51 protein-coding genes and 1 tRNA gene (1 of these 52 running past the window's edge) are annotated in these 51,076 nt (G+C 55.2%); 49 read left to right on the top strand and 3 right to left on the bottom strand.

Going from position 1 to position 51,076, the window contains the following annotated elements; translation table 11 throughout:
- Positions 1-279 precede the first annotated feature (279 nt).
- The 17 genes from HMPREF7545_RS09825 to HMPREF7545_RS09745 all read left to right on the top strand — a co-directional run bounded on the left by HMPREF7545_RS09825 (position 280) and on the right by HMPREF7545_RS09745 (position 16,356).
- A complete protein-coding gene (locus tag HMPREF7545_RS09825; RefSeq protein WP_006695593.1) occupies positions 280-1,101 on the top strand; it encodes an amidohydrolase family protein in 822 nt (273 codons plus the stop codon).
- Between the two features lie 20 nt (positions 1,102-1,121).
- Positions 1,122-1,592 (top strand): peptide deformylase, encoded by a 471-nt coding sequence (gene def / locus HMPREF7545_RS09820; protein ID WP_006695592.1) that lies wholly within the window; start codon positions 1,122-1,124, stop codon positions 1,590-1,592.
- 5 nt (positions 1,593-1,597) lie between these two features.
- On the top strand, positions 1,598-2,536 hold the full coding sequence (fmt, locus tag HMPREF7545_RS09815) for a methionyl-tRNA formyltransferase (protein ID WP_006695591.1): 939 nt from the start codon (positions 1,598-1,600) through the stop codon (positions 2,534-2,536).
- A complete protein-coding gene (locus HMPREF7545_RS09810) occupies positions 2,533-3,375 on the top strand; it encodes a DUF116 domain-containing protein (protein ID WP_006695590.1) in 843 nt (280 codons plus the stop codon). The genes fmt and HMPREF7545_RS09810 overlap by 4 nt, the downstream gene beginning before the upstream one ends.
- Positions 3,375-4,721, top strand: a complete 1,347-nt coding sequence (gene rsmB, locus HMPREF7545_RS09805; RefSeq protein ID WP_006695589.1) for a 16S rRNA (cytosine(967)-C(5))-methyltransferase RsmB — start codon at positions 3,375-3,377, stop codon at positions 4,719-4,721. Before HMPREF7545_RS09810 ends, rsmB begins: the two co-directional genes overlap by 1 nt.
- Complete coding sequence (gene rlmN, locus HMPREF7545_RS09800; RefSeq protein WP_006695588.1) at positions 4,718-5,758, top strand: dual-specificity RNA methyltransferase RlmN; 1,041 nt, start codon at positions 4,718-4,720, stop codon at positions 5,756-5,758. Before rsmB ends, rlmN begins: the two co-directional genes overlap by 4 nt.
- 100 nt (positions 5,759-5,858) lie before the next feature.
- Positions 5,859-6,605 carry an FHA domain-containing protein gene (locus HMPREF7545_RS09795; protein WP_006695587.1) on the top strand — a complete coding sequence of 249 codons (747 nt, stop codon included), beginning with the start codon at positions 5,859-5,861 and terminating at the stop codon, positions 6,603-6,605.
- Complete coding sequence (locus HMPREF7545_RS09790) at positions 6,605-7,048, top strand: FHA domain-containing protein (RefSeq protein ID WP_006695586.1); 444 nt, start codon at positions 6,605-6,607, stop codon at positions 7,046-7,048. The genes HMPREF7545_RS09795 and HMPREF7545_RS09790 overlap by 1 nt, the downstream gene beginning before the upstream one ends.
- A gap of 4 nt (positions 7,049-7,052) precedes the next feature.
- Positions 7,053-7,769, top strand: a complete 717-nt coding sequence (locus HMPREF7545_RS09785) for a Stp1/IreP family PP2C-type Ser/Thr phosphatase (RefSeq protein ID WP_006695585.1) — start codon at positions 7,053-7,055, stop codon at positions 7,767-7,769.
- Positions 7,766-9,040 carry an FtsW/RodA/SpoVE family cell cycle protein gene (locus tag HMPREF7545_RS09780; protein ID WP_006695584.1) on the top strand — a complete coding sequence of 425 codons (1,275 nt, stop codon included), beginning with the start codon at positions 7,766-7,768 and terminating at the stop codon, positions 9,038-9,040. Before HMPREF7545_RS09785 ends, HMPREF7545_RS09780 begins: the two co-directional genes overlap by 4 nt.
- On the top strand, positions 9,033-10,436 hold the full coding sequence (locus tag HMPREF7545_RS09775; RefSeq protein ID WP_006695583.1) for a peptidoglycan D,D-transpeptidase FtsI family protein: 1,404 nt from the start codon (positions 9,033-9,035) through the stop codon (positions 10,434-10,436). The genes HMPREF7545_RS09780 and HMPREF7545_RS09775 overlap by 8 nt, the downstream gene beginning before the upstream one ends.
- A gap of 61 nt (positions 10,437-10,497) precedes the next feature.
- Positions 10,498-12,261 carry a Stk1 family PASTA domain-containing Ser/Thr kinase gene (pknB, locus tag HMPREF7545_RS09770; protein WP_040571399.1) on the top strand — a complete coding sequence of 588 codons (1,764 nt, stop codon included), beginning with the start codon at positions 10,498-10,500 and terminating at the stop codon, positions 12,259-12,261.
- 11 nt (positions 12,262-12,272) lie between these two features.
- Positions 12,273-13,145: a ribosome small subunit-dependent GTPase A gene (gene rsgA / locus HMPREF7545_RS09765; protein WP_006695581.1), complete on the top strand. Its 873-nt coding sequence runs from the start codon at positions 12,273-12,275 to the stop codon at positions 13,143-13,145.
- Positions 13,146-13,154: 9 nt separating this feature from the next.
- A complete protein-coding gene (rpe, locus tag HMPREF7545_RS09760) occupies positions 13,155-13,868 on the top strand; it encodes a ribulose-phosphate 3-epimerase (protein ID WP_006695580.1) in 714 nt (237 codons plus the stop codon).
- A gap of 11 nt (positions 13,869-13,879) precedes the next feature.
- Positions 13,880-14,563, top strand: a complete 684-nt coding sequence (queC, locus tag HMPREF7545_RS09755; RefSeq protein WP_040571398.1) for a 7-cyano-7-deazaguanine synthase QueC — start codon at positions 13,880-13,882, stop codon at positions 14,561-14,563.
- Positions 14,563-15,354, top strand: coding sequence for a GTP cyclohydrolase FolE2 (gene folE2 / locus HMPREF7545_RS09750; RefSeq protein ID WP_006695578.1), 792 nt, complete (start codon positions 14,563-14,565; stop codon positions 15,352-15,354). Before queC ends, folE2 begins: the two co-directional genes overlap by 1 nt.
- 21 nt (positions 15,355-15,375) lie before the next feature.
- Entirely contained in the window at positions 15,376-16,356 is a 981-nt protein-coding gene (locus tag HMPREF7545_RS09745) for a lysylphosphatidylglycerol synthase transmembrane domain-containing protein (RefSeq protein ID WP_006695577.1), read from the top strand.
- Positions 16,357-16,379: 23 nt separating this feature from the next.
- Here the strand turns inward: HMPREF7545_RS09745 and HMPREF7545_RS09740 are convergent, their stop codons facing one another.
- Positions 16,380-17,153 (bottom strand): DpnI domain-containing protein, encoded by a 774-nt coding sequence (locus HMPREF7545_RS09740; protein ID WP_006695576.1) that lies wholly within the window; start codon positions 17,151-17,153, stop codon positions 16,380-16,382.
- Positions 17,154-17,577: 424 nt separating this feature from the next.
- Here HMPREF7545_RS09740 and HMPREF7545_RS09735 point away from each other — a divergent pair, with 424 nt between their 5' ends.
- The 8 genes from HMPREF7545_RS09735 (at position 17,578) to HMPREF7545_RS09705 (ending at position 26,019) form a co-directional block, all read left to right on the top strand.
- The gene (locus HMPREF7545_RS09735) at positions 17,578-18,030 is read left to right on the top strand and encodes a CtsR family transcriptional regulator (RefSeq protein WP_006695575.1); all 453 of its coding nucleotides are present in this window, start codon (positions 17,578-17,580) and stop codon (positions 18,028-18,030) included.
- Positions 18,031-18,097: 67 nt separating this feature from the next.
- A complete protein-coding gene (locus HMPREF7545_RS09730) occupies positions 18,098-18,628 on the top strand; it encodes a UvrB/UvrC motif-containing protein (RefSeq protein WP_040571397.1) in 531 nt (176 codons plus the stop codon).
- A complete protein-coding gene (locus tag HMPREF7545_RS09725; RefSeq protein ID WP_040571396.1) occupies positions 18,618-19,688 on the top strand; it encodes an ATP--guanido phosphotransferase in 1,071 nt (356 codons plus the stop codon). Before HMPREF7545_RS09730 ends, HMPREF7545_RS09725 begins: the two co-directional genes overlap by 11 nt.
- Positions 19,689-19,700: 12 nt before the next feature.
- Positions 19,701-22,205: an ATP-dependent Clp protease ATP-binding subunit gene (locus HMPREF7545_RS09720; RefSeq protein WP_006695572.1), complete on the top strand. Its 2,505-nt coding sequence runs from the start codon at positions 19,701-19,703 to the stop codon at positions 22,203-22,205.
- On the top strand, positions 22,195-22,326 hold the full coding sequence (locus tag HMPREF7545_RS10485) for a hypothetical protein (protein ID WP_006695571.1): 132 nt from the start codon (positions 22,195-22,197) through the stop codon (positions 22,324-22,326). Before HMPREF7545_RS09720 ends, HMPREF7545_RS10485 begins: the two co-directional genes overlap by 11 nt.
- Before the next feature lie 52 nt (positions 22,327-22,378).
- Entirely contained in the window at positions 22,379-23,755 is a 1,377-nt protein-coding gene (gene radA, locus HMPREF7545_RS09715; protein ID WP_006695570.1) for a DNA repair protein RadA, read from the top strand.
- A 49-nt stretch (positions 23,756-23,804) separates the two neighbouring features.
- On the top strand, positions 23,805-25,472 hold the full coding sequence (locus HMPREF7545_RS09710; RefSeq protein WP_006695569.1) for a flagellar hook-length control protein FliK: 1,668 nt from the start codon (positions 23,805-23,807) through the stop codon (positions 25,470-25,472).
- Between the two features lie 22 nt (positions 25,473-25,494).
- Positions 25,495-26,019, top strand: coding sequence for a flagellar hook assembly protein FlgD (locus HMPREF7545_RS09705; protein ID WP_006695568.1), 525 nt, complete (start codon positions 25,495-25,497; stop codon positions 26,017-26,019).
- Between the two features lie 53 nt (positions 26,020-26,072).
- Here the strand turns inward: HMPREF7545_RS09705 and HMPREF7545_RS09700 are convergent, their stop codons facing one another.
- Positions 26,073-26,984 carry a LysR family transcriptional regulator gene (locus HMPREF7545_RS09700; protein ID WP_006695567.1) on the bottom strand — a complete coding sequence of 304 codons (912 nt, stop codon included), beginning with the start codon at positions 26,982-26,984 and terminating at the stop codon, positions 26,073-26,075.
- Between the two features lie 237 nt (positions 26,985-27,221).
- Here HMPREF7545_RS09700 and HMPREF7545_RS09695 point away from each other — a divergent pair.
- The 13 genes from HMPREF7545_RS09695 to ahbB all read left to right on the top strand — a co-directional run bounded on the left by HMPREF7545_RS09695 (position 27,222) and on the right by ahbB (position 39,008).
- Positions 27,222-27,312: transfer RNA gene (locus HMPREF7545_RS09695), tRNA-Ser, on the top strand.
- 51 nt (positions 27,313-27,363) lie between these two features.
- Positions 27,364-28,698 (top strand): NCS2 family permease, encoded by a 1,335-nt coding sequence (locus tag HMPREF7545_RS09690; protein WP_006695565.1) that lies wholly within the window; start codon positions 27,364-27,366, stop codon positions 28,696-28,698.
- Between the two features lie 26 nt (positions 28,699-28,724).
- Positions 28,725-29,636, top strand: a complete 912-nt coding sequence (locus HMPREF7545_RS09685) for a ComEC/Rec2 family competence protein (RefSeq protein ID WP_006695564.1) — start codon at positions 28,725-28,727, stop codon at positions 29,634-29,636.
- Positions 29,633-29,833, top strand: coding sequence for a DUF3006 domain-containing protein (locus HMPREF7545_RS09680; RefSeq protein ID WP_006695563.1), 201 nt, complete (start codon positions 29,633-29,635; stop codon positions 29,831-29,833). Before HMPREF7545_RS09685 ends, HMPREF7545_RS09680 begins: the two co-directional genes overlap by 4 nt.
- Before the next feature lie 48 nt (positions 29,834-29,881).
- Positions 29,882-30,925: an N-acetylmuramoyl-L-alanine amidase family protein gene (locus tag HMPREF7545_RS09675; RefSeq protein ID WP_006695562.1), complete on the top strand. Its 1,044-nt coding sequence runs from the start codon at positions 29,882-29,884 to the stop codon at positions 30,923-30,925.
- 17 nt (positions 30,926-30,942) lie between these two features.
- Positions 30,943-31,524, top strand: a complete 582-nt coding sequence (locus HMPREF7545_RS09670; protein ID WP_040571395.1) for a GerMN domain-containing protein — start codon at positions 30,943-30,945, stop codon at positions 31,522-31,524.
- Between the two features lie 148 nt (positions 31,525-31,672).
- Positions 31,673-32,962 carry a trigger factor gene (tig, locus tag HMPREF7545_RS09665; RefSeq protein WP_040571394.1) on the top strand — a complete coding sequence of 430 codons (1,290 nt, stop codon included), beginning with the start codon at positions 31,673-31,675 and terminating at the stop codon, positions 32,960-32,962.
- 24 nt (positions 32,963-32,986) lie between these two features.
- On the top strand, positions 32,987-33,598 hold the full coding sequence (gene clpP, locus HMPREF7545_RS09660; RefSeq protein WP_040571393.1) for an ATP-dependent Clp endopeptidase proteolytic subunit ClpP: 612 nt from the start codon (positions 32,987-32,989) through the stop codon (positions 33,596-33,598).
- A gap of 14 nt (positions 33,599-33,612) precedes the next feature.
- Positions 33,613-34,878: an ATP-dependent Clp protease ATP-binding subunit ClpX gene (gene clpX, locus HMPREF7545_RS09655; RefSeq protein ID WP_006695558.1), complete on the top strand. Its 1,266-nt coding sequence runs from the start codon at positions 33,613-33,615 to the stop codon at positions 34,876-34,878.
- Positions 34,879-34,965: 87 nt separating this feature from the next.
- Positions 34,966-37,281, top strand: coding sequence for an endopeptidase La (gene lon / locus HMPREF7545_RS09650; protein WP_006695557.1), 2,316 nt, complete (start codon positions 34,966-34,968; stop codon positions 37,279-37,281).
- Positions 37,282-37,294: 13 nt separating this feature from the next.
- Entirely contained in the window at positions 37,295-37,918 is a 624-nt protein-coding gene (gene yihA / locus HMPREF7545_RS09645) for a ribosome biogenesis GTP-binding protein YihA/YsxC (protein ID WP_040571392.1), read from the top strand.
- 106 nt (positions 37,919-38,024) lie between these two features.
- Entirely contained in the window at positions 38,025-38,498 is a 474-nt protein-coding gene (gene ahbA, locus HMPREF7545_RS09640) for a siroheme decarboxylase subunit alpha (RefSeq protein ID WP_169303783.1), read from the top strand.
- Between the two features lie 21 nt (positions 38,499-38,519).
- The gene (gene ahbB, locus HMPREF7545_RS09635; protein ID WP_006695554.1) at positions 38,520-39,008 is read left to right on the top strand and encodes a siroheme decarboxylase subunit beta; all 489 of its coding nucleotides are present in this window, start codon (positions 38,520-38,522) and stop codon (positions 39,006-39,008) included.
- Between the two features lie 62 nt (positions 39,009-39,070).
- Here ahbB and HMPREF7545_RS09630 read toward each other — a convergent pair whose 3' ends face one another.
- Positions 39,071-40,231 carry an FprA family A-type flavoprotein gene (locus tag HMPREF7545_RS09630; protein ID WP_006695553.1) on the bottom strand — a complete coding sequence of 387 codons (1,161 nt, stop codon included), beginning with the start codon at positions 40,229-40,231 and terminating at the stop codon, positions 39,071-39,073.
- A 251-nt stretch (positions 40,232-40,482) separates the two neighbouring features.
- On the opposite strand from HMPREF7545_RS09630, the gene HMPREF7545_RS09625 reads away from it, so the two are divergent.
- The 11 genes from HMPREF7545_RS09625 to HMPREF7545_RS09575 form a co-directional block, all read left to right on the top strand.
- Positions 40,483-41,022 carry a 3'-5' exonuclease gene (locus HMPREF7545_RS09625; protein ID WP_006695552.1) on the top strand — a complete coding sequence of 180 codons (540 nt, stop codon included), beginning with the start codon at positions 40,483-40,485 and terminating at the stop codon, positions 41,020-41,022.
- A gap of 47 nt (positions 41,023-41,069) precedes the next feature.
- Positions 41,070-41,342 (top strand): hypothetical protein, encoded by a 273-nt coding sequence (locus tag HMPREF7545_RS09620; protein WP_006695551.1) that lies wholly within the window; start codon positions 41,070-41,072, stop codon positions 41,340-41,342.
- A 99-nt stretch (positions 41,343-41,441) separates the two neighbouring features.
- Positions 41,442-42,323: a glycine--tRNA ligase subunit alpha gene (glyQ, locus tag HMPREF7545_RS09615; protein WP_006695550.1), complete on the top strand. Its 882-nt coding sequence runs from the start codon at positions 41,442-41,444 to the stop codon at positions 42,321-42,323.
- A complete protein-coding gene (glyS, locus tag HMPREF7545_RS09610) occupies positions 42,320-44,371 on the top strand; it encodes a glycine--tRNA ligase subunit beta (protein ID WP_006695549.1) in 2,052 nt (683 codons plus the stop codon). The genes glyQ and glyS overlap by 4 nt, the downstream gene beginning before the upstream one ends.
- A 269-nt stretch (positions 44,372-44,640) precedes the next feature.
- A complete protein-coding gene (locus HMPREF7545_RS09605; RefSeq protein WP_006695547.1) occupies positions 44,641-45,312 on the top strand; it encodes a hypothetical protein in 672 nt (223 codons plus the stop codon).
- A gap of 112 nt (positions 45,313-45,424) precedes the next feature.
- Positions 45,425-46,033 carry a phosphoribosylanthranilate isomerase gene (locus tag HMPREF7545_RS09600; RefSeq protein WP_006697091.1) on the top strand — a complete coding sequence of 203 codons (609 nt, stop codon included), beginning with the start codon at positions 45,425-45,427 and terminating at the stop codon, positions 46,031-46,033.
- Positions 46,034-46,106: 73 nt separating this feature from the next.
- Positions 46,107-46,892 (top strand): indole-3-glycerol phosphate synthase TrpC, encoded by a 786-nt coding sequence (trpC, locus tag HMPREF7545_RS09595; protein WP_040571390.1) that lies wholly within the window; start codon positions 46,107-46,109, stop codon positions 46,890-46,892.
- 3 nt (positions 46,893-46,895) lie between these two features.
- Entirely contained in the window at positions 46,896-48,083 is a 1,188-nt protein-coding gene (trpB, locus tag HMPREF7545_RS09590) for a tryptophan synthase subunit beta (protein WP_006695544.1), read from the top strand.
- Positions 48,080-48,865, top strand: coding sequence for a tryptophan synthase subunit alpha (gene trpA / locus HMPREF7545_RS09585; protein ID WP_006695543.1), 786 nt, complete (start codon positions 48,080-48,082; stop codon positions 48,863-48,865). The genes trpB and trpA overlap by 4 nt, the downstream gene beginning before the upstream one ends.
- Before the next feature lie 68 nt (positions 48,866-48,933).
- On the top strand, positions 48,934-49,617 hold the full coding sequence (locus HMPREF7545_RS09580; protein ID WP_006695542.1) for a fructose-6-phosphate aldolase: 684 nt from the start codon (positions 48,934-48,936) through the stop codon (positions 49,615-49,617).
- A gap of 149 nt (positions 49,618-49,766) precedes the next feature.
- A protein-coding gene (locus HMPREF7545_RS09575) for a CRISPR-associated helicase/endonuclease Cas3 (protein ID WP_006695541.1) crosses the window boundary here: on the top strand, positions 49,767-51,076 show its 5' portion. The gene runs 1,102 nt beyond the window's last position; only the first 1,310 of its 2,412 coding nucleotides appear in the window; the start codon lies at positions 49,767-49,769; its stop codon lies beyond the right edge, outside the window.

Here is a 51,076-nt window from a genome sequence, read left to right as displayed (position 1 = left end):
TAGCCATGCTGTGATCCTGCGTGCCAATTCTTGCTTTTTCATTATGTTTTCCTCCTCGGTATATGATAGATCTGAAACGTCTGTGATAAATATAATATAGATTCATTAAATAACAATAAATATTCGACGCTTTTTCTAAAATTTCCATATATTAATTTGTCTGTAATTTGAACTTGAACGGTATCGCAAAAAATGTTTCTCTTGTTACAGGAAAAGTATTGACGCATATGATAAACTAAACGGATAGCGATAACAGTTTGCTGTGGAGAAAGAAAATACATGAAGATCATTGATGCTCATCTGCATTTTGGCAGAGGGGAGTATTTTGATACCGTCGCGCAGGCGGCGGGACATGAGAATACGCAGGAGGCGATGCGCCGCGACTATGCAGCGGCGGGGATTGTGCACGGCGTCATTATGGGCAATCTGCCGGTTGAGGAGACGGAACCGGAGTATCCCGATCTCTTTCACTACTGCGTGGGGATTGCGGGCGACGGTGTGACCGAGATGGCGGCAGAGCGCATTGAGCAGCTCCTGCCCGCATTGGAAAAACATCTGCGGGGCGAGCGCTGCGTCGGCATCAAACTCTATCCGGGCTACAATTACTTCTATATATATGCGGACTTTTTGGCGCCTGTCTATGCGCTTGCGGCGAAATACGAAAAGCCGGTCGCTGTGCATACGGGACTGACGGCGACGGAGAAAGCGCTGCTCAAGTATGTGCATCCGAGCGTCATGGACGAGGCGGCGACGAAGTTCCGCGATGTGAATTTCGTTATGTGCCATTTCGGCGAGCCATATTTTACGGATGCGGCTGCCGTGATGGAGAAGAACGCCAATGTGACGGCTGATCTCTCCGGGATGCTTGCGGGAAAAATTCAGGATTTTGAGTTATTCTGCACGCAGAAGAAGTTCTACATCGAGCATCTGCGGGGATGGCTGGCGTATCTGGCTGCATATGATCGTCTGATGTTCGGGACGGACTGGCCGCTCGCAAATCTCGGCGACTATATTGCGTTTACAAAGCTGATCATCCCAGAGGAACATTGGGATGCGGTATTCTATGACAATGCGGTGCGGATCTATCATCTGCACTTATAACGAGGGATAAGGGAAAATCTATGGCAATTTTAGAGATCAAAAAGGCGGGCAACCCCGTCCTGAAACAGAAAGCAGAGCCGATCGAGCGCCTGACGAAGCGGCATCGGCAGATGCTCGACGATATGGCAGAGACGATGTACGCGGCCAACGGCGTGGGGCTTGCCGCTCCGCAGATCGGAAAGTCGCTGCGCCTGGTCGTCATTGATGTGGAGGATGAGCACGGGCTTCTCGAGCTGGTGAATCCGGTCATCACGATGCGCGAGGGCAGCGTCGTGGACTCGGAGGGCTGCCTCTCCATACCGAAGGTCTACGGTGATGTGGAACGCGCGGAGCGTGTGACGGTGGAGTATACGGATCGGCGCAGCCGACGGCGTACACTGACGGCAGACGGGCTCCTTGCACGCTGTATTCAGCATGAGTGCGACCATCTCGACGGCAGACTCTTCATTGATATTGCCATCAACCTTCGCAAGGAGGAGGAAAAGGAGTGACGCGTATGCGTGTCGTCTTCATGGGAACGCCGGATTTCGCGGTGCCTGTGCTCGCGGCAATTGACGCGCGTACAGATCTTGCGGAGGTCGCTGCTGTCGTTACGCAGCCCGATCGCCCGCGCGGCCGTGGGCAGAGACTCGTCCCATCGCCGGTTAAGTCTTGGGCGGCTGCGCACGATATTCCCGTGCTTCAGCCGGAACGCGCGCGTGATGCATCCTTTATCCTCCAACTGCGCGCGCTGGCACCAGATGTAGCGGTGGTAGCGGCGTTCGGCCAGATCCTCTCGCAGGAAGTGCTCGATATTCCCGTGCATGGCTGCATCAATGTACATGCGTCGCTGCTGCCGAAGTATCGCGGCGCGGCGCCGATTCAGCATGCGATCATGGACGGGGAGACGGTGACGGGGATCACGACGATGCAGATGAATGCGGGGCTTGATACGGGGGATATGCTTCTGCGGCGCGAGGTTCCCATCCATGCGGATACGACCTACGGAACGCTGCACGATGTGCTGATGGAGACGGGGGCGGAGCTCCTCATTGAGACGTTAGAACGGCTTGCCGCAGGGACGCTTGCGCCTGTGCCGCAGATGGGGGAGAGCTCCTATGCTGCGCGCATCACGCGCGAGACGGCTCAGATTGACTGGTCGAAGCCGGCACGCGAACTCGATGCGCTCGTGCGTGGGCTGAATCCGACCCCGTATGCACAGACGAGTCTCGACGGTGCCGTCTATAAGATCGGCGGTCTGCGCCGTACGGGACATGCGGCAAGTGCACCCGCGGGAACACTCGTCTCTGCCGACCGCAGGGCGGGGCTCTGCATTGCGGCGGGGGATGAGGATGTGGAGATCACGGAGATCCAAGCGCCCGGCAAGAAGATGATGGCGGCGTCCGCATTTTTGAATGGATGCGCACTGACCGTCGGTACAAGGTTTTCATCATGAGCGAACAGACATTGACGGTCAATGGGAAGACGGCAGGCGCGAAAAAGACGATCCTGCTTCCCTCACGGCCGAAAAAACGACTTTTTATCGGGATGTTGTCGTTGGTGACGATGCTCGCGGCGGCGATTCTATTTGTCATATGGTATATCGGCGTGCCGGGGCTCGAACGCATTCAGCCGCTCCTGCCGTGGGCGATCGGTGCTGTGCTTTCCGGCGCGGTTCTGCTCTCGTTTTTTGGCATCTTCAATATGGTGCTGGCGATTGCGGGGCTGCCGTATTTGCCGTGGATGAAGCGTCAGACCTATGAACTCATCAATCTGCTCTTTCCTGCGGCGGTGCGCCTCGGCGCCATCTTCGGCGTAAAGAGGCGAAAGCTCGAGGGATCCTTTATTGCCGTGAGTAATCTGCTCTTTCATCGGATGCATATCCGCGTGCCGGCCGACCGTCTGCTCGTCGTGACGCCGCACTGCCTGCAGCTCGCAAGCTGCCCGCATAAGGTGACGCGCGATCCGAACAACTGCAAGCGCTGCGGCGGATGCAACATCGGCGATCTCGTTGCGCTTGCGGAGGAGATGGGGTTTCATTTCTTCGTGGCGACGGGAGGCACGCTTGCGCGACAGATCATCTATAATATGCGTCCGAAGGCAGTGCTGGCAATCGCGTGTGAGCGTGATCTGATGAGCGGCATACAGGATGTGTTCCCGCTGCCGGCGGTCGGCGTGCTGAATATACGCCCCAACGGCCCATGCTACAATACGAGCGTAGATATGAACGAGGTGCGCCGTCAGCTGGAGGAGATTATCGAACCCCTGCCTCGTGTGGCGGAGAAGGGCGCATAATGCAGAACTATCGTGAGGATAAAATCGACCGTGTACGCGAGCTGGCCATGCAGACGATTCTGCGGGTGCACGGTGCGGGCGCCTATGCCAATGTCGCACTTGCGGAGACACTGCGTGCGGCACGGCCGACGGAGCGGGACCGCCGATTCCTGACAGAACTGGTCTACGGTGTCGTCAAGGCGGGCGATACGATTGACTACATGATCGGAAAGTACGTATCGGATCTGAGGAAAGCTCAGCCGGCTATTCGTACGCTCCTGCGGCTGGGCTTCTATCAGATCTTTTTTATGGATAAAATTCCCGTATCCGCTGCGTGCAATACGGCGGTGGAACTTGCAAAAAAATATGGGCGCAGAGGGGCAGCCTCATTCGTCAACGGCGTGCTCCGAACGGCTCTGCGCGAGCCGGAGCGTGCGGCGCTCCCAAAGGGGCGCGATGCGCGGTCACTGGCGCTGCGCGAGCAGCATCCTCTGTGGATGACGGAGCGTTGGGTGCGCGCCTATGGCTATGAGCGCGCAGAGGCACTCTGCCGCTGCAATAATACGAGTGCGCCGCTCTCCGTGCGGACGAATACGCTGCGCATTTCGCGTACGCAGCTGATTGAGAAATTTAAGGCAGCGGGCGTGAAGGCACGTACATCTGCATGGGTGCCCGAAGGCGTCATCCTGCGCGCGCATGGAGCACTGAACGTGCTCGCGCCTCTGCACGAGGGCCTTGCGCAGGTACAGGATGAGAGTTCCATGCTTGTGACGCATGTGCTCGCGCCTGAGCCGGGCATGACCGTGATTGATGCCTGTGCCGCACCGGGCGGAAAGACGACGCACATTGCGCAGCGGATGGAGAATTGCGGGCGCATCTTGGCATTTGACATCTATGAGGAGAAAATCCGACGCATCGAACGCAACGCAAAGCGGCTCGGCATCTCGATCATTGAGGCTGCCGTACTCGACGCGCGGGAGATCGGCGCGCATTACAAGGAGCAGGCCGACCGCGTGCTCGTTGATGCGCCGTGCTCCGGACTCGGCGTTCTGCGCCGCAAGCCTGATGCGCGCTGGCGCAAGAGCGCCTCGGACCGCAAGACACTGCCGCCGCTCCAACGCGAGATCCTTGCGAGCGCGGCGCAGACGGTCAGAAAGGGCGGCGTTCTGGTATACAGCACCTGTACGATGGAGGACTGTGAGAATACAGCGGTGGTTGAGCATTTTCTAAAGACGCATCCGGACTTTTCCCTTGAGGAGACAGGTGCCTTTCTTCCCGGTAAAAAACGCTCGGAGCAGATGGTTCAGATTATGCCGGAGACGGATGGTCCGGACGGGTTCTTCATCGCCCGCATGAGGCGCCTATGAATATTTTCGGCTGGACAAAGGAGGCGCTTGCCGCCTCGCTTCGGGAACATCAGATTCCCCGCTTTCGCGCAGATCAGATCGTTCGATGGATGTATCAGCGTGGAGCGGTCTCTTTGCATGCCATGGATAATCTGCCCAAGGAACTGCGCGCGCGGCTGGCTGAGATTTTTTCCATCGAGCGCCCCGCGGTGATCTCGCGTCTGCACTCCGCTGACGGAGCGACGATCAAGCTGCTCTACGAATTTGCCGATGGGCAGACGGCGGAGACGGTGCTCATGCGGCATGCGTACGGCAACAGTGTCTGCGTCTCGACGCAGGCAGGCTGTCGGATGGGCTGCGCGTTCTGTGCGTCTACGCTGAACGGGCTGCAGCGCAATCTGACTGCGGGGGAGATTGCGGCGCAGGTGATCGGCATTGCGGATTTTCTGCGTGCGGAGGGGGGGCATGTCGATACGATTGTCGTCATGGGTTCCGGTGAGCCACTGGAGAACTATGATAATGTGGTTGCGGCGCTACGGCTCCTGCATGAGGACTATACGATCGGGCTCAGCTATCGCGGAATTACACTCTCGACTTCAGGGATTGTTCCCGGTATTGAACGTCTGGCGGAAGAGGGCATTCCCATCTCGCTCTCGATTTCCCTTCATGCGCCGACGGAGGAACTGCGCTCTGAGATTATGCCGGTCAACCGCATGTATCCACTTGCTGATGTCCTGCGTGCAGCTTGCTTTTATGCAGAGAGGACGAAGCGGCGCGTGACCTATGAGTATATTTTGATTCGTGATGTAAACGACGGACCGCGCGATGCGGAACAGCTGGCGAAGCTCCTCAGGGGACAGCTGGCAAGCGTGAACCTCATTCCGATCAACCCAGTGGCGGAACGCAGCCTTTTCCGTCCGGATAAAGCTGCGATCCGGCGCTTTCAAAAAATTCTTGCGCAGCGGCACATTACGGCGACCCTGCGCCGCGAGATGGGAACAGACATTCAGGCCGCATGCGGGCAGCTTCGCAATCGTCTCATGGAAGCAGGACTGTAAATTTTCATGCTTTTATGCTATGATATAGGAATTGTTAAGTCTGATTCATAGGAATCACGGATAATCAGTGATTCCCACAACCAAAGGAGAGCATTACACGATGATCGATCGCGTGGAATCTTTTCTGGGAGAGCATATCGAGGGTTTTTTCAATCGAAAGTTCAGCAGTCACTTGGAGCCTGTTGAACTTGTCAAAGGCCTCGAGAAGGAGGCAAAGAAGCAGAGTGCGGACAGCAGTCTCGCAAACGCCTATGTCATCTCCCTCGGAACGGAGGACTATCAGCGCCTCTGTTCGCACCGCGTGGCAGACGAACTCGGAACGGCGCTCAAGAAGTACATCATACGTGCCGATCTCACGATGGAAGGAAAGCTCAGCATCTGTTTTGCGCACGATACCGCTCTGCGCGCAGGTACCTATCAGCTCACTGTGCATATCCAGCGGGAATCTGTATCCGAGCATGATGCGGACGCATCCTGTGATGCGACGGCGCAGACGATCGTCCTCGAGCGGCCCTCGCTGACGGAGGCCCGCTGTCTGAATCTCCCGCCGGAGCACGAACTTGCTGCGCTTACGGTTCTCAACGGAGCGGATGAAGGCGTTTCTGTGCATCTTGGTGAGCGCAAAATCTATATGGGGCGGATGCCGCGCAACGAGTTCATCCTCACGGACTCGAATATCTCTCGTGTGCAGGCATGGATCTCCTACGAGTCGCATCGGCATACACTTTATGATGCTCAGAGCCGCAATGGCAGCTTCGTGAACGGCGCCCGCATAGAAGTGCAGCGTCTGTGCGACGGAGACGAAATACGGTTCGGCACGACAGCGCTGCGCTATGAGGTGCTGTGATGCCGGCGATCACACTTAAGGTGCTGCGCGTTGCGCTCGAATACGGCGCCCTCCTCTGGCTCGCCTATGCGGTCGTACGCCTTGGCAGCATGATGTTTCGCACGCTGCGCAGCGATCTAAAAGAGGCAGCGCAGCCGAAGGAACAGCCTGCAGGCGCAGCATCCCTGCTTGTTGTAGCGGGAGAGGGGATTGCGGGCCGACGATTTCCTGTGGGGCAGGAGCTTTCAATCGGGCGGAGCGAGGACAACGATATTGTCCTGGCGGATAATTTTGTATCACATCATCATGTATTAATCTATCAGAGAGAGAATGCATATATTGCGGAGGATTTGGGCAGCCGCAATCACACCTATCTAAATGACGGACTTTTAGCGGGGCGGGCGTATCTGCGTCCGGGCGATGTTCTGCGCATCGGTGGGGTTGCCCTGCGGTTTGAGAGGTAATTACATGATAGAGGTTTCGAGCGCATCGGACATCGGACATGTGCGGACATCGAATGAGGACAGCTACGGTGTGTTCTCTCCATCCGTTTATGTGGTAGCGGACGGGCTTGGCGGGCATGCGGCGGGCGAGGTGGCGAGCCGTATGGTGGTCGCTGCAGTACGCGATATGGCAAATGCGGCAGAAGCAATTGATGCGGCGACGCTGCAGAGCGCCGTTCTGCGCGCAAACCAGCAGGTACTGGAGGCCTCTGAGGAAAATCCTTCCTATGAGGGAATGGGGTCCACAGCTACGGTTCTCCATATTGACGAACAGGCGCGGACAGCGCATTATGCCCATGTCGGGGACAGCCGTCTCTATCTTTTGCGGCGCGGCGTCTTTCGGCAGGTCTCGCGGGATCACTCCTATGTGGAGGAGCTGGTCTCCCGCGGTGAGCTGAGTGAGGCGGAGGCGCAGCACCATCCGCGCAAGAATCTTCTCCTGCGTGCCGTCGGGATAGAGGAACGTCTTCATGTCGACGGGGATTCCTTTTCTCTCGAGAATGGCGACCGCCTTTTGCTCGCCACAGACGGGCTGACCAATATGGTCTCAGATGAGGATCTCTCGGTACTGCTCGGAGACAACAGGTTTGCGGGCGTTGCTGATCGTATGGTGGAGCGGGCGCTCGCGGAGGGCGGCAAAGACAATATCACAGCGATTGCCCTTGCCTATGAAGCATCATGACACAGGGACTGAAAATCGCGCCTGTCTGCTTCCTCTTCTGCGCACTTGGCGTTCTCCTGCTGAAGAAAGGGGCCGGACAGCCCGGCTGGCTGTTTGACTGGCACACGGATACGCCGTATCTGCCGTGGCTCCTTCTCCTCCTCGCATGCGCTGCCGCCAGCTATGTGATCACGCTGCAGCGGAAGCTTGACTGTGTTCCGCTCGGCCTCTCCTACGTGCTGCTTGCCGTAGGCCTTGCGGAGATCGCGCGCCTGAAGCCGGAGCTGTTCGCCGCGCAGCTGCGATGGGCGTGTGTCGGCATCGTCCTCTGGGGAGCTGTGGTGCTCCTGTGGGAGCGTTTGCGGCGTCTCCTCGACTATCCCTATGTGCTGGGCATTGCGACAACGGTCATTCTCCTCCTGCCGCTTCTCTTTGGAGTGAGTATCGGGGGGAATAAGAACTGGCTTGTATTCGGTTCTTTTTCCATGCAGCCTTCGGAGTTCGGCAAGATTTTGCTCATCTTCTTTCTTGCGGCATACCTTGCCGATCACCTTGCCGTGCTGACGCTGCCGGCGCGGCGCGTACTCTTCCTGCATCTGCCGCCGGTGCGTTTCATCGCTCCTCTCATCGCGCTCTGGGGACTCTCCGTATTGATGTTTGTCATTGCGCGCGATCTCGGATCGGCACTTCTCTTTTTCGGGATGGCGGTGCTCATGACCTATATGGGGACGGGGCGCAAATCCTATGTGTTCCTCGCGGGGCTCTTTATCCTCATCGCGGCGGCAGCGAGCTATGCGCTCTTCGGACACGTCCGCGTGCGCTTTGATATCTGGCTGCATCCGTGGGCTGACCCGAACGGGATGTCTTACCAGGTTGTACAGTCACTCTTTGCCATCGGCACAGGCGGCGTTTGGGGAACGGGATTTGCGGAGGGACATCCGCATCTTATTCCCGAGGTGCATACGGACTTCATCTTTGCGGCGATTGCCGAGGAGTTCGGCCTGCTCGGGGCGGTTCTTGTCCTCATGGGCTATGCGCTGCTCTTCTGGCGCGGCAGCCGCATTGCGATGGGACTGCCGCGGGCGCAGGAGTCGCTGCTTGCGGCGGGATGTGCTGCAAGTCTCCTGCTGCAGGCGTTTATCATCACGGCGGGTGTGACGAAACTTCTGCCGCTCACCGGGATCACCCTGCCGTTCGTTAGTTACGGCGGGAGTTCGATGGCGGCAAGTTTTATCCTCGTCGGCATTCTGACGGCATTGTCGGGAACGTCCCGGGGGGCGGCAGATGGCTGATCGGAAAATTCGCAAGCACATCGCCGTCGCCGCGGCTTTCCTGCTTGGTCTCATTGCCGTCCAGATACTCTATCTTGCGAAGCTGAGCGTTTGGGATGGTGCGGAGCTCGCGGCGCATCCGCTCAATACGAGGACGGTGCTGATGGAGAAGGACATTCGTCGAGGACGCGTATTCGATCACGCGGGGCATATCCTTGCCGAGAGCTCCGCGGAAGGCGTACGCTCCTACCCGTATGGGCGCATTCTCGCGCCGGTAACAGGGTATCTGACAGAGCGCTATGGCGCGACGGGCATTGAGCAGACGGAGGGCCTGGAACTCAGCGGTGTTACGACAGATGCGGCGCGGGTGGGGCCGCTTCGGACCCTTCTGCGTTCGGATGCAGGGTATGATGTCCGCCTGACCGTTGATGCATCGCTCTCAAAAGTTGCGTGGAACGCGCTCGGCACGCATCGCGGCGCTGTGGTCGTCCTCGATGCTGCGACAGGGGGCGTGCTCACGATGGTGAGTGCACCGTCATTTGACCCTTCGGCAGCGGAAGCGCAGTGGAATGAACTCTCCGCACGTGCGGACAGCCCGCTTCTCAACCGCGCCGTCCAGGGCCTCTACCCGCCTGGATCGACGTTTAAGACGCTCATTGCCGATGCCGCACTCGCGGCGGGTGCAACCAATCCGGACGAGGTTTTCACCTGTACGGGCGAACTCGCAATCGGTACGGATTACGTGCTGCACGAGAGTCACGGGGAGGCACATGGAAAGCTGCGTCTCTCCGATGCACTGCGCGAATCCTGCAACGTCACATTTGCCACGCTGGCCCTGCGGCTTGGCGGAAGCGGGCTGTCAAGCGCATTCTCCCGCTTTGGCGTCGGAGAGGAGCTTGCCTCTCCGGAGATTGCTATGACGGCGGCTCATGTGCCGGACTTCGGCAAACTCACAGATGGGGAAATTGCGCAGACCGGCATCGGACAGGGACAACTGCTCGTTACACCGCTGCAGATGGCACTTGTTGCCGATGCATTTGCCAATGGCGGACACATCATGCGCCCGTATCTTGTGGATGCCGTTTTGACGCCGGAGGGGACGGTGCTTTATGAAGCTGATCCCTCTGTATGGAGAACGGCAACGACAGCGGAGCGTGCAGCGCTTATCGACGGCTACATGGCGGATGTTGTTGCGGCGGGCACCGGAACGGCGGCAGATGTCGCGGGCGTGCGTGTCACGGGAAAAACCGGTACAGCGGAGAATACGAGCGGAACGGATCACGCATGGTTCATCGGCTCGGCGGAGCGAGGCGGCCGCAAAATCGTGCTGGCCGTTCTCGTAGAAGAAGGCGGTTTCGGCGGCAGAGCGGCGGCAGGAATTGCGCGTCAGATTATCAGAGCTTATTTTGAGGGCTGAAGCCCTTTTATGATAGAGACCTCAGGCAGAGTGCATGGCAGAGGCGTTAGGAGGAACGATCATGGTTGAGCGTGTCTTGGATGGACGCTACGCGCTGGAAGCGCTGGTGGGCAGCGGGGGCATGGCAGATGTCTATCGAGCAAAGGACCAACTTTTGGAGCGCACCGTCGCCGTTAAGATTCTCCATCAGCAGTATGAGAACGATACGGAATTTATCACGCGTTTTCAGCGGGAGGCGAAAGCGGCGGCGCGCATTACGCATCCGAACATCGTCAATGTCTACGATGTCGGCGTCGCTGAGGGACGCCATTATATCGTTATGGAATATGTTCCGGGACGCACGCTGAAAGAGCGCATCAAGGAGGAGGGGCCGGTCCCCGTCCCGCAGGCGCTCCAGATTGCCCGCCAGATCGCGGGCGCCCTCGCCCAAGCGCATGCGAATAACCTTGTGCACTGCGATATCAAGCCGCACAACATCCTCGTTATGCCGGACGGAAACGTGAAGGTGGCGGATTTCGGCATTGCGCGCGCGGTTACCGAGTCTACAATGACTTACAATGATAATATCATGGGGTCGGTGCACTATTTTTCTCCGGAGCAGGCACGCGGTACGATGATTACGCCGAAATCGGACGTTTATTCGCTGGGCGTTCTTCTCTATGAGATCCTCTCAGGGCGGATTCCGTTTGACGGCAACACGGCAGTGAGCATCGCACGCAAACATCTTGAAGAGGATCCTCAGCCGCTGCATATGATTGCCCCCGGCATACCTCCTGTCGTAGAGGCCCTCGTAACGCGGATGATGGCGAAGGATCCAGCACAGCGCCCGGACAGCAGCATGCTCGTTCAGGATATCGTTCGGGCAGAGCAGATGATGCGCAGCGATACGGAGGCTCTGCCGGCGTTTGATCCCGATGCGACACGCGTCTTGACGCCGGTGGAGGCACAGGAGATCGGCGCACTCGCTGAGGCGGAGGAGGATGCAGTTCCGCAGGAAGGAGAGGAGCGCCCCTTCTTTCGCACGAAGAAATTTAAGTTCGGGCTGCTGCTCATTCTTCTGTTGGGATTTTTTACGGGATTCTTCTTGAGTTTCGGCAAATTCTGGAGTTCCGTTGAGATCACGGTTCCCGATGTGACGGGCAAGCAGATGACTCTCGCGCGCCAGATCCTCGAAGATCAGCATCTGCGCGTCACGGTTGCAGAGACGTATGACGCATCGGTGCCGGTGGGGGTCGTCGTATCTCAGACGCCGGAGGCAGGCACGATGGTCAAAGAAGAACGGGCAATCACGATCTATGTCAGCAAGGGCGGAGAAGAACTCGAGATGCCCAATCTGCGCGGACTCAACCAATCGGATGCGATCGACAAGCTGCAGCAGATGGGGCTCCGGCTCGGTTCTGCCTATGAGACATTCTCCGATGAGGACAGCGGGACGGTTATCTCCCAGGATCCGCGCAGCGGGACGCGCATCAGCAAGGGGCAGACTGTGGATATTACCGTCAGCAAGGGACAGAAGATCAAAAAAGTCTCTGTTCCCGATGTGAAGGGCGTGCCTGTTGATCGCGCACGGACGATAATCGAAGGCAGCAGCCTGAGTGTCGGCGGGACATCGGAGCAGGAAAGCACACAGGCAGCCGGAACAGTCGTCAGTCAGTCGCCTGCGGCCGGAACTGAGGTGGATGCAGGAAGCTCTGTGCGTCTCGTCGTTTCGAGCGGGAAAAAATCCTCCGGAAATACAAAGGGGAAGGATACGAAGAACGGAGATACGAAGAAGGGTGAAAAAGATCCGTCCGGACGCCGTATCCAAACCGAAAAAACGGAATAGGGAGATCGTATGTGAAACAGCACGGGCGTATCCTAAAGGTCTATAACAGCGTTCTCCATGTCGCGGCGGAGGATGCAGTCATCCTCTGCAAGCTGCGCGGCAGGATCAAAAAAGGACGCAGCGATACGGAGATTCTTCCGGGAGACATCGTTGTACTGGATCGTATATCTCCCAAAGAGGGCGTAATCGAGCATGTCGAACAGCGCTCGAATCTGTTGCAGCGGCCGCGTGTGGCGAATCTGACCCAAATCGTCATCACAGTCGCCGCCGCATCGCCCGATCCGCATCCGCTCGTCGTAAGCCGTTTCCTCGTGCTTGCTGAGTGCTCCGGTGCTGCAAAGATTGTGCTTTGCATCAACAAGATGGACCTCTATCGGGGGGACTCGGAGCATTTCCTTGCGGAATATGAGGCGGCGGGATATCCGGTCCTGCGTGTTTCGGCGGAATGCGGCACGGGACTGGATGAGCTGCGCCGGCGTCTTGCGGGGGAGATTACCGTATTTGCGGGGCCGTCGGGAGCGGGGAAATCCTCCCTGCTCAATGCGCTTGATCCGTCGCTTGCGCTGGTGACCGGGGCCGTCAGCGAGAAGATCGGCCGCGGGCGCCATACAACCCGGCGTGCCGAGCTCCTTCCGTTTATGAATGGATACGTTGTGGATACGCCGGGCTTTACCCAGCAGGAGCTCACGGAGATAAGCCAAGAGAAACTGACTGCATGCTTCTCCGAGTTTTCCAAGTACGGAGGATGCAGGTTTGCGCCGTGCAGCCACAGCCATGAGCCGGGCTGCGCCGTTAAGGCGGCGGCCGCGGCGGGAGAGCTTTCATGCGAGCGATACGATGCCTATATTGCGCTGCTTGATGAGATTCGGTCAAAAAAGAAATAGGAGAATCAAATGGCACATGAACATGAACACGAGTACGAAGAGGACTTGCATGAGGAGGAGCATATTCACATCGAACGTCCCACGATTATCGCGCCGTCCATCCTGTCGGCGGATTTTGCAAACCTTGGCGCGGATGTGCGCCGCGTAGAGGAAGCGGGTGCGGAATATATCCACATTGACGTGATGGACGGAACCTTTGTGCCGAATATTACGTTGGGCCCCTGTGTCGTGGAGAGTCTCCGCAAAGTTTCCAAGGCTGTCTTTGACGTACATCTCATGGTCGAGCATCCCGAGACGCACATTGAGCCGTTCGCGAAGGCAGGGGCGGATATCATCACATTCCATGTCGAGGCGACACGCCATGCACATCGCGTCATCCAGCAGATCAAGGCAGCTGGATGCAAGGCGGGCATTGCACTCAATCCGGGCACATCCATCTACACGCTCGAGGAACTGATCGATGACGCCGATATGGTTCTTCTCATGACCGTCAATCCCGGATTTGGCGGGCAGAAATTCATCGAGAATACCGTCGGAAAAATACATGCGCTCTACCATACGATTGCGGATAATGAGCTGGATATCGACATTGAGGTTGATGGCGGCATCAATGCCGAGACAGCGGAATCCGTGCGCTCGGCAGGGGCAAACGTACTGGTTGCCGGCTCCTATATCTACGGTTCCTCGGATATCGCAGCAGCCATTGCTTCGCTGCGCGGATGAGAGGGAATATTATGGGGGAAAAAGCGGTTGTCCTTCTCTCCGGCGGTCTCGACAGCTGTACCTGTATGGCAGTCGCCGATGCGGCAGGTCATGAACTCTATCCCGTCAGCTTTGACTATCATCAGCGTCATATTCGAGAGCTCTCGTGCGCAAAGAAGATCGCCGTGCATTATCACGCGGCAGAGCATCTCATCATCGAGACGAATATGAATGCTGTCGGCGGATCGGCGCTGACTGACGATACGATTGATGTGCCGGAAGGTGATGCGCAGCGGACAGACATTCCCGCGACCTATGTGCCTGCGCGCAACCTCATATTTTTGAGCTATGCGCTTGGCTATGCGGAACGTGTAGGCGCAACGCATCTCTATATCGGCGTGAATTCTGTTGACTATTCGGGATATCCCGACTGCCGCCCTGCATTCATTGCAGCGTTTCAAGCGGCGGCAGATGCCGCGACGGCGGCCGCTGAGCGTGGACGGCGTATTATCGTTGAGACGCCCCTGCAGAGCCTCTCTAAAGGGGAAATCATTCGCCTCGGGACGAAGCTCGGAGCGCCCTATGAGCTGACGACAAGCTGCTATCGCGGTGAAGAGGAGGCGTGCGGCGTCTGCGACAGCTGTGTTCTGCGTCTGCGCGGCTTTGCTGCGGCGGGACGGCGCGATCCGATCCCGTACGCGGCAGGAGGCCAGTGATGCTGGACGTACAGAACCGTGAGGACAGCCGCGGCATTGCCATTCAGCGCGTCGGTGTCAAGGAGCTGCGCCTGCCCTTTCTCATCAAGAAACAGACAGGCGGCTATCAGCAGGTGCTCGCGCGCATCTCATTTACCGTGTCTCTCCCGATGGAGTTCAAAGGCACGCATATGAGCCGCTTCCTCGAAATCCTCCTGCCGTGGAGCGAAAAACCACTGGCAGAGGAGGAGATGGAGGCGATGCTGACAGAGGCACTCGATCGCCTTCATGCCGAGGCTGCAGAGGTCACACTCGCATTCACCTACTTTCTCGAGAAGAAGGCGCCGGTCAGCGGGCGTGTCTCTCTGCTGGATGTGGATGCATCCTTCACCGGGCGCAAGCAGCGCGGCGCATCGATGCTGTTCGAACTCGGGCTCGCCATGCCGTTTACCTCACTCTGCCCATGCAGCAAGGAGATATCTGCGTATGGGGCGCATAACCAACGTTCCATAGCACGCGTGCGGCTCCGATATCGTGAAGGCGTGCCGTGCATCTACATTGAGGAACTGGCGGTGCTTCTTGAGCAGCAGGGATCCGCGCCCATCTATCCGCTGCTCAAGCGTGCGGATGAGAAATATGTCACGGAAGAAGCATACGAGAATCCGAAGTTCGTCGAGGATATCCTGCGCGATACCGTCCTTGCCCTGCGGCGGCTGCCGGGGCTCGCATATTTCTCGTTGGAGTGCGAGAACGAGGAATCCATCCACAGGCACAACGCCTTTGCGGCGCATGAAGAATATCTGTCCGAATAGAAGAAAGGGGAGAGCGTAAGCATGAGCAAATTCACGCGACGCTTTCTCCTTCTCTTTGTGCTTGTTGTCGGCATCTCCGCCGCAGTCATCTATACGACGGTAGACATCAACACCTTTCATAATCTGACGCGCTTTCATCCGTGGTCGCTCCTTCTGGCGCTGCTTGCCGTCGGGCTCGGCATGTTCTTTGACGGCAGTCGTCTGATGCATCTTGTTAAGATTTCAAATGAAAAAATCACCTTGTACCAGGCGGTTCAGGTGATCTTCGGCAATTATTTTCTCGCTCTACTCACGCCGGGGGCGACCGGCGGAGCAGTTGCTCAAGTCATGTTCCTGCGCCATGCGGGCGTGCCCACGGGGAAGGCCGCCGTACTTGTCATCGTGCGCACGCTGCTCTCGATCTTTTTTCTCGCGCTCTGCATGCCGTTCATCTTCCTCCATGACGAGGGGATTGTTCCGGGCGTATCAAATGATCTCCTGATGGCAGTTACGCTTGCAGCGTTTGTCGGCATCATCTTCATCGTTATCGGAGCACGCCGCGGCTATCTTGACTACGTTGTCATATCGATTGCGCGTCGTCTGCGCGACAAGCGAAGGCATCAGCTTTTCGCGCTCTACCGCGATACAAAGAGCGCGATCTCTCTTCTCCTTGATGCACCGCGGCAAATGCTTGTCGTCTTTGCGGAGTCGGGCCTGAATCTCCTCTGCATCTATGCCGTTGTACCGTGTCTCCTGCTCGGACTTGGCGTTACCGATGCCGATTGGTACACTGTCATGGGCCGCATGATCTTCCTCAATATGCTGCTCTATTTCAGTCCGACGCCGGGCGGCTCCGGCATTGCCGAGGGAGGATTCGTTCTGCTCTTTGCCGCTGCTGTTCCTGCGGGTACCGTTGGGATTGTTGCTGTCTGCTGGCGCCTTATTGCCGAATATCTCCCGTTCCTCATAGGATTCTACTACACTGTTACCGTCTTCGGACGCGAATTTTTGCGACGATATTGATTGGGATTTATAATGGTTGTTATTTAGATACTCGGAAGCAGTTTATAATGTCCTGTACCTAAAAATTCTATATACCCATGATCTCTTAAGATTTGAATTTGCTGTCGGATTTTATCGCGAACGTGCTTGTTGTTTGGATGTCGATCTTGCAGATATGACTCAAAATTATATATATCACTTAATGTGAAATGGCGCAATCCGATTTTCTCAATACAGAACATGATATCAATTGTCCAAGCGCGCTTGTTCATATTCATTGTCTTTAATAAATTTACATTTTCTACTTGTGCACGCACTATACTATGAGATATTTCATTGCCTTCCTTAACAAGAAATATTCGTCCGCTCATTGGAATTGATGAAAGCAAAATATTACATCCTATCCATCCAGCGCGTTGAGCAGAAGAGTGTAAAGGAGGTCTTTTTTCAATTATAGTTGGGACAAAAAAATGTTTTGGTATGACAAAAAAGTTACGGATTTTGAAATCAGAAGTATACTCTATTCCTAAAAAATCAGGTTTGGTTTTCGCATTAATGCGCGCAATCATCGTATGGTATGATCCCGCAGTAATTTTATTGCCAAACGCTCCTTTCTTTCCCTTCAACTCATATTCTTGCTTACAGTATTCACAATAAAAATCAGCAACTGGTTTATTGTTTTCGTATTTTGTAAGGTGCTCACTCTTGCAATGAATGCAATATATATTTTCCGCAGTCCATTTTTCTGTAAGGATGCGAGCTTTTTGAGAGTTGCTTATATAACTTTTTGCGTCTCTCGGATCCATAAAAAGATTCATGATGTCTCCTGAATTAGGTTTATCTATCTGTTTTTCATAACGAGAACCGTGCGGATACTTAATTGTGCAACAGAATGAATAGTGGAACTTGCCAGCCATCGTGTTAATAAGATGGTTCGTTGCGAGGGGAGGGTCTGTTGCTGAGGGAATGAGGGCTGTGAGTGCAGATAGAACGATTTCCTTTAGCACGATATTCTTTGTATGTATTCACTAATCCCTGTCATTATACATGGACGATTTCCGTTTGCATAGGTATAGCTTAGAAAAAGGCGCTTAGAAGCGTCTTTTTCTTTTGCCCCAAATTATCTGCCGGTATCTGTGAATCACTGTGTACTCTGGCAATATAATTGGGAATTGACAAAAGTCGAAAGGTCAAATATAATAGAGAAAAGCACAATTAAGGAATACAAGAGAAGGTGATACAATGAGCAATATTGCCGATATGATAGAATCCTATATTCTCCGCCAGCTTGCTTCGCGGCAGGACGGACAGGTGGAGCTACGGCGTACGGATATTGCAGATGAGATCTCGTGTGCGCCCTCGCAGATCAGCTATGTGCTCTCCACGCGTTTTACGCAGGATAAAGGTTTTGTTGTGGAGTCGCGGCGCGGATTGGGCGGATTCATCCGCATTGTTCAGGTTCCGCTGCGGGATATTGTCTATCAGGATATGCTGTCGAAGATCGATGAAAATACCGATATGGGGACGGTGCAGTCCATGGTGCGCTATCTGGTGCAGCATGGGATGGTCGAGACACGTGAGGCGGCTCTTTTGATGCAGATGGTGACAGGGCTTTTTCACTCCGAGACACTGGCGGCCGAGGAGCGTGTGGAGATGCTGAGAACGATGATTTTGACACTGGAGAATTTTAGATAGTTGTTCGATATAAAAATAAAGTCGGCTGTGCCGAAATATTTTGGGGTCGATGGAAAGGGATGCCGTCATGATCTGTGAAGAATGCGGACGCAACGAAGCGATTGTACACATTGTGCAGATCGGTCCGGGCGGACGAAGTGAAAAGAATATATGCATGAGCTGCGCTGCGCATTATGGAGCGTCGATTCTCCGCGCACAGCAGCAGAATGTCTCAGCGGATGATTTCCTGAAGGGGATCTTTGGCAGCAATCAGCAGGAAGGGGCAGAGGAGGAAGATACCCCGCATATTACCTGCCCAAACTGCGGTATGCGTTTCCAGGACTTTCCGAAGACGGGACAGATCGGCTGTTCTGTTTGCTATGAGACGTTTCATCACGAGCTGATGCCGCTCTTGCGGCGCATCCATGGCGCGAGCATCCATCGCGGGAAGATTCCCCGCCGTTCGGGCAGCTCCATCATGCTGCGGCAGGAGGCAGATCAGCTTCGCGCACGCCTGAAGGAGGCTGTTGCGCGCGAGGAGTATGAGAAGGCGGCAGAATACCGTGACCGTATTCGCTCGTTGGAGCATCAGTTGGAGGAGAATGATCATGGCACTTGATGATCTCCTGCGCGCTGAGCGGCTCTCATGGTTCGGCACGGAAGCACAGGACGGAGATGTTGTACTCTTCAGTCGTGTGCGCCTTGCACGCAATTTGATCAATCTCCCGTTTCCAGGGCGTGCCGATCTTGGACAGCTGGCAGAGATTCAGCAGGTTGTAGATGCGGCATTTGCAGATATTGGAACCGAGATGGGGCAGTCTTTTGACCGCATATCAATCGATCAGCTGACGAGTCTCCAGCGCGAGGTGCTGATCGAGAAGCGCCTGATTAGTGAAAAATTTGCCGAGGCGCAGCCGCACCGCACGGCATATATCAGTGCAGATGGGTGCATCAGCATCCTCGTCAATGAGGATGACCACCTGCATATCCAAGCGATGCGGCCGGGGCTTTCACTGACGCAGGCTTTTGATATTGCATCACGCATTGATGACTACATTGAGGCGCGTCTTGATCTCGCCTTTGACGAGACGATGGGCTATCTGACGGCATATCCGACGAATCTTGGAACGGGGCTGCGTGCTTCGGTCATCCTTCATCTGCCGGGGCTTGTCTATACGCGCAACATCGATAATATTGTCAACATATCGCCGCAGCTCGGCCTTGCTGTTCACTCGCTTGAGGGAGTCGGCGAGGGAGCGCATCTCTACAAAATATCCAATCAGCTTACGCTCGGCTATTCCGAGGCGGAAATGCTTGAGAACCTCCGCACGGCAGTGGGGGAGGTCGCTGCACATGAGCGGCGCGCGCGCAAAGCGCTTTCCTACTTTGGAAGAGACGGCGTCGAGGACGGCGTATGGCGTGCCTTTGGCATTCTGTCCTACGCGCGGTCGCTGACGGAGCAGGAAGTCTTTGATCTCCTGTCACGTGTGCGCTACGGAATGGATCGAGGGATTATCACAGAGGTATCGCCGGCGTGTTATGCTGAGATTGTCGTTGCAGCACGCGACGGCTATCTCAAGTATGCAGCGGAAAACGAAAATCTGTCGACAGAGGAAGTCAATAATATTCGCGCGGCACGTGTGCGCGCGATCCTACATAAGTATCAAACGCAGGGATAAGGAGGGGACAGATTGAACTACCGTCAATTTTTTACACAGGCGGCGATTAAAGCCGTAGAGTTTTCACAGTACATTGCGCAGCGGCGTGGAAAAGGGTATATAGGAACGGGCCAGCTTCTGCTCGGCATTCTGCATATGCGCGATACCATTGCAGCGGAGACCTTGGATAAATTCGGCGTGGATTATGACAGCGCCGAGCAGGTGATTCGGAGCTCGGACGGGTTTCAGGATGTCCTTCGTCCGGATGAGACCCCCTACTATACGCGGCGCGCTCAGCGTGTTATGCAGGGAGCGATCGACGCTGCGCGCGAGGAGCGTTCCTTTGTGACAACGGAGCATATTTTGCTTAGTCTCCTCACCGAGGCAGAGGGGACGGCGGTCCGTACGATCGAAGAACTCGATGTCGACGTTGAAGAGGTGCAGAGCGAAGTACTCGAGCGCATGAGCGAGGCGGAGGAAGAGCCCAAGGAAAAGACAGCCCGAAAAAAGAAGGGAAAGGGTGAACGCAGCGGCCTTCCCGCCTCAATCAAAAAATTCGGGCGCGATCTGATCGAGGCCGCGCGTACAGGGGGGCTTGATCCTGTCATTGACCGCGATGCAGAGATTGACCGCGTTATTCAGATCCTCGCGCGCCGTACGAAGAACAATCCAATTCTCCTCGGCGAGGCGGGCGTCGGAAAGACCGCTGTCGCCGAAGGGCTTGCGCAGCGTATTGCAGCCGGCGAGGTGCCTTTCCTGCTTGAGGATAAACGCGTCGTCACGCTGTCGATGACGGCGCTTGTCGCAGGCACGAAATACCGCGGTGAGTTCGAAGAACGCCTTAAAAATGTTGTGGATGATGTGATCAAAGCGAAAAACATCATTCTCTTCATTGACGAGATTCATACGCTTATCCGTGCGGGTGGTGCAGAGGGCTCGCTTGATGCGGCAAATATTTTAAAGCCCGCCCTTGCGCGCGGAGAGATGCAGATCATCGGTGCGACAACGCTCAGTGAATATAAGAAGCACTTTGCTAAAGACAGTGCGCTCGCACGACGCTTCCAGACCGTTATGGTGGAGGAACCGAGCGAGAAAAGTGCGGAGCAGATCCTCTTTGGTCTGCGTGAAAAATATGAGGAATTTCATCATGCACATATTGAGGATACCGCCGTTGCAGCGGCCGTACGTCTTTCAAAGCGCTATATCACAGATCGTTTCCTGCCCGATAAGGCGATCGACCTCATGGATGAGGCGGCCTCGCGCGTACGCATGAAGAATATTGGCGGAACCGATCGCCTCACTGAACTGCGCACGGAGATAGCGGAAACCGTAAAAGAAAAAGATGCCGCAATCAGCGGACAGGACTATGAGGAGGCGGCACGCCTGCGCGATCGTGAGCAGGAGCTGCGCGCACGGCTGGAGGAGTCGCGTCGCGGCGAAGACCAACGGGCTGAGATTCTTGTTACGGAGGATGATATTGCGGATGTCGTGGCGCAGTGGACGGGCATTCCCGTACAGCGCATCGCGGCAAAGGAATCTGATCGTCTCCTGGCGCTTGAAAAACATATCGGACGCCGCGTCATCGGACAGGATGAGGCCGTGCGTGCCGTCTCTAAGGCGGTGCGGCGTGCGCGTGCCGGTGTGAAAGATCCGCGCCGCCCCATCGGCTCCTTCCTTTTTCTCGGCGCTACCGGGGTGGGTAAGACGGAGCTTGCACGGGCACTCGCAGAGAGCGTGTTCGGTTCGGAGGAAGCGATCATACGCTTTGATATGTCCGAATATATGGAGAAGCATACGACGGCACGGCTCGTCGGCGCTCCTCCGGGCTATGTCGGATATGAGGAAGGCGGTCAGCTCACCGATGCCGTCCGCAAGAAACCGTTCTCAATCATACTCTTTGACGAGGTGGAGAAAGCACATCCGGATGTATTCCATATGCTTCTGCAGGTGCTCGAAGACGGCCGCTTGACGGATGGTCAGGGAACCGTTACGGATTTCCGCAATACGATTATCATCATGACCTCGAATGCAGGTGCAAATCATCTGCGTTCCACGACTGGCTCGATCGGCTTTTCGATCGGGCAGCAGGCGATGGGGACGGATGAGGAGCGTGCGAAGAAGCGGGTTATGGAGGAGGTAAAGAAACTCTTCCGACCGGAGTTCCTCAATCGCGTAGACGATATGATCGTATTCAATGCGCTCGGTGAGCCGGAGCTCACAAAGATCGTGGACATCCTCCTGCGCGACGTAAAGAAACGCCTCGCGGAGCAGGAGATCAACATCGAGGTCAGTCCTTCGGCGAAGCGCGTACTCATCTCAAAGGGAACAGACGTTAAGCTTGGCGCGCGTCCGCTCCGTCGTGCCATTCAGAAAAACATCGAAGATGCGCTCGCAGAGCGGATCCTCGCGCGGGACTTCGCGGCCGGAGATGTCATCTCCGTGCGCAAGGCCGGGGACGGACTCGACTTTGTCAAGAAGGACACGCGCCGCAATAAGCGTGTCAAGAGTGATAAGCAGGCGTCCTATCATGAGGTATGAGCAGCATGGGTGCAATGTTCTTGCACCGGCAAAGCGTCGTGCGCGCATGGAGAATTTTTTCCTCAATCTGGGATGGTCGCTCTGCTGGCTTGTGCGCTCGGGTGTGCGCCTGCTGAAATAGCGAAATATGAAGGGACTGTAATAGGCAGTCCCTTTTCGTTGTGGGAGTTTTTATGGCAAAGAAGAAAAAGACGGCGTATGTCTGCCAAAACTGCGGTTACGATACCCCGAAGTGGATGGGAAAATGTCCCGGCTGCGGCGCGTGGAATTCTATGACAGAGGAATTTGTCTCGTTCGACGCAGAAAAGCTCAGGGGCGTTGGTTCTCTGCAGACGGAACCGCCGCAGTCCATTGGAAGCATTACGGCAGAGGATCTGCCGCGTTTTTCGACAGGATCCGGCGAGTTGGACCGCGTGCTTGGCGGCGGTGTGATCCCAGGGTCAATGGTCCTCATTGTGGGCGATCCGGGCGTCGGCAAGTCCAGTTTGACATTGCGTGTCTCGGCGGATATCGCGCGTGCAGGCCGCCGCGTTCTCTATGTGACAGGGGAGGAAAGTGCCCGCCAGATCCGCATGCGTGCGGATCGGCTGCAGGCAATCGCAGATGATTTACTCGTCGTCAGCGAGACGAATCTCGACGCGATCTGTGCCCACGTCGAACATGAGCAGCCGGAACTCTTCATCATCGACTCTATCCAGACGATGTATCGCCCTGACATCGAGAGCGCGCCCGGCAGCGTCTCACAGGTACGGGAATGCGCTATGGAACTGATGCGTGTGGCAAAGACAGCGGGGATTGCCGTTTTTGTCATTGGCCACGTGACGAAGGACGGAAGTCTCGCGGGACCGCGCGTTCTCGAGCATATCGTGGACACCGTACTCTATTTCGAGGGCGAGCGCAATGCTGAGTACCGCGTGCTGCGCGCTGTCAAGAACCGTTTTGGCAGTACGAATGAGCTCGGGCTCTTTGAGATGCGTGACATTGGTCTCGTCGATGTGCCGGATGCATCGAAGCTCTTTCTCTCGGAGCGGGCGATGGAGAGCGGCTCAATCATTGTACCGACCGTAGAGGGGACTCGGCCGCTGCTCGTCGAGGTGCAGGCGCTTGTCGCGCCGACGCCGTATCAGCCGCCGCGCCGTACAGCAGATTCCGTCGACGTAAAGCGGATCCAGCTGCTCCTTGCTGTCTTGGAGAAGCGGGTTAAGCTGCCGATTGGCGCTGCCGACGTCTACGTAAAGGTTGCGGGCGGTATTCGCCTCGATGAGCCTGCGGCGGATCTTGCGCTCAGCGTTGCAATGGCATCGAGTTTTGCGGGACGGCTGCCGCGTCCGCATATGGTCGTGTGCGGCGAGGTCGGGCTCTCCGGGGAGGTGCGTGCCGTCTCGCAGGCAGAGCTGCGCATTTCCGAGGCAAGACGCCTCGGCTTTCACAGTGCTCTCCTGCCCATGAAAAACTATCGTCAGCTTCAGGGAAAGTTCAGCGATATGGAGCTCTTTGGCGCGGAAACTATTGGCGACGCGTTGAAATGCGCTATGCCAAAAAAAGTTTAAGAAAAAATGAATTCGTTTCGATAAACAAACTAGAAGAGGTGATGTGTAGATGAATGCTGGTAATCTCATGGCTGTATCGACAGCAGATGGGACCTCTGTTGGAGCCGGAGCGCCGAAGGTGCGCCCAGTATCCGCGGGGAATCATGCGCAGACAACCTCAGGGAAGAATTCGTTCAGCGATACATTTGGCGCGCTGCAAAAGGGACTGAATGCAGATGCGGCAAAGGCACAAACACGTGACGGCGCTGTGAAGTCAGTGAAAAACACAGATGTGCCGGAGGCGGATATCAATGCGTCTTCGCAGGACACGCAGAATCTGCCGGCAAAGACACCGAAAATTGTCGATGAAAAACCAATGCAGACAAAATCGCCGACATCCGAATCTGCAGATGCGGCGGTACTTCCGAATACTGCGACCGCAGCGTTTGCAGCGCTGCTGAATACGGATGCGGCACTTGCGGATACCAACGAACGACTAGACGCAGCGCTCGCCGATATCCTCGAACGCTATGAATTGACAGCAGAGCAGCTTGGCGATACGAAGCTGCAGACCGCGGTACAAAACCTTCTGCAGCAAATGCCGGAAGAGGGGCAAAAGAGCCGGAATTTCCTCTTGGCACTTTCGGGTGAGCCTCTTGTCACAGAGGGGGCGACAGGGGATGAGTCCCTTTTGCAGTCAGCCGAGTCTGGGGCGGTTCTGCGCCTTACCGCGCTTGATCCGGCATCGACTGCACAGCTTCGTGCAGTGCTGAATACCGATACGGCACCGGTCGTGGAAAATATACCTGCCGCGGATGTTAAAGTCCCTGCAGAGAGTGTGCTGCAGCAGGCAGGTGTCAGACAGCCGTTGAAAGTGTCTGCCGAAGCGCATGCAGTGATACCAGAAGCATTGGCGCAGGCAGAATCTATGCCCGCGCAGGGCAAGTCTGCGGCGGAGCTTGTCGGAGAGAATCTCATAACAGGTGAGACTGCGGATGGAACAAATCCGCTTGATGTACTCGCACAGCGCACCATGCGCCACGACAATATGCAGCGTGAAGCAGCAGACGAAGGTACCAAGCAGGAACAGCAGCCAATGCAGAACGGGGCACAGCAGACGCGTTCTGCTGCCGCACCCTTTGAGATTGCGGTGCGCACATGGGAGACAGCCCCGCAGGCCGCGCAGCCGATTGCCGCGCAGAGCGGAGCAGGACCTGCTCAGACACAGGAGATCATTTCCTCAGAGCCTGTGCAGGAACCGCAAACGAGACCGCAGCCGGACTATGAGATTCCGCGTCAGATTGTGGAACAGGCACGTCTCTTGCGTACGTTGACCGATACCCAGATGGTTATCCGCTTGAAGCCGGAACATCTCGGTGAACTCACGCTCCGCGTAGCAGTTGGGTCAGACGGTGCCGTACAGGCATCTTTCCACAGCGACAATGCGCATGTCCGCAATGTGATTGAGAATTCACTTGTCCAGCTTCGGCAGGAACTGAGCAATCAGGGGATCAAGGTGGATCGCGTAGGTGTCTATACCGGTCTCGCAGACGGACAGATGCCGCAGGGACAAGGGCAGGGAGCATGGCAGCAAAGCGGCGGCAGCCGTAGGGAAACGCAGACCTATGCACGCGGAGATGCGGATGATTACCTCGATGATATCGAGGGCCTTTCCCCTGTCGCGGCACAGGAAGCCGGCAGCGCTGCCGGTGCAGATGGCGTTGATTATCGCGTCTAGAGCGATTTGAGGAGGAGATATCGTGGCAAGTTCAAACCCACTGAATACGATCAACGTCGGCGGCGTTGTGCAGAAACTCTCTGAGTATGAGGCTGCACAGAACCAGGCGAATGCAGCAAACAAGAGAAATGATGCACTCGGGAAAGATGCATTTCTCCAGCTGCTCGTCACACAGATGAAATATCAGGACCCGCTGGATCCCCAGGACAACAGCGAGTATCTCTCGCAGCTGGCACAGTTCTCGGCACTTGAGCAGATGACCAACGTATCCAAGGGGCTTTCGGAAGTCTCGAAGATCGTAGACAATATCAATTCTTCCGTTCTCATTGGGCAGCTCAGCTCGATGATTGGTCAGCCTGTGCAGTGGATCACGGAGACCAAAGGCGAGGACGGACAATTGTCCAAGCAGAGCTTCGAGGGAAAAGTCATCGGCGTCAGCATTACGGATGGTACTCCGAGCATCATTGCGGACGTGGGCGGAAAGACGCATCAGGTCCAGATCTCAAAGGTCGTTCGTATTGGACGGCTCACCGCAGGGACTCCCTGAATAAATTAATAAAAAGAAAGCATCGTGAAGATTCTTCACGATGCTTTTTCATGTTACGCAGGTTGTTCGACGAAAGATTTTTCCGACACGTCATCGAATCGCCGAATCAGAAATTGCTGGAAATTGACGGCGGCGGGAGGCAGCTGCCTCTGCGTGTTCCAAGCGACACCGAGCGCACGCTTGCAAAGAGGGAATGAGATGGGGATATAGCGAAGTTCAGGATGTTCGAAACCGGTGGGCTTCGGCAAAATACTGATGCCAAGGCCAGCGGAGACGAGACCGGAGAGTGTCGAGATATCGCCGCCCTCAAATGTGATTTCAGGGTGAATGCCTGCAAGATCAAAAAATTGATCGACAAGAATACGCAGACTGTAATTGTTTTTCAGTGCGATAAACGATTCATACTCAAGCTCATGCAGATTGATGCTCACGCGATCTGCAAACGGATGCCCGAGGGGAACTGCGACAAAGAGTTCCTCAGACCAAAGATAAGCCCATGCGCTGTGCTCTGTCATCGGAAGAGCAGAACAGAGACAGAGATCGCTTTCTCCTGCGGCAAGCACCTGCGGCATCGCTGTCGAATCTTGTTGGTTCAGATGTATCTGGATGTCGGGGTAAATGGCTTGAAAGTCGCGCAGGATATGTGGAAGTATATAACTGCCAAGCGAGTGAATGAACGAGAGCTTAAATTCTGTAGATGAACCGACCTGAAGATTGGAAGCCTCCCTCTTTGCGCTTTCTACCTCCCGCAGGATCCGGTCAACACGACGCAAAAGGCGCGCTCCCTCCTGTGTCAGTTCGATTTCTCCGTCACTGCGTTTGAACAGTCGGACGTCGAGGTCTTTTTCCAGCTTTGACATAGAGCGGCTCAGTGCCGGCTGCGTGACGTCAAGCATACGCGCGGCGCGCGTAAAGTGACGTATGTTTGCCATCACCTGAAAATACTTTAGCTGTGCGAGTTCCATTGCTTCAGTCCTTTCTTTTCTCTATATATATCTTTTATTATTATATCTGTCAAAAGACCTCCACACAATAAAAATATGTTATTTTTTTTATATAATGCCTGCATATCTGTATGAAAGCATTCAAAGGTTCTGCTTCTCATGCAGGAATACGGCGAGGCTGCCCTGATTTTTGCCTTGACAAGTCCTATGGGTTCTGTTAATATATCACATGTCGCAGATGAAGCGAGAAGTGAATATGGAGTGGTACTCAAGAGGCTGAAGAGGACGGTTTGCTAAATCGTTAGAGTGGGTAACCGCTGCGAGAGTTCGAATCTCTCCCACTCCGCCATTTATATACCTGGCCTGCGTCGGGTTTTTTTAGTTTAAGGGAGATGTTTACATGGAGATGCAGGGGACACCGCCGTCCTTTATCGAACGATTCTTCAAAGTGCGGGAAAAGGGATCGACCCTGCGCACCGAGCTGCTCGCCGGGATGACGACCTTTATCGCAATGGCATACATCTTGTTCGTTAATCCGAACATTCTCGCGGATGCGGGGATTCCAAAAGAGGCTGCGATTGCATCAACGATCTGGATCGCAGCCCTGGCATCCATTGCGATGGGGACTTTTGCAAACTATCCGGTAGCACTCGCGCCCGGCATGGGGCTGAACGCATTCTTTGCGTACTATGTCTGCGGTGTCCTTGGTCTGCATTGGACGGTGGCGCTTGGTGCGGTGTTCTTCTCCGGTGTATTGTTCCTCATTTTGACCATCGGCGGTATTCGGCAGGCGATCATCAACGCCGTGCCGCGTGATCTGAAGCTGGCGATCAGTGTCGGCATCGGACTTTTTATCGCATTCATCGGCCTCAAGGGGACGGGGCTCATCGTTGAAAACGCTGCGACCTATGTCTCCCTCGGGCATGTAACGGCACCGACGACGCTGCTCTCTCTCTTTGGTCTGCTCTTTACGGCGGCGCTGATGGCGCGCAACATTCACGGCGCAATTCTCATCGGCATCTTTGCAACGACAATCCTTGGAATGGCGCTCGGCATGACACCTGCGCCACACGGCATCGGGGACATCATCAGCACTTCGATTCCGCATATGGGAGAAACGTTTGGGCAGTTGGACCTTGCGGGGGCATGGCATTACGGTCTCGTTTCGATCATCTTTACGTTCACGGTTGTTGAACTTTTCGACAATATGGGAACGCTGATCGGCGTGACGACGAAGGCGAAGATGGTAAAGCCCGACGGCCACATCGAAAACATTGACAAGGCGCTGACGACAGATGCCGTCGGCACGATGGTCTCGGCCGTGTTCGGAACGTCTACGGTCACCTCCTATGTCGAGAGTGCAGCGGGCATTGCTGCCGGAGGACGGACAGGCCTCACCGCCGTTGCAGCCGGGGTGCTTTTTCTCGCGGCGCTCCTCTTTGCCCCGCTCATCGGCCTCGTGCCCGCCTTTGCGACAGCGCCCGCGCTGATCCTCGTCGGTGCGCTGCTCATGTCCGAGGTGGGCAAGATCGACTTCTCGGACTTTACGAATGCGCTTCCGGCATTCCTGACGATCATCATGATGCCGCTCACATCGAGCATTGCGAATGGGTTTGCATTTGGCTTCATCAGCTATACGGTCATGAAACTCTTTGCCGGACAGTATAAAAAGGTCAGCTGGATCATGTATCTGGTTTCGATCGCATTCCTGATCAATCTCGCACTGCGTTCATAACGCTCGAAAAGGAGACTGTCGTGCGCATGAAACAGCGGATATCATCCGTTTTTGCGGCATTTATATTCTTTTGTGCGCCGTTTTTTTCCGGCTGCATGGGGGCAGATGCTCTCCATGCCGGCAATGAGCATGCGGCCGGCACGCTTACGGTCAAAGTGCTCAATGTCGGACAGGGGGACGCCATCCTCATACAATCGGGGGGACACAATGTTCTCATCGATACGGGAGATTTGGATGAGCGGGAAAAGCTGCGCGCTGAGCTCAGCAAGGCAGCAGTCAAAAAAATCGATGCCGTGATCTTAACCCATCCCCATGCAGATCACATCGGCGGAATGGCGATGCTGCTGGATGAGTATTCTGTCGGAAAGGTGTATGACAACGGAATGCCCTCGACATCACGGATCTATCTCGGCTACATGAAGCAGCTGAAGGAAAAACATATCGAGCGGAGGGGCCTTGCTGCGGGCGATCGGGTTGACCTTGGCGGCGGCGCCGTGTTTGAGGTGCTTGGCCCGTCAGCGGAACTCGTGCAGGCAGGAAGCGTCAAGGGATATAAGCATGACCCGAACAACGAGTCCGTTGTTGGACGCCTCGTGTTCGGCAGCTTTACCATGATGTTTACGGGAGATGCGGAGAAGAAGGAGGAGCAGGCGATTTTGGCTGCAGCGGGAGACCGTGTTCAGAGCAAAGTCCTGAAGGCAGGACACCACGGAAGCAAGACCTCATCTTCTGCGGATTTCCTGCGTGCCGTACAGCCTAAAGCGGCGCTCATCTCCTGCGGTGTGAACAACGACTATGGGCATCCGCACAAGGAGACGATGAAAAAATACCATGCGCTGAAGCTGGATATCTATACAACCGCTGAGAATGGAACCATTACCGTTACAAGCGATGGGAAGGATTGGCATATCTCGGCGGAACAGGGAGAGAAACAATGATTTCTGCTTATCTTGACCGCTTTGAAGGAGATCTTGCCGTTTTGCTGCTTGGCGATGCAATGATAAAAGTGAATTTTCCGCGGCGCTTTTTGACCGAAGATGTCTCTGAGGGAGACTATCTGACGATTTCGATTGTGCGCGACGCGGCGGCGACAGAGGCGGCCGAGGATGCGGCATTGGATATGCTGAAGGAATAATCGGAGGTGTTATCGGCATTGACGGTTCAGAACGGATCCCATCAGTGGATGAAAACGCTGCTCGCTGCGGCAGCAGTTTTTGTCTGTTTTTGCATTCTTTTTGTACATACAAGTGAGGCAAAGGGGAAACTCCATCGCCTGACGCATATTGAGAGCACTGCGACGGAAGTAGATGGACGTGCGGCGCTGCGCGTTGAGATTGCGGTCAAGGGGGCGGGACTCGTTTATTCGCTGTCGCCGCAGGCTCATGAGGACAATCAGCTCCTTATTGAACTTGAGGATGTGACCTTTGACAAGAATTTTCCAAGAGAGGTTGCTTTCGACGGCAAAACAGCGGAAAAACTCACGGTGATTCCGCGTGAGAATCGCCGTGCGGCCCTGCGCATTGATGCGGGGCAGTCGCTCGCCCGCGCAGATGCCTATCGCATCTATACCATTCCGGAAGATACACAGGCAAAGACGCCGGAACGCCTTGTCATTGAACTCTTTTCCGATGGCGGAAATGTCTTCGGCAGCGCCGCCGTACAGGGGCATGCCGTAGTTATTGATCCCGGGCATGGGGGCAGTGACACGGGGGCGATCGGATTCTCCGGCGTGTGTGAAAAGGATGTCGCGCTTGCCGTTGCTTTGCGCACGGAGAAACTCTTGCGTGCTGCGGGGGCGCAGGTCATTATGACGCGTACGGAGGATACGGACGTATCGTATGCAGGCGATTCGGCTGTGCATGAACTCCAAGCGCGCGTAGATGTCGGACGGAACCATCCGGAGGCGGAACTCTTCCTGTCCATTCACTGCAATTCGTTTACGAACCCCGATGCGCACGGCATGGAGACTTACTACTATCCCAAGACAGATGCGGACGAACGCTTTGCGACGCTCCTCAACGAGGAACTTGCCGCGGCAGGCGGCCTCTACAATCGCGGCGTCAAATATGCAAATTTCTATGTGATGCGCCATTCCCCAATGCCTGCTTCGCTCGTGGAGCTCGGCTTCCTGTCGAATCCCCAGGAAGAGGCGCTCCTTGGGGGAGCAGAGTATCAGGAGACAATGGCACAGGCGATTTTTCGCGCCATTGTGCGCTATTTTGAATGAAAGGGAGAGAATCAGAGATGTTCAAGCGATTGAAAAATATGACATATCCGCTCGGCATATTCATATGCGCTGCTGCTCTCGTTCTGGCCGCAGGCTGCTCGGATGAGCAGAAGACAGCGCAGCCGGAGCAGGCGGCGCAGACCGAACCGGCGCAGGATGCAAAGGAATCTACAGTCACGGAGCCCAAGGAACTCCAAGTGAATGTCTACTATCCGAAAAACGACGGCATGGGTCTCGTTGCTGTCAGCCGTACGATCCGCACCGAAAAAGATGATAAGTATACGGCAGCGATGAAATCTCTTCTCGCGGGGACAAAGGAAAAGGATCAGACGAATGTCATCCCCAAAAAGGCCAAGCTGCGCAGTGTTTCTGTAAAAGACGGGATCGCGACGGCAGATTTCTCAAAAGAACTGCAGCAGAATTTCAGCGGCGGCTCAACGGGTGAGGAGATGCTCGTCGGATCAATCGTCAATACGCTCACGGAATTTCCGGAGGTGCAAAAGGTGCGCATCCTGATTGACGGTGCGCCGGTGGAGACACTCTCAGGTCATATGGATCTCTCCGAGCCGCTTGCGCGCATGACGGAGCTTCTGAAATAAGCCGTAAGGTCCCCAACTTGTCATTTTGGTGTTTTTGTGATACGATACAAGGACAATGGCGGACAATGCGTTTTTTGCATGTCTGCCTATGGGAAATACGGCGAAGGTCGCGTTTCCAAAGGAAAGAAGCAGGAGGTCGTTTCATACAATGAAGGTTACGGCAGAGCATGGTGAGAACCGCGAAGTCACTCTGACGATTGAAGTTGATCAGGACAAACTGGAGAAAGCGACGGACAGTGCCGCAAAGCGAATCTCCGGGCGCGTCAATATTCCCGGATTCCGAAAGGGGAAGGCGCCTCGCAGGATTGTTGAGAATTTTGTCGGCAAGGAGGCGATTTTGCAGGAAGCCTTTGAGAGGCTTGCCCAGCAGGCGTTTGAGGATGCTTTGACAGAGCAGGATATGGAGCCGGTAACGCGCCCTGAGATCGATATTGTTACCCTTGAAGAGGGGAAAAATGTCATATTTACCGCGAAATTTACGCAGCGTCCCGAAGTAGCGCTCGGAGACTATAAGGGCCTGGCGGTGGAAAAGCAGGAGATCGTCGTCGCAGATGAGGATGTTGACCGTCAGATCGAGGGAATGCGTCAGAATCAGGGGACGCTCGTGGATGCGCCTGCGGATGCCGCTGTCAAGAAAGATGATTTTGTAACGCTTGATTTTGAGGGCTTTGTCGACGGCAAGCCATTCAAAGGAGGGAAGGGCGAGGACTATCCCCTTCAGATTGGTTCCGGCAGTTTTATCCCAGGCTTTGAGGATCAGCTCATTGGAGCCAAGATCGGTGAGGAGCGCGAGGTGAATGTCACGTTCCCCGAGGAGTATCACGCAGAGGAACTCAAGGGCAAGCCAGCGCTGTTCAAATGTACGATTCGCAGCATCAAGTCCCGTGAGCTCCCAGAGCTGAACGATGCATTTGCCAAGAAGGCGAGCAAGTTTGAGACACTTGCCGAGCTGCGTGAGGATATCCGCAAAAATCTGCAGGCCGGTGCGGAGCGTCAGGCTGAGGCCGATCGCCGTGCGAAGGCGATCGATATGGCGACGGACAACTGCACGATGGAGATTCCGCCCATTATGGTGGAGAATCGCATCACCGCCATGATTCAGGAGATGGCGATGCGCCTCGAGCAGCAGGGCATGAGCCTTGAACAGTATCTCCAGTACGCCGGACTCGATATGGCACGCATTCGTGACGAGTATCGCGAGGCGGCGGAGAAGAATGTCCGTACAGATCTCATGCTTGAGGAGGTCGCAAAGGCAGAAGGCATCAAGGTTGAGGGCAGAGATCTCGATCAGGAAGTCTATGCAATGGCGATTTCCTACGGCGCAACGCCGAAACAGGTTCAAAAGATTATCAAGGAGCAGGGGCGTGTCAGTGACCTTGCAGCAACCGTTCTGCGCAAAAAGACGGCGCAGTTCATCGTTGACAATATCACGGCGTAAGAGATCCCCTGTGGGGAGGAATATATGAGTTATTATGTACCGATGGTGGTGGAGAACTCGAGCCGTGGAGAGCGCGCCTACGATATTTACTCCCGGCTGCTCAAGGAGCGCATCATCTTCCTCGGCGGACCGATTGATGACAGTGTGGCAAATGTTGTCGTCGCGCAGATGCTCTTCCTAGAATCGGAAGATCCGGATAAGGACATCCATCTTTACATTAACAGCCCCGGCGGCGTTGTGACGGCCGGGCTTGCAATTTATGACACAATGCAGTACATTAAGCCCGATGTCTCGACGATCTGCATCGGGCAGGCGGCGAGCATGGGCTCCATTCTGCTCACAGCGGGCGCAAAGGGGAAGCGTTACGCGCTGCCGCACGCCCGCATCATGATTCACCAGCCGCTCGGCGGAGCGCAGGGCCAGTCAACGGACATTCAGATCCAAGCCAAGGAGATCCTGCGTCTGCGCGAAGTCGGCAACCATATCCTCGCGCGCCATACGGGACAGGATGAGAAGAAGATCAACGTCGACACGGAGCGTGATAATTTCATGTCGGCAGAGGAAGCAAAAGCATACGGCCTCATCGATGAAGTTGTGACCCGCCCCAAAACTGAGCCCGCCGCGAAGAAAGGCTGAGGGGGTGTGACGCGATGAAATTTGGAGAGGAAGACAAGGGGCAGCTGAAGTGCTCCTTCTGCGGAAAGACGCAGGAGCAGGTGCGCAAGCTCGTAGCCGGACCCGGTGTCTATATCTGCGATGAGTGTATTGAACTCTGCAATGAGATCATTGCAGAAGAGTTCAGCGATGATGTTGAAGTCGGCCTCAAGGATATTCCGAAACCGAAGGAAATCCGCCACATCCTTGATCAGTATGTCATCGGGCAGGACGAGGCGAAGAAGTCCCTGTCCGTTGCGGTCTACAATCATTACAAACGCATCAACGCGGGACAGAATAAGAACGAGGACGTAGAGCTGCGTAAGTCGAACATTCTTATGCTCGGTCCTACGGGGAGCGGAAAGACGCTGCTCGCACAGACCCTTGCGCGCATTCTGAATGTGCCGTTCGCAATCGCGGATGCGACCTCACTCACGGAAGCCGGCTACGTCGGCGAAGACGTGGAGAACATTCTGCTCAAGCTGATCCAAGCGGCAGACTATGATATTGAAAAAGCACAGCGCGGCATCATCTACATTGATGAGATCGATAAGATTGCGCGCAAGTCGGAGAATCCCTCCATCACCCGTGATGTCTCGGGAGAAGGGGTTCAGCAGGCGCTCTTGAAGATTTTGGAAGGGACGACCGCATCCGTGCCCCCGCAGGGCGGACGAAAGCATCCTCAGCAGGAGCTCCTGCAAATCGATACGACGAACATTCTCTTTATCTGCGGCGGCGCCTTTGACGGCATCGAGGAGATCATTGAATCGCGTCTCGGGAAGAAGCAGATGGGATTCGGCGCACAGGTGCGCTCAAAAAAGCGTGTCACGGTCGGTGCATTGCTCAGCAAAGTCATCCCCGAGGATCTGATGAAAAATGGTCTGATCCCAGAGTTTATCGGGCGCCTTCCTGTCGTTGTTACGCTGAACTCACTTGATGAGAAGGCGTTGGTTCGTATTCTGACGGAGCCGAAAAACGCTCTTGTTAAGCAGTTTCAGAAGCTTTTGGAACTCGATGGAGTCCGCCTCACCTTCGAGGATGATGCGCTGCGTCTCATCGCTAAGGAAGCGCTCACACACAAAACGGGAGCGCGCGGTCTGCGCTCCATCATCGAGGGCATTATGCGCAATGTTATGTACGAAGTACCTTCGATTCAAGGGGTGACGGCATGCCAAGTCACGAAGGATGTCATTGCCAACCGCAGCGATCCAATCCTGACGATTGACGGCGCCGGCAGCCAAAAGATGGCGGCTGCCAACTGATAATACATACATGAAAGGAGCTCTGCATTGCGGCGCTCCTTTTTCATTTTGGGGAGATTTCCCCGGATAGATACGGAAGGAAATACTATGTCCGAGAAACGAACGCTGCCGCTGCTTCCGCTGCGCGGGCTTGTGGTTTACCCCCATATGATGGTCAATCTCGACGTCGGACGTGACCGTTCGGTCGCGGCAATTGAGCGCGCCATTGCGGGGGACAGCTGCATCCTCGTCGTCTCACAGAAGGAACCGGAAACAGACGATCCGATGGCAGCTGATCTCTACGATGTCGGGACGGTTGCTGAGATACGACAGTTCCTGCGTATGCCGGAGGGTGTCCTTCGCATTCTTGTCGACGGACAAAAGCGCGCGGAGATCCTCGTCATTCGTGAGGGAGATACGCATGCCGAAGCAGATGTTCACGAGATCGAGGAGCCGGAGGATACAGCCCCGACGAAGGATATTGAGGCTCTTGTCCACGGGGTCACGAGCAAATTCGAAGAGTGGGTAAAGCTCTCCCATAAGATCCCGCCCGAGGCGCTCGTCTCCATCTCCATCATGGAGGATACCGGGCGGCTTGCGGATATCATAGCGAGCCACCTGAACCTAAAGCATGATGTGCGGCAGGAAATCCTTGCCGCTGTGGATGTGCGCACACGTTTGGACCGCCTCTATGAGGCGCTCGTCCATGAACTCGATATCATGGGCATTGAGCATGAGATCAACCGGCGCGTGCGCAAGCAGATGGAGAAGGTACAGCGTGACTTCTATCTGCGTGAGCAGATCAAGGCGATCCGCAAGGAACTCGGCGATGATGAAGATAAAGCTGCCGAGGTGGATCGTTACCGCGAGGCGATCATGTCAAAAGAATTTCCAGATGCTGTGCGTGAGACAATTGAGCACGAGATTCACCGTCTCGATATGAGCCCCGCAATGAGCGCAGAGGTCGGTGTTATTCGCAGCTATCTCGACGTACTTGTAGAGCTCCCGTGGTCTGAGATGACGAAAGAGCATGTCGATATGGCGGCGGCACATGCCGTGCTCGAACACGATCACTATGGCCTCGAAAAAATCAAAGAACGCATCCTCGACTATCTTGCTGTTCGGCGTCTTGCACCGGAGCAGAATGCGCCCATTCTCTGCCTTGCAGGCGCGCCCGGCGTCGGCAAGACCTCGCTCGGTGCATCGATTGCGCGTGCGATGGGGCGCAAGTTCATCCGCATCTCGCTCGGCGGTATCCGCGATGAGGCGGAGATACGCGGACACCGGCGTACTTATGTCGGGGCGATGCCCGGGCGCATTCTTGAAGGGATCCGCCGTGCGGGCACCAGGAATCCGGTTTTTCTTCTTGACGAGGTGGATAAGATCGCAATGGATTTTCACGGCGATCCGTCGGCAGCGCTTCTTGAAGTACTTGATCCTGCTCAGAACTGTACCTTCAGCGACCACTTTGTCGAGCTGCCGTTTGATCTCTCGCGTGTCTTCTGGATCGTGACGGCAAATAATCCGGCACGTATTCCTGCGCCGCTGCGCGATCGCATGGAAATTTTGACGTTGTCCAGTTACACTGAGCTCGAAAAGATCGAGATCGCACGGCGTCATCTTTTGCCGCGACAGCGGATGCAAAACGGTCTGAAGGCAAAGGACATCCGCATTAGCACAGGCGTCTATCCGGAGCTCATCCGCTCCTATACGCGCGAGGCAGGCGTGCGTGCGCTGGAGCGCGTTATCGGGCAGCTCTGCCGTAAGGCGGCGCGCCGCGTTGTCGAGGGGGAGAAGCCGCCCATTGCCGTAACTAAGGCGAATCTTGCAGATTTCCTCGAACGACCGAAATATCATACGGCAAAGCAGGAGAAGAAACCTCTTGTCGGCGTAGTGACGGGCCTTGCATGGACTGAGGTCGGGGGCGATGTGCTTCGGACCGAGGTCAATATTCTCCGCGGCAAAGGCAAACTCATCCTCACGGGTCAGCTCGGTGAGGTTATGCAGGAATCGGCGCAGGCCGCTCTCTCCTATGTGCGCAGCCGTGCCGATGCGCTTCATCTTGCGGAAAACTTTTATGAGACCGATGACATCCATATTCATCTGCCCGAAGGCGCCATCCCGAAAGACGGCCCGTCCGCCGGCATTACGATGGCCACAGCGATGATCTCGGCGCTCACGGGACGAAAGGTGCGCTCTGATGTCGCGATGACGGGAGAGATTACCCTGCGCGGGAATATCCTGCCGATCGGCGGACTCAAGGAAAAGACCCTCGCTGCCTATCGTGAAGGCCTAAAGACCATTGTCCTTCCGCAGGAGAATGAGCGCGATATCGAGGATATTCCCGATGTCGTGCGTTCCTCCTTGGAGTTCGTTCCCGTCGCCCATATGGACGAGGTGCTGCGGGTCGCTCTATACAACTAGGAGGTGTGCATCCTTGACAGAACCGGTCGTGATTACAAAGGCCGTCTATCTTGCCTCTGCTGTGCGGAGAGATCAGTATCCGGAGGAGGGCCGCCCCGCGGTTGCCTTCATCGGGCGGTCCAATGTCGGTAAATCTTCGCTGATCAATTCTCTCACGCGCATCCGTCAGCTTGCGCGTGTCTCCTCGAAGCCGGGCAAGACACAGACGATCAACTTTTATGAACTCCTTCTGCGCATTGACGGCGGGGCAGAGCGTTACTCCGTGCACCTTGTTGACCTGCCGGGCTATGGTTATGCCAAGGCGGCACGGGACAGCAGGAAGGTATGGGCGAAGTTCATCGAGGAGTATCTCCTCTATGCGGCAGAACTGCGCTTCGTCTGTCTCCTGCTCGACATCCGGCATACCCCGATGGAGTCTGACCGCAGGATGTTTTCCTGGCTCGTTGAGCATAATATCCCCGTACTCGTTATCGCCACAAAGTCAGATAAGATCGGCAGGAATGCACGACGTGCCCGAATCGCGGAGATTCAGAGATCGTTGGGAGTGCCGGAGCTCACCGTTTTGCCTTATGCTTCTCCCAAAAATGAAGGACGTTCAGAGTTACTTGACGTAATGAAAGAATATCTGATAGAATAAGCGCAGATAGAAGCTGAATGCAGTTCATTTTTCTGTGCTGAAATATCTGCTCATGAGCAAGGCGGGTGCACGATCAGCAGAGAGAGGTGCTGCCGGCCTGTGTATTATGGGGGATATTGTGATGACAGCACTGACGGATTTTGACAAACGGCTGCTGAACCTCCTGCAGGGCAACCTGCCGGTGTGTTCGCGGCCGTTTGCGCGTTTAGGGGAAATGCTGGACACAACGGAAGCACATGTGCTCAGGCGCCTGGAAGATCTGAAGAATGAGGGATATCTGCGGCGTATCGGCATCTTTTTTAATTCGGAGCGCCTCGGTTATCAGGGCACTTTGATCGCGCTCGAAGTGAAGCAGGAGCAGCTGCCCGCTGTCGCGCAGGCGATTAATCGCTATGCGGGGGCGACGCACAATTATGAACGAGAGGGGCGGTACAATCTTTGGTTCACACTGCTGACTCCATCGCGTGAAATGGAGCAGCGTATTCTTTCTGAAATTGCAGCACTGCCGGGGGTACAGAACCTTATGAGTTTGAAAGCACATAGGCGATATAAGATCAATGTGCAGTTCAAACTGGACTAAGCCGTGAAGGAAGGATGCGTTATGACAGAGGGTACGGGAATCAGCGAACTCGATAAAAAAATCGTTCGCCTTCTTCAGGGGGAATTCCCCCTCGTTTCGGAACCGTACAAAGTGCTCGCAGCAGAGATTGGCATCTCGGAGGAAGAATTGCTCGCTCGTGTCGCTGCTTTGCGCGAGGAAAAGAAGATCCGCAAAATAGGGGCGGTCCTTCGCCATCGTGAGGTGGGGTTCACGTCGAATTGTCTCTGCGTATGGGATGTGCCGGATGAATGCATGGATGAGACGGCTGCACGGATGGCGGAGCATCCGCGCGTCTCACACTGCTATGAGCGCAATCGTGCGACGGGATGGCACTATAACCTATATACGATGATTCACGGATACAGCCGTGAGGAATGTGAAGCGATTGCAGCTGAACTCAGCACTGCGACCGGTATCGCGGATCGTCGTATGCTCTACACGAAGAAAGAGTGGAAGAAAACTGCAATGCGGTATTTTACAGAAGAATAAGCGCGTTTTACAAAAAAACCGCCGTACGAAGTTGTTCGTCGCTTCGTACGGCGGTTTTTATTCTAGAGTGCAAGTATTTGATCGCGCAGACCTGCAAGCTGTTCCTTGGAGGGGACGTAGAGCATGCGTACTTTGTCCATGACAATCTCGCAGCCGCCGGCTCTAAGCTCATCTTCGATCTGCTGGATGCTCTGCCCGCCCCAGCCATAGGATCCGAAGGCGAATGCCTTGCGTCCCTTCGGTGCAAGCCCCTTCATGTAGCAGAGGAAGCCGCCGATGGTAGGGAGCATCTGGTTGTTGAGCGTTGGTGAGCCGACGATGAGATAATGGCTCGTGAGGACATCCGTCATGATGTCGGCGTGCGTATTCTTTTGGATGTCATAGTAGCCGACGGAGAAGCCCTTGTCAATGAAGGCCTCGGCGATGGTGTGCGCCATCATCTCTGTGGAGTGCCACATCGTATCGTAGACAATGACGGCGCGCTCCTCGGTCTCGCCCAACGACCACTTATTGTAGAGGCTTATGATCTCGGGGATATGGGAGCGCCAGATAACGCCATGTCCCGTGGCAATCATCTCAATGTCGAGTTTGTGGACTTCCTTCAGCGCCGTTTGTGCTTGTTTGGCGTAGAGGAAAAGAATGTTCGCGTAGTATTTTTTTGCCTCATCGATGACGATGGAAAGATCGTTGTCATCGTCATAGCGCTTGCCTGAGGCGTAGTGCTGGCCGAAAGCATCGTTCGAGAAAAGGATCTTCTCCTCGGGGCAGTAGGTTACCATGCTGTCCGGCCAATGGAGCATCGGCGTCGGGACGAATGCGAGCGTGCGTGTCCCGATGGAGAGGGTATCGCCTGCTTTCACCGTCTCATAGGGCATTTCGCCGTAGTAGGCGCGCAGCCCCTTGAGCCCGTTCGGCGCGCTCGTGATGACCTTCGCGTTGGGTGCGAGGGAGGAGATGAGCGGGACGCCGTACGAGTGATCCGGTTCGACGTGGTTTGAGACGATGTAGTCGATCTGTGACGGATCGATGACAGAGGAGATGCGCGCAAGCATCTCCGGCTCAAAGCCTTGCTTCACTGTATCAATAAGTGTGATCTTGTCATCGATGATGAGATAGGCGTTGTAGGTGGAACCGCGCTGGGTATCGTAGCCGTGAAAGCTGCGCATGGACCAGTCGATCGCACCGACCCAGTAAATACCATCGCGAATTTTAATAGCGTTCATGAAGGATGCTCCTCTCATTGATGGGATCATTTATATACTTTATAGATTCTTTCTATAAACGTGTACTATATTTATAGAAGTATTCTATCTTAATTCAAAGGCTTTTGCAACAGGAAATTCAATGCGGATTCCCTTATGAACCCCAAAGGGGACGGGCGTTTTCTTGACAGACGATTTTGCATACGATATAATATTTTTAACGAAAGCCGTGTAAAAATTGGGAGAAAACGACTGGAAAAGGAAGGACTTTCATGTTGGAAAAAATTCTGGTCTTTGACACCGAGACGACAGGTTTTCGAAGCGATGATGAAGTGTTGACTCTCGCCGTCGTGGACGGTGCAGGAGCAACAGTGGTGGACGGTATGTACGCACCTGTGCGCAAGAATGCGTGGCCGGATGCGGAGAAGATCAACCGCATTTCTCCTGCGATGGTGGTGAACTGTCCGCCGATTCTTGCACAGCAGGCAGAGCTCGAGCGGATGTTCAACGATCCGGAGACGCTGCTTGTCGGTTATAATATCGAGTTTGATATCCGGCTGCTGGCTCAGTCCGGCATCCGCATCCAGAATCCGAATCGGCACGATGTGATGCTTGCGTTCTCAGAGTTCCGCAAGGTCCCCGATGCGCGCCGCGGCGGATATCGCTGGTGGAAACTGGCGGAGTGCGCAGACTATTACCGCTATGACTGGGGGACGACGAAGGCGCACGGAGCGCTTGCAGATACGCTTGCGACGCTCTTTTGCTATCAGAAGATGAAGGAGCCGGTATACGAGGAGCAGAGTCTCTTTTGACGATTGTTGTGTAATATCCCCGCACGCGAAGAGAGGAGGGGACTATTATGCCGGAACGTCCATATGCGCAGAACGCCTTCGAATCGATGCGGGAGCGCAGGAAAAGAGAAATGGAGAGCCGATTGGCACGCGTAAAAGAGCTGCGGATCTCCTATCAGCGAAAAATCATCGGGACAGCGGTCATTTTCTTTATCATCCTCATCATTGTGTGCGCTTTGCTCCCCTCCAATGATGCGGCGGGGTATGAGAACAAGTGGAACAAGGATATCAATTCGCGCCAGGCTCAGATTTTGCAAAGCTTGGAAGAAAATTTTAAGTAGGTTCTTGCCATTTTTTAAAAACCGCGTATTCTATAAAAGAACGCGGTTTTTTTATGAAGGAAGCATGAATGATCCGTAATTCCTAAAGGAGTTGTTTGCATGAAATTCCAGGAGGTTATCCTTGCACTGCAGGAGTTCTGGTCCGGGCAGGGGTGTATCCTTGCACAGCCGTATGATGTGGAAAAGGGCGCAGGAACTATGAGTCCGTGGACATTTTTGCGTGTTTTGGGGCCGGAACCATGGAACGTCGCCTATGTCGAACCGTCACGCAGACCCGCAGACGGCCGCTATGGCGACAATCCGAACCGGCTCTATCAGCATCATCAGTTCCAGGTTATCATGAAGCCCTCGCCGAACAACATCCAGGAGCTCTATCTCGAGAGTCTTGCCCGGCTCGGCATCCGCGCCGTGGAACATGACATTCGCTTTGTTGAGGATAACTGGGAGTCTCCGACCCTCGGTGCGTGGGGGCTCGGCTGGGAGGTCTGGCTGGACGGCATGGAGATCACGCAGTTCACATATTTCCAGCAGGTCGGCAGTCACGACGTCAAGCCCGTCTCTGTTGAGATCACCTATGGTCTTGAACGCCTTGCGATGTATATCCAGGGCGTGGAGAACGTCTATGACATCGCATGGACGGGCGATGTGACCTATGGGGATGTGTTCCATCAGAACGAGTTCGAGCAGTCCACCTATGCATTTGACCTTTCGGATGAGGCGCTTCTCTTTGATCTTTTTGACAAATATGAGGCAGAGGCAGTGCGCGTCATCGGTGCGGGGCATGTGCATCCCGCGCATGACTACGTGCTCAAATGTTCGCACACGTTTAACCTGCTTGATGCACGCGGTGCGATCAGCGTCTCGCAGCGGACGGCATTTATCGGACGCGTCCGAAAACTTGCGCGTCTTTGCGCGGAGGCGTATCTGGCCCAGCGTGAGGCGCTCGGCTACCCGATGCTGAAGAAGGAGGGGAGAAAATGAGCAAGGATCTTCTGCTTGAAATCGGAACAGAGGAAATTCCGGCCCATGTCATGCCTCATCTTCTCTCTGATCTGAAACGCTTGGCGGGCGAGCAGCTCCGTGATCAGCGGCTTTCCTATGAGAATCTGCGTACCATCGGCACGCCGCGCCGTGCGGCGCTCATCGTGACGGGACTTGCCGAGCGGCAGGAAGATGTCAGTACGGAGACGCGCGGGCCCTCGGTCGCCATCGCCTTTGATGCGGCGGGGAACCCGACGAAGGCGGGCGAAGGGTTTGCACGCGGGCAGGGAATCGATCCTTCCGCACTCATTCAGCGGGACGGCTATGTCTATGCTTCCGTCCATGAGAAGGGGGCGGAGACGGCACGGCTGCTCACGGAACTGCTGCCGGAACTTATCCGCTCCATACCTCTCCCGAACAGTATGCGCTGGGGCGATCTGGATTTCCGTTTCATCCGTCCGATCCGCTGGCTCGTCGCACTCTATGGGACGGAGACCGTGCCCTTTATGCTGGCGAACGTCACGAGCGGGAATATGTCGCGCGGTCATCGGACGCTTGCACCGGCAGACTTTATCATCCCGTCACCTGCAGACTATGAGGCAGCCTGTGAAAGAGCGCACATTATCGTCGATCCGGAGCGCCGCCGTGCGATGATCTGTGAGCAAATTGCGGAGACGGCAAAGGCGTGCGGGGGGACGGCGGAGATCACGCCGGACCTTCTCGAGGAGGTGCTCTATCTCGTCGAGTATCCGACGGCACTCAGCGGTGCCTTCGAGGAGAGATACCTTGCACTTCCGGCAGAGGCTGTCATCACGCCGATGCGCGATCATCAGCGCTATTTCCCCGTCAAGGCGGCGGACGGCAGTCTCCTGCCCGTGTTCATCACCGTGCGGAATGGCGGGAAAGAGCATCTCGACGTCGTCGCCCACGGCAATGAGCGTGTTTTGCGCGCACGTCTTGCAGACGCACAGTTCTTCTTCGATGAGGATCGCAGAAAATCACTCGCGGAACATCGCGAAAAATTGAAAACGGTCGTCTTCCAACAGGGCCTTGGGTCGATGTATGAGAAGACAGAGCGCCTCATGGGGCTGGTTACGGCGATTGTCGAGGAGATCGCGCCGGATGATGCTGTCTATGAGGTGATGTCATCCGATGCACGACGTGCAGCCGAGTTGTCGAAAGCCGACCTCGTGACGGGGATGGTAACAGAGTTTACGGAACTCCAGGGCATTATGGGGCGTGAATACGCCCTCCTCGACGGAGAGAAGCCCGCGGTCGCGCGCGCCATTGACGAGCAGTATATGCCGCGCTTTGCAGGAGATGAACTGCCGCAGACACCGCTCGGCTTTGCGCTCAGCGTTGCAGACAAGATCGACAATATCGTTGGTACGTTCAGCCGCGGCAAGATTCCGACGGGCTCACAGGATCCTTTTGCACTGCGTCGTCAGGCGCTCGGACTCGTGCTCATGCTGATCGAGCAGGAGAGCGGACTGCTCCTCTCCGATCTCGTCGATGAGGCGTGTGATCTCTATGCGTTGGATGAGGACAAACGCGAGAAGATGCAGGCAGATGTCGCAGATTTCATCCGTCTGCGCCTCAAGAATGTCCTCACGGAGCGCGGTGTGCGCTACGATGTGCAGGAGGCAGTGCTTGCGGATGTGGACTTCGTTGCAAATGTGCCCGTGCGCGCCGCCTACGTCGAGCGGCTGCTCAAGGAGAATGGAGCAGATGCGCTCGTGCAGTCCTTTGTCCGTGTCGGCAATATCGCGCGTATGGCAGAGCGTACGACGCTTGATACAGACCTCTTTCAGGCGGCAGAGGAGGGCGCGCTCCTCTCTGCCTACGAGAACGCAGCTGCGGCACGCGCGGGGGGGGAAGACACGCTTGCGGCAGAGAGGAGTCTCGCACAGGCGATTGACGCCTTCTTTGATGCGGTCATGGTCATGGATAAGGATGCGCGTATCAAGATCAATCGTCTGACACTGCTCAAGACAATCGACGACTATCTGCTTGAGACGGCAGATTACAGTAAGATCGTACTGAATTGACTACGATACGTACAAACAAAACACAATGGTGGAGTTGTCGCACGACTTCAAATTTGAGGATCGTGCGGCCGCCGTTCTGGTAATGCCGATGACGCGACGTTTGCAGCAAAGCATGCGGGGGATGTGCTTCAGCAGGGGAGCGGCTTTGAATCAAACTTTAATTGATGCCTAAATCGTGCTTAACAAGTATTTTCTATACTATTGAAATGTGAAGGATACTTGAGGAACAGAATGGAAGCGGAGCTTCTTACAGAAAGGTGTTGTTTCGTATGAAGAGATCCACGAGAAAAAATATTATTGGCATCACGTTTGGAGTGCTCATTGTCAGCGGGAGCATCGGCTCGCTTGCCTATGCGAATGGGGCGAATGCGGCGCCGCCCCCGTCGAAGACAAGCGAGGCGAAGATGGACGCGGCTCATGCGGATGTCCAGCTCACGCCGGAGGAGCTCGCGAAGCATGTGTCGGAGACGTTTAAGGTCTCTGAGGCAGAGGTCAAGCAGGCAATTGATGCGAAAAAAGATCTCGCGGATATCGGTCAGGCGGCAATGTTCGCAAAGATTTCCGGCAAGTCCTTCCGCGATGTCATGGCGATGAAGGAGGGCGGCAAGACGTGGGAGCAAATTGCCGACTCCCTCAACATAACGGAAGAAGCGGTTCAGAAAGAACTGGACGAGATGGCTGTCATGCACATCTCAATGCAGGGCGAGATGGATGTGAATACTGCGCGTACTCTCTACAATGAGGGATACGAGCCGCACGACATCGAGATGGCCGGCATCCTCGCCAAGGCATCGGGCAAGGACGTTCGCTCCGTACTTGAACGCAAGAATATGAAGAATCGTTGGGAGGATATCGCAAAGGAACTCGGCGTCAATCCGACATTGGTGCGTCCTCCTCACCCGGATGCGGCACCTGCAAATAAGCCGCCAATGAAGAAATAACGATATTTGATTTCAGCAAGGTTCTGCATTTGTCCGTGAATGCAGGACCTTTTTCATTTGACAAATACAGTTCGTATCTCTAAGATGATGAAGCATGAATGGAGGAGAGCGGATGCGTGTGAAGATGTGCGGAATGAAGACCGTCTCAGCAGCGCTTGCGGCAGAGGAGGCAGGCGCAGACTATATTGGTTTTGTCTTTGCGAAAAAAAGTCGGCGATTCATTGCACCCAAGGCGGCACAGGAGATCGTGCGGGAGCTGCGTCATGCGCAAAAGGTCGGCGTATTCGTCGACGCGCCGATGGATGAGGTGAACGCGATTGCTGCACTCGTAGGACTCGATTATGTACAGCTGCATGGGCATGAGACGGCCGAAACGGCGCGGGGTTCAGAGCGTCCTGTGATCAAGGCATATCGCTATGGGGATGATTTCGATGTGGATGCAGCGAACAAGTATCCTGCCGAGATTATTCTCGTGGACAGCTATCTGCAGGGAGCAGCAGGCGGCACAGGTACGGTGTTTGCGTGGCAGGAGGCGGCGCGGGAGATCGCGCGCATTACGAAGCCTGTTCTGATCGCGGGCGGCATCACGGCAGAGAACGTGGGAGAGGCCGCAGTGATCTTTCATCCCTTCGGCGTCGATGTGTCGGGCGGACTCGAAGAGCAGGGCGAGAAATCGGAGGAAAAAATCAGAGCGTTTATGGAGGCAGTGCGTCGGCGCTGATTGACAAATGGGATATCCTCCACTAAGATAGGAGAATATGCCGGACAGCGTAAGAGCCGGAAGGAGGTGCAGCGTGCGCGATATACTGGCCGAGATCGTTGCAAAGAAGCGCGATATTGTAGCAGCAGCAAAGAGATCCGTGCCGCTTGATGAATTGAAATCAACCCTCTCATGCGGTACGTTTCGCATGGCGGAGCACTTCCGATGGCGGGGCTGGGGACTGATTGCAGAATGCAAACTGCAGTCGCCGGCGAAGGGGCGACTGACGAGCTCGCACAGCGTCATGGAACTTGCCGATATCTATACGGCGGCGGGCGCAACGGTGCTCTCCGTGCATACCGATCCGCACTTCCTCGGGAGCAACGAGGACTTTGCAGCGGTGCGTGCGCGTGTGGATACGCCGCTCCTGCGCAAGGACTTCATCATTGACCCGTATCAAGTCTACGAGGCGCGTGCCCTCGGTGCGGATGCCGTGTTGCTGATCGTACGCATCCTGACGCCCGAGGAGCTGAAAGAGCTGCTCTATCTCACATGGAGCCTCGGGATGGATGCCCTTGTCGAGGTGCATGACCGCGCTGATCTTGAGATCGCGCAGGCGACACCGGCGGAGTTTATCGGCATCAACAACCGCAATCTTGTGACCTTTGAGACGAGCGTTCAAACGACGCTCGATCTCCTGCCGTATGCAGACATGAGCCGCACCATCATCAGCGAGAGCGGTATTTTCTCGCGGGAGGATGCTGTGCTCGTCCATGAGGCGGGCTGCAAGGGCGTCCTTGTGGGCGAAGGGCTTGTGCGTGCTGCCGATATCGGTGCATTTGCGAGAGAGCTATCCGAAGTTGGAATAAAGGAGCAATGATATATGAGCAAGAAGGGAAGATTCGGCAGCTATGGCGGACAGTATGTGCCCGAGATCGCGATGCCTGCCCTGAATGAACTGGAAGAGGCCTATCTGAAATATCGTGAAGACGAGGAGTTTCTCACAGAGTTCCGCGGCTATCTGAGAGAGTATGCGGGACGTCCGACGAATCTGTACTTTGCTGAGCGGCTGACGAAGCACTACGGCAAGGCGAATATCTATCTCAAGCGTGAGGATTTGCTGCATACGGGCGCGCATAAGATCAATAACGCACTCGGGCAGGCGCTCCTCGCCAAGCGCATGGGCAAGAAACGCATCGTCGCGGAGACGGGCGCAGGCCAACATGGTGTTGCGACGGCAACGGTCGCGGCCCTCTTCGGTATGGAGTGCCACATTTTCATGGGAGTGGTCGATGTCGAGCGTCAACGGCTCAACGTGTTCCGCATGCGTCTCCTGGGGGCGACGGTCATCCCTGTATCGAGCGGCACGGGCACGCTCAAGGATGCAACGAGTGAGGCGATTCGCTACTGGGCGACGAACATCACGGACACCTACTATGTCATCGGTTCTGCGGTCGGTCCGCATCCGTATCCGGAGATGGTGCGCGACTTCCAGAAAGTCATCGGTGAGGAGATCCGCGCACAGGCAAAGGATACGTTCGACGGCAACCCCGACTACCTCGTTGCCTGCATCGGCGGCGGCAGCAATGCGATCGGGACCTTCTACGATTTCCGCAATGATGCAGATGTCAAGAAGTTCTGCGTCGAGGGCGGCGGACGCGGCGATGCAGACGGAGACAACGCCAAGACGCTCAGCGGTGCGGGCACGCCCGGCATCCTTCATGGCGCATACAGCTATCTCCTCCAGAACGAGGACGGACAGGTGATCGAGGCATACAGCATTTCGGCAGGACTGGACTACCCTGGTGTCGGCCCCGAGCACTCCTTCTTCAAGGATGAGGGAATTGTTGCCTATGTTTCTGTAACCGATCAGGAAGCACTTGCGGCGTTCCAGCGTCTGTCGCGCATCGAAGGCATTATTCCTGCACTTGAAAGTTCACACGCACTTGCATATCTCGAAAAACTCATGCCCGAGACGAAGGCGGGCGAGAATATCGTTGTCTGTCTCTCGGGACGCGGCGATAAGGATGTGCAGATGGTCGCAAAGGAGCTGGGGGAGGAGATCGTATGAGCAAGCGTCTGGATGAAAAACTCGCAAAGCTTCGTGCGGAAGGAAGAACAGGGCTCTATATTTACGTCACAGCGGGTTGCCCGAGCGCGGAAGCGACTGTCGATATTGTACGCCGTGCCGAGGAGGCGGGTGCGGATGTGATTGAGCTCGGTTTGCCGTTCTCCGATCCGATGGCGGACGGTCCCGTTATTCAGGAGGCAAGTGTCATTGCGCTGAAGAACGGAATGACGATGAAAAAAGCGCTCGAGATCGTCAAGGAGATCCGCAAACACTCCGAGATCCCGCTCATCGGCATGGGCTACATCAACATGGTGAACCACTATGGCTTTGAGAAATTTGTCGCGGATTTCAAGGCGGCAGGCATGGACGGCGTGATCTTCCCTGACGTGCCGCATGAGGAGTCTGCCGATATGCGCCGCATCTGCGCCGCGCATGACTTTACCCTCACCGAGTTCATTACGCCCGGCACGACCGAAGAGCGCATGCAGGAGACATGCAAAGATGCGCGCGGCTTTATTTACTGCATCTCGAATTATGGCGTCACGGGTGTTAAGGAGATCGACTACTCCATCATCGGGGGTGTCTGCAAGGCCGCGCGCCGTTATACGGATGTGCCGCTTGCCATCGGTTTCGGCATCGGTACGCCTGAGGCGGCGGCGCGTGCGGGCAAGCAGGCAGACGGCGTCATTGTCGGCAGCGCCGTGGTGAAGCATATCATCGACGGCGACATCAACGGCGGCATCCAGCTGATTGCCGCTATGCGCAAGGCATTGGATGCGTAAATCAACCGCAAAGCTCACCTGCCATTGGTCGGGTGGGCTTTTGTGCTTATTTTGAAAGGGCTGTGACAATGAAATATCTACTCGACACTGCAAACCTCGACGAGATCCGTGAACTCTCCGAATATCTGCCTATTGCGGGCGTGACGAGCAACCCCACTATTGTGAAGAGGGAAGGTGCGGTTCCGTTCTTTGCTCATATGCGTGAGATTCGCACAATCATCGGCAGTCTGCGTCCGCTGCATATTCAGGTGACGGCACGGAACTACGACGGCATGATGCGTGACGCGGAAGCTGTGTTCCGTCATGTGGATGAGAAGGTATTCATCAAAGTTCCCGTCGACTTCGCGGGCGTCAAGGTCATCAAGGCGCTCAAGCGGCAGGGGGCGAACGTGACAGCGACGGCGGTCTACGGAATGGACCAGGCATTCATCGCACTCGAGGCAGGGGCGGACTGCATCGCTCCGTATTTCAACCGCATGGAGGCGCTTGGCGTCGATGCTGCGAATGTTATCGGCAGCATCGCCGGCATCATCAATCATTACGGCTATGAGACGGAGATTCTGGCGGCGAGCTTCAAACAGCCTGCTCAGATCGACCGCGCCATCCTCGCAGGCGCGCACTCCGTCACTGTCAGTCCGAATATTCTGCGCGAGATTTTTGCTAAGAAGGTTGTAACAGATGCCATTCAAGTATTTGCGGATGATTGGTCAGATCTCTACGGAGGCAAGATGCTGACCGAGTTGGATGAATGATATAGAGTTTTCATTCTAGGTTTTATATACTCCCTTGGATACCGTAAGGCATACGAGGGGGTATATTTTTAAATAATATTAAAGAAATAAAAGAAAATAACAGGAGATTCAGAAGATATGTAGAAATATATAGGCGGAGTGTGATAGAGATGAAACAGTATCTTGCTCATATCCGACGCGACGGATCAGCGAAGCAGACCATGCGTGCCCATCTCCTGCGCGTGGGGGACCTCATGGCGGCATCTGCTGCGGGGATCGGCTTATCGGCGACTGCACGGCTGATCGGCGTGCTGCATGATCTTGGCAAGTGCACGAAAGAGTTCGCCGATTATCTTGACTGGTGCCGAAAGCCGGGGAATTATAACGAGGGGAAAAAGGTAGATCATTCCACAGCGGGCGGTCAGCTCTTGATGAGGCGATATGGTGATAGGGATGTCGATGGACTGCTTACAGTACATATAGCAGCACTCGTGATTTTCTCACATCATACAGGGCTGATGAACTATCTTGGTGAAGATGGAACGTCTGATTTTCTGCGGCGCATGGAGAAAATAGATGTGCCGAATGTCGATCTTTCCTATTATTATGATACAGTCATCTCGGAATCAGAGCTTGATTTGCTTTTTGAGCATGCTGTCCATGAATTTACTGTACTTGATGCAAAGATTACGGCGCTTGATCCGGAGAGGGGCGAGAAGTATCATTTTTACTGGGGCATGGTGCATAAGCTGCTGCTCAGTATGCTCGTTGATGCTGATCGGCTGGATAGTGCGGAGTTCGAACTTGAAAAACCGTTGACGGACGAATGGGACACGGCCGAGATCTGGGCGGACTTCTCTGATAAGTTGGAGCAGAAACTTACCGGATTTTCCATTCCTCCAGAGCCAAAGGCAGAGAAAATTGCTCGGCTTCGTCAAAAGATCAGCGATGACTGCCTCGAATCAGGTGACGAGAGCCCTGGGATTTTCAGGTTATGCGTTCCAACGGGCGGTGGCAAGACCCTTGCAAGTATGCGGTTTGCCCTGCGTCATGCGCAGAAATACAATAAAAAAAGAATTGTTGTTGTCATTCCTTATACCTCGATCATCGATCAGAACGTCAAGGAGATTCGTGATATTTTCCACATGGATGAGGCGATTCTGGAACATCACTCCAATGTCATCACGGAGGACGATGGGGAAGATACTGAGAGTATGGACTTTCGGCGCATCCTTACGGAGCGATGGGATGTTCCGGTCATCTTTACGACGCAGGTGCAGTTTCTGAACACTGTGTTTGCGGGCGGCAACAGCTCCTTGCGCAGGCTGCATGCGCTGGAGGACAGCATCATTATTTTTGATGAGATTCAGACGCTTCCTATTCGCTGTACTTATCTCTTCAACGCAGCAATGAACTTTCTTAAAGATTTGTGTCGTGTCACCGCGCTTCTTTGCACGGCGACTCAACCACCGCTGGAACA

This window comes from Centipeda noxia ATCC 43541 (genome assembly GCF_000160555.1).
GTDB classification, from domain to species: Bacteria; Bacillota; Negativicutes; order Selenomonadales; family Selenomonadaceae; genus Centipeda; species Centipeda noxia.
The sequence above is the reverse complement of the archived record's forward strand: the minus strand, read 5'-3'. Positions and strand labels throughout refer to the sequence as shown.

Coding starts and splice junctions, on each gene's coding strand:
- HMPREF7545_RS09825 (WP_006695593.1), top strand. CDS start 280: ATGAAGATCATTGATGCTCATCTGCATTTTGGCAGAGGGGAGTATTTT.
- def (WP_006695592.1), top strand. CDS start 1,122: ATGGCAATTTTAGAGATCAAAAAGGCGGGCAACCCCGTCCTGAAACAG.
- fmt (WP_006695591.1), top strand. CDS start 1,598: ATGCGTGTCGTCTTCATGGGAACGCCGGATTTCGCGGTGCCTGTGCTC.
- HMPREF7545_RS09810 (WP_006695590.1), top strand. CDS start 2,533: ATGAGCGAACAGACATTGACGGTCAATGGGAAGACGGCAGGCGCGAAA.
- rsmB (WP_006695589.1), top strand. CDS start 3,375: ATGCAGAACTATCGTGAGGATAAAATCGACCGTGTACGCGAGCTGGCC.
- rlmN (WP_006695588.1), top strand. CDS start 4,718: ATGAATATTTTCGGCTGGACAAAGGAGGCGCTTGCCGCCTCGCTTCGG.
- HMPREF7545_RS09795 (WP_006695587.1), top strand. CDS start 5,859: ATGATCGATCGCGTGGAATCTTTTCTGGGAGAGCATATCGAGGGTTTT.
- HMPREF7545_RS09790 (WP_006695586.1), top strand. CDS start 6,605: ATGCCGGCGATCACACTTAAGGTGCTGCGCGTTGCGCTCGAATACGGC.
- HMPREF7545_RS09785 (WP_006695585.1), top strand. CDS start 7,053: ATGATAGAGGTTTCGAGCGCATCGGACATCGGACATGTGCGGACATCG.
- HMPREF7545_RS09780 (WP_006695584.1), top strand. CDS start 7,766: ATGACACAGGGACTGAAAATCGCGCCTGTCTGCTTCCTCTTCTGCGCA.
- HMPREF7545_RS09775 (WP_006695583.1), top strand. CDS start 9,033: ATGGCTGATCGGAAAATTCGCAAGCACATCGCCGTCGCCGCGGCTTTC.
- pknB (WP_040571399.1), top strand. CDS start 10,498: ATGGTTGAGCGTGTCTTGGATGGACGCTACGCGCTGGAAGCGCTGGTG.
- rpe (WP_006695580.1), top strand. CDS start 13,155: ATGGCACATGAACATGAACACGAGTACGAAGAGGACTTGCATGAGGAG.
- queC (WP_040571398.1), top strand. CDS start 13,880: ATGGGGGAAAAAGCGGTTGTCCTTCTCTCCGGCGGTCTCGACAGCTGT.
- folE2 (WP_006695578.1), top strand. CDS start 14,563: ATGCTGGACGTACAGAACCGTGAGGACAGCCGCGGCATTGCCATTCAG.
- HMPREF7545_RS09745 (WP_006695577.1), top strand. CDS start 15,376: ATGAGCAAATTCACGCGACGCTTTCTCCTTCTCTTTGTGCTTGTTGTC.
- HMPREF7545_RS09740 (WP_006695576.1), bottom strand. CDS start 17,153: ATGAATCTTTTTATGGATCCGAGAGACGCAAAAAGTTATATAAGCAAC.
- HMPREF7545_RS09735 (WP_006695575.1), top strand. CDS start 17,578: ATGAGCAATATTGCCGATATGATAGAATCCTATATTCTCCGCCAGCTT.
- HMPREF7545_RS09730 (WP_040571397.1), top strand. CDS start 18,098: ATGATCTGTGAAGAATGCGGACGCAACGAAGCGATTGTACACATTGTG.
- HMPREF7545_RS09725 (WP_040571396.1), top strand. CDS start 18,618: ATGGCACTTGATGATCTCCTGCGCGCTGAGCGGCTCTCATGGTTCGGC.
- HMPREF7545_RS10485 (WP_006695571.1), top strand. CDS start 22,195: ATGAGGTATGAGCAGCATGGGTGCAATGTTCTTGCACCGGCAAAGCGT.
- radA (WP_006695570.1), top strand. CDS start 22,379: ATGGCAAAGAAGAAAAAGACGGCGTATGTCTGCCAAAACTGCGGTTAC.
- HMPREF7545_RS09710 (WP_006695569.1), top strand. CDS start 23,805: ATGAATGCTGGTAATCTCATGGCTGTATCGACAGCAGATGGGACCTCT.
- HMPREF7545_RS09700 (WP_006695567.1), bottom strand. CDS start 26,984: ATGGAACTCGCACAGCTAAAGTATTTTCAGGTGATGGCAAACATACGT.
- HMPREF7545_RS09690 (WP_006695565.1), top strand. CDS start 27,364: ATGGAGATGCAGGGGACACCGCCGTCCTTTATCGAACGATTCTTCAAA.
- HMPREF7545_RS09685 (WP_006695564.1), top strand. CDS start 28,725: ATGAAACAGCGGATATCATCCGTTTTTGCGGCATTTATATTCTTTTGT.
- HMPREF7545_RS09680 (WP_006695563.1), top strand. CDS start 29,633: ATGATTTCTGCTTATCTTGACCGCTTTGAAGGAGATCTTGCCGTTTTG.
- HMPREF7545_RS09675 (WP_006695562.1), top strand. CDS start 29,882: ATGAAAACGCTGCTCGCTGCGGCAGCAGTTTTTGTCTGTTTTTGCATT.
- HMPREF7545_RS09670 (WP_040571395.1), top strand. CDS start 30,943: ATGTTCAAGCGATTGAAAAATATGACATATCCGCTCGGCATATTCATA.
- tig (WP_040571394.1), top strand. CDS start 31,673: ATGAAGGTTACGGCAGAGCATGGTGAGAACCGCGAAGTCACTCTGACG.
- clpP (WP_040571393.1), top strand. CDS start 32,987: ATGAGTTATTATGTACCGATGGTGGTGGAGAACTCGAGCCGTGGAGAG.
- clpX (WP_006695558.1), top strand. CDS start 33,613: ATGAAATTTGGAGAGGAAGACAAGGGGCAGCTGAAGTGCTCCTTCTGC.
- lon (WP_006695557.1), top strand. CDS start 34,966: ATGTCCGAGAAACGAACGCTGCCGCTGCTTCCGCTGCGCGGGCTTGTG.
- ahbA (WP_169303783.1), top strand. CDS start 38,025: ATGGGGGATATTGTGATGACAGCACTGACGGATTTTGACAAACGGCTG.
- ahbB (WP_006695554.1), top strand. CDS start 38,520: ATGACAGAGGGTACGGGAATCAGCGAACTCGATAAAAAAATCGTTCGC.
- HMPREF7545_RS09630 (WP_006695553.1), bottom strand. CDS start 40,231: ATGAACGCTATTAAAATTCGCGATGGTATTTACTGGGTCGGTGCGATC.
- HMPREF7545_RS09625 (WP_006695552.1), top strand. CDS start 40,483: ATGTTGGAAAAAATTCTGGTCTTTGACACCGAGACGACAGGTTTTCGA.
- HMPREF7545_RS09620 (WP_006695551.1), top strand. CDS start 41,070: ATGCCGGAACGTCCATATGCGCAGAACGCCTTCGAATCGATGCGGGAG.
- glyQ (WP_006695550.1), top strand. CDS start 41,442: ATGAAATTCCAGGAGGTTATCCTTGCACTGCAGGAGTTCTGGTCCGGG.
- glyS (WP_006695549.1), top strand. CDS start 42,320: ATGAGCAAGGATCTTCTGCTTGAAATCGGAACAGAGGAAATTCCGGCC.
- HMPREF7545_RS09605 (WP_006695547.1), top strand. CDS start 44,641: ATGAAGAGATCCACGAGAAAAAATATTATTGGCATCACGTTTGGAGTG.
- HMPREF7545_RS09600 (WP_006697091.1), top strand. CDS start 45,425: ATGCGTGTGAAGATGTGCGGAATGAAGACCGTCTCAGCAGCGCTTGCG.
- trpB (WP_006695544.1), top strand. CDS start 46,896: ATGAGCAAGAAGGGAAGATTCGGCAGCTATGGCGGACAGTATGTGCCC.
- trpA (WP_006695543.1), top strand. CDS start 48,080: ATGAGCAAGCGTCTGGATGAAAAACTCGCAAAGCTTCGTGCGGAAGGA.
- HMPREF7545_RS09580 (WP_006695542.1), top strand. CDS start 48,934: ATGAAATATCTACTCGACACTGCAAACCTCGACGAGATCCGTGAACTC.